Here is a 57,671-nt window from a genome sequence, read left to right as displayed (position 1 = left end):
ACCGGTGTCGGAGCCGGTGCACGAGGTGCGCTGGTTCACGGCCGCCGAGATCGCCGAGCAGCCCGATATCGCGGAGGACCTGCGGGTCCAGGCCAAGGACCTGTTCGGGCGCGTCGCCGAAGCCTCGACGCGCTGACCGCCGGCCCGCACCTGCTTGGGCTCCGGGGCGCGGGTCACTGCGCGGGCTCGGCGCGGAAGTCGAGCGGGAGCTGCCGGCTGCGGCCCAGCGCGTGCGGGAGGCTCTCGGCAACGCCCGCCGCGCTGATCTGGACGAACGCCGCCCGCTGCCGCAGCTGTTCGAGGTTGGCGGCGCCGGAGTAAGACAGACCCGATCGCAGGCCGGCCAGGAACGGGTGCAGGGTGCGCTCAAGGGTGCCGGTGGCCTCATGCGTGCCCTCGACGCCCTCGAGCAGGTACTCGTCGAGCTCGGCCTCGGTGACCGTCTCGCCGCGGGTCTTCTTCAGGCTGAGCTGCATCCCGTGGGTCACGAATCCGGTGGAGACCTTGAAGCTGTGCCCGCCGTCCTCGACCAGACGGGCGGGGCTCTCGTCCGCGCCGGCCAGGGCGCTGCCGAGCAGCGCGGTCGTCGCCCCGGCTGCGAGGGCCTTGACGAGGTCGCCGGAGTTTTTGATCCCGCCGTCGGCGATGACACACACCCCGTGCTTGGCGGCCTCGTCCGCGCAGTTTATGACCGCGGTCAGCTGCGGCACCCCGGCTCCGGCGACCAGGCGGGTGGTGCAGATGCCGCCGGGCCCGATACCCACCTTGACGACGTCGGCGCCCGCCTGAATCAGGTCGCGGGTACCGGCCACGGTGGCCACGTTGCCGCCGATGACCACCACGTTCGGGTGCTGCTTCTTCAGCGCGGCCACCACGGTCAGGACATAGTCGGCGTGCCCGTGGGCGACGTCCACGACGAGCGCGTCGGCCCCGTGGTCGACGAGCATCGCGGCCCGCTCCTTCCAGTCGCCGGTGACCCCGACCGCTGCCGCCGCCCGCAGCCGACCGTCCCCGTCGACGCTGGCCATGCTCGCCGTCGCCGGGACGGCGGTGTTCTTCACCATCTCCAGCTGGGTGGTCTGCTGGGCGGGCGTGGAGGCGCGGTGCAGGACACCGAGGCCGCCGGCCAGCGCCATCGCCGAGGCCATGGGGCCCTCCGTGCACCAGGGGGTGTTGGCGGACAGCAGCGGGATGGCCAGGCCCAGGCCGGGCGCCAGGGTGGTGGACAGGTCGGTGTTCTTCCGGCTGGTCACCGCGGTGCGCTGCGGGACCAGGAGGACGTCGTCGTACCCGAGGGCGAAGCGGATCGGTCGGCGGGTCATACCAGGGCTCCTTCGAGAGCAGGGGAGGGCCAGGGCTGCGGGCGGGCCGTGGTGACCCAGGTGGTGATGAGATCGGCGGCCGCCTGAGGATCGGGCTGGGCGGCGTGGTCCAGGAGACGTACGCGGGGATCGCCTGCGGCCAGTTCCATGAAAAGGCGGGCACAGCGTTCATGGACGGCGCGCTCGGCGGCGCTGATGGGGCAGCCGTCGCGCTGCTCGGCGCGGCCGAGGGCCGCGCCGACGTGGTCGGTGAGCAGGATCGTGACGTCGGGGGCCGGCCGCCACACGGTCGCTTCGCGCATCAGGGCCCGGGCCTGCTCGAGGGCCGCGGTGTCGTCGCGGGGTGGAGGGCGGCGGCCTGGTAGACGACCACGGAGTGCAGGCTGCGTCCTTCGAGGACGGTGCGGCCGGTGTGCAGCGGGGCTCGGATGGTCTCCCAGGTGTGCAGCTGGACGGCCAAGAGCAGCAGCGTTTCGCTGGCCGGGTAGCCGCTGCGAAGGAACCGGTCTCCGTCGGCGGCCGCGGCGAGCGCGGAGATGATGCGGCTGCCGAGGTCGGCGCGCGTGTGGCGGGAGGAGAACTCCTTCACCAGCAGCGGCGCGTCGAGACGCGGTGCGATCAGGCGGGTGAGGTGGCTCTTGCCGGTGCCGCTGATGCCCTCGAACGACACCAGCGCACCCGGCGATCCGGGTCATTACCGCCCGCGGGTTGGGGATGCACGACCGTGGTCTCCTTCCGGTCAGAACAGGGAGTCCTGCTGGGGGGGGGGGCGGCGGCCTGGGCGTCGTCGCGAGCGGCCTTCGGCTCGATACCGGCCACGCGGTGCAGATCGGTGAGCGTGGACCAGCGGCCGGTCCCCGCCCCGTCGGTGACCATCCGCGCGAAGACGGCGCAGGTAGCCAGCACGTCGGGCATGGCGCGGTGCCGTCGGGCGGGCGGCGGCATGCCGAGCTGGCTGAGCACGTCGTCGAGCCGGTGGCGGGGCAGGCCTGGGTAGACGGCGCGGTCCAGCCGTACGGTGTCGAGCATCGGCAGGCGGGCCAGAGCGGGGCAGGACGACTCCTGGTCGTAGATCAGCCCAGCCTCGTAGGGCGCGTTGTGCGCGAAGAGGACGTACGGCGGGTGGGCGAGCAGCGCCTCCAGCGCGGCCAGGGTCACAGCGGCGCTGTCGGCTTGCTGGATCACGGCGGCGGTGATGCCGGTCTTCCCAGTGTCGAAGGACGTGAAGGGCACGCCGTCCGGCGGCCGGATCAGCCGCTCGAACCGGCCGTTCTCCTACCAGGAGCCGTCCGCGGTCAGCTTCCCCGCGGCGGCGGCGATCTCGATCGGCTCGGGCCGGCGCCCGGCGGGTTGAGCGTCTCAAAGTCGATGCCCACGAACGTCGTCGCGAGCAGGTCGGATCAGTGCGTGACGGACCATGTCCTGGATGCTTTCCGGGCGAAGCGTCACATCCGGTGAATCCGCCGGATCGGCCGCGGTGGCGAAGCAGCCACCGCGGCCGATCCGATCGGGAAGGATGTTCTCGCGGGTCAGGCGCCGCAGAACTCGCTGTCGACGACCCGCTGTCCGTGGACGTTCCAGTCGCCGTTGAGGTTCAGCGACAGCAGGTGCTCACCGTCCGCCGTCGCCATGGTCTACGGGATGGAGCCCTGGATGCCGCCGTTGTGCCCCACACCTCGGTGCCGCACGACGACGTCATCTTCATCAGTCCCAGGCCGTAGGAGAAGTTCGGCAGACCCTTGAGAACCAAGGTCGTCATCATCTGCTTCAGCTCAGGGTCTTTCAGGAGCTGGCCGGAGAACGGTCATCTGCGTGCGGCTTGCGCCGGTACCCGGCCGCGCCGACGCATTGACGAAGTGTGGCGCGGTGGGTTGATATTGAAAGGAACATGATCTGAGGTACCGGTGCCGGTCGAGGGGCGGTCGCGGATGGCTCGGACAACGTGTCCCGTCGGCAACCGCCGAACTTGTACCCGCACTTCGAGACGCGCTCGCGCCCTTTCCCGCACCTCGGTGTGCGCGCCCCGGCTGCCGCTTCCCCGATTCTTGACATCGTTGTCAGCATAGGCGAAGTACCCCCTCCAGGGGATACCGAAGGAGTACCGGGTTCCATGACTCACAGATGGCGACAACGTCGCAACCTCACGGCGGCCGCTGCCGTGACCGGCGTTCTGGTGGCCCTGGGGGCCGCCGGGTACCCCGCACAGGCAGTGCAAGGCGCGCAAGCGGCTCGCGGTCACAGCGCCGCGCGTTCTGAGGTCGTCTCGGGCGACGCCCGGTTCGAGGTACTCTCCTCGACGCTCATACGCACCGAGTACGCGGGGGACGCGAAGTTCGTCGACGCGGCGACCTTCAACGCCCTCGGCCGCGACACGTTCGGCAGGACCCCGTTCACGTCGTCGACGCGCCACGGCGAGCTGACCATTCGCACGAGCGCCATGACGCTGACGTACAAGGTCGGCTCAGGGAAGTTCACCGCGGACAACCTGAAGGTGACGGAGAAGGCTGGCAAGCAGTCGGTCACCGCCGCTCCCTGGCCCAACGCGCCGGTCTGCGCCATCGGGACGCGGTGCGAGGCAGAGGACACGACCCTCAACGGCGTCGGCGTCGCCATGGACCACTCCGGTTACACCGGCTCCGGCTTCGCGGCGGGCTTCCAGTCGACAGGCAACTCCCTGTCCTTCTCCGTGACCGTCCCCAAGGCCGGTACCTACCAGGTCGCCACCCGCTACGCGAACGCCGTCGGCGGCGACGGCGGCGACGAGGACCGCACCCTGAGCGTGTCGGCGGACGGCGGCGCCGCGAAGACGCTGACGCTCCCGAAGACCGCGAGCTGGGACACCTGGTCCACGACGTCGGTCACGCTCAACCTGTCGGCCGGCACCCACACCGTCACCTTCGCGCGCACCGCGGCCGACTCCGGCAACGTCAACCTTGACAACCTTGCCGTCCTGACGCCGGGAGCGCCCTACCCGGACCCCGTGACGCCACCGGTCGAGGACTGCTCCTTCGCCACCATCTGCCAGGCCGAGACCGCGGGCCTCGGCGGTTCCGCCGCGCTCAAGTCCGACCACAACGGCTACTCGGGCCGCGGGTTCGTTGCCGGGCTCGAGTCCTCGGGCGCGCGGGACACGCTGCACGTCGTCGACGTGCCCAAGGCCGGCGACTACGCCCTCCAGCTTCGGTACTCCAACGGCGACGCGAGCGGCGCCGCCCGTGACATCTTTGTCAAGGCCGGCGCGGGCGTCCCCGTGAAGGCCTCGCTGCCCGCTACGAGCGATTGGGACGCCTGGCGCACCGCCACCGTGCCGGTGCACCTGGCCGCGGGGGCCAACGACGTGACCGTCGGCTGCCCGGAGGATGACGGCTGCCGCGTCAACCTCGACACCGCGGCGGTGACCTCGCGCACCTCGCCGCTGCTCTCCCCGCACGCGCCGCTCGGCGGGTACCGCCGCAGCCTCGACGGCGTCAACGGTGAGGCGCCCACGACGCCGGGCCTGCTCTACCAGGACGGCTGGACGCTGCTCGACGACACCGCCTCGGCAATCTTCGACAACTCCACTCATAAGGTCACGCAGCGGGGCGACCACGCGGGGAAGGGCTACCAGGACGGGTACGTGTTCGGCTACGGACACGAGTACCAGCAGGGCTTGGCCGACCTCGCCACTCTGACCGGTCCCTCCGTGCTGCTGCCGCGCTGGGCGTACGGCGTCTGGTACTCCGAGTACTACGACCGCAGCGCCGCGGACTATGAGAACACCATCCTGCCCAAGTTCCGCAAGGACGGCGTCCCGCTCGATATCCTGGTGACCGACACGGACTTCAAGTCGCCCAGCACCTGGGACGGCTGGGAGATGGACCCGGAGAAGTTCCCAGACCCCAAGGCGTTCTTCGACTGGTCGGCCGCGCAGGGGCTGCACAACTCGCTCAACATCCACCCGAGCATCTCCGGTGACGACCCCAGGTTCGCCCAGGCGCAGGCCACGGCCAAGGGCAAGCTGAAGGACAGCGGCAACAACACCTACACCTTCGACTGGGGCGACCCCGACCAGCTCAAAGCGTACTTCGATCTGCACGAGCCCATGGACGAGGCCGGCGTGGACGTCTGGTGGCTCGACTGGTGCTGCGACGGGTCCGTCTCGTCCCTCGGCGGGGTGACGCCTGACGCCTGGATCAACCAGCAGTATGCCGACGACTCGGCGAAGAACGGCCAGCGCTCCTTCGCGCTCTCCCGCACCTTCGGGGCGCTGCCGCAGGGCAACTACAACCCGCACGGCCTGCCGACAGGGCCGTGGGCCGACAAGCGCACCACCGCACACTTCACGGGTGACTCCACGTCCAGTTGGGCCACCCTCAAGTTCGAGGTCGGCTACACCCCGGGCGAGTCGGCGTCCACCGGCCTGTCCAACGTGTCGCACGACATCGGCGGGTTCAACAACGACGGCACCCAGGCCAAGGGCGCGGAACCCGGGACCACGAAGCTGCCCGACGACCTGTACGCCCGCTGGGTGCAGCTGGGCACCTTCCAGCCGGTGGACCGCCTGCACGGCAACCACGCCGACCGGCTGCCCTGGCAGTACGGCCCGGCCTCTGACGCGTCCGCCGAGAAGTTCCTGAACCTGCGGGAGAACCTCGTCCCGTACACGTACAGCCTCTCCGAGCAGGCCAACCGCACAGGGACCCCCGTAGCGCGGCCGACCTACGTGCAGTACCCGGAGAGCCAGGACGCGTACGCGACGGCGGGCAGCGAGTACTTCTACGGCCCCGACGTGCTGGTCGCCCCGGTGACCACGCCCGGCGAATCGGCCACGACGTCCGTCTGGTTCCCGGCCGGCTCCTCGTGGACCGACTACTTCACCGGCAAGACGTTCGCGGGCGGCACCACGCAGAAGATCACCACGGGTCTGGACTCGATGCCCGTCTTCATCAAGTCGGGCGGCATCATGACGACGCGCACCGGCAACGTCGCCAATGACGTCCAGAACCCCCTCACCGAGGCGACGGTCACCGTCGCGCAGGGCGCGCCGGGGGCCACGAGCCTGTACGAGGACAACGGCACCACGGCCGACAGCAGGCAGAGCGCCACGACGGCGATCCGCTACGCCGAGCACGGCGCGAACCACACGGTCTCGATTGCCCCGGCGTCGCGATCGTTCAAAAGCCAGGTCTCCCGCCGCGCGTGGACGGTCTCCTTCATGAACGCGCACGCGCCGAAGCAGGTCTTCGTCAACGGGCGGCGGGTCTCCGCAGCCCACTGGTCCTTCGATGCGGGCTCGCGGACCCTGACCGTCACCGCACCGGCCCAGTCGGTGCACCGTCCGCTGGAGGTCAGGTACCACTGAGGCAGACGGCCGAGCCCCGGCGGTAGCGCCGGGGCTCGGCGGGGCGGCCGGTCAGCCGGCCCCTCACCTCGCCCAAGACTTGGCCCGGCGGAGACGACGGCTACATCGGCGTGTACGCGGGTACGCCATAGGCCGCTCCTGCGGCCTTAGCCGAGGCTTGGGAGCTCGCCGCCAGCGCGCGAAGCTCGATCCCGTCGACGGCTGTGAGCGCTGGCAGGTGAGCACCGGCCACCCAACCAGCCGTGGCGCTCAGGCCGACGGTGCCGACGCCGATTGGCTTACGGGGTCAGGCGCCGAGCTGCCGCCTTAGGGTTTCGGCGTCGTACAGGGCGGTCACGTGCACGAACCGCCCATGAACCTGATAGATGGCGTACTCGACGCGGGCCGGCCGTTGCTGTCGAGGAGCAGTTCCGGCTGACGAAGATGCGCCAGCCGTACGGAGACCGGAACGAAGGCAATGGCGGTCAGCCCGGGCACTCCGGGCAGGTCCCGGTGATCTGCGCAGTGGTGACTGTGGCCGTCGAGCGCTCCCGCGTCGTGTCGGCGCGGGAGCCTATTTGTGATGATTTGGCTTAGTTGTCTGGTCCGAGTGTGGTCAGGTCAATGGTGTCGGTGATGGCTTTGTAGCCGTCGGTCGTGAGGTTGATGTGATCGCCGGCGTCGAAGTCGTTGGGGGCAGTGTCGGCGTTGAGGATCAGGGGCGTGGGGTCTGCCTGGCTTGTGGTGTCGGGGACGGCGACGGCCGCCTCGGCGTCCAGGCAGGTGACGGTGGGTGTGGTGAAGTCGACCTGGTCGGTGATCCAGGTGTTGGTGTCGGTCCGGTTGGCGTCGGCACCGGTGGTGCAGGAGGCGTAGCCCTGGCAGGGGGTGAGGGTGGTGAGGACGATCTTGATGCCCCAGCCGCGCAGTTGGGCCAGAAGCTGGCCGTAGGTCTGTTCGAGGTCGGTGTCGTCGGTGCCGGCGGTGATGTCTTTGAGACCCTCGTCGACGATGGCGGTGGTGATGCCCGGTTCTGCGAGGACGTCTCGGTCCAGCCGTGTGAGCAGGGCCGGTCCGCCTTGTGCTTGTGCGGCGGCGAGGCGGTTGTTCTCGATGCCGGATGCGACGACGCCGTAGTCCGGTATCTGCTGGTCGTTGGTCCGTAGAGCGGTGGCGAGGTCGTCGGAGAGACGGGGTGTGGTGAGGTCTGCTTTGGCTACGTCGGCGAAGGGGTCGGTGAGGTGGTCGCCGAGTACGGCGACGGTTGGCTGGTTGCCGGTGGCGGTGACGTCGATGCCGGTGACGATGTTGGTGAACCAGCCCCAGAAGGTGCCGGTGCCGGTGAAGGCGGTGGTGGTGGTGTCGGTGGTGTGGTCGCCGGAGCCGACGGCGCTGACGTACTGCGTGGCTGCGCCGGCCCAGCTGTGTTGGACGAGGTAGGGCACGTCATTGGCCAGGTGGAGGCTGATCATGATGTTTTTGCCGGGCGTGGCGGTGTAGGCGGTCGGGTCGCTGTAGACCTCGCCGCCGACGGGGATGGTGACCGTCTTGCTGCCGCCGTTGAAGGTGAGGTCGCTGGGCGTTGCGGTGGGGGCGGCTTCGGAGGATTGGGTGGCGATGGTGGTGTGGTCGATGGTCAGCGGGGTGCGGCCGAGGGCGTTGGACAGTCGGATACGGGCGCTGGAGCCGGCAATGCTCGGGTTGGCGGTGATCCGGAAGGTTTGGTTCTTGTAGTCGGTGCTCTCGTAGTTGAATGCGCCTTCGTTGGGGGAGTTCCAGGCGCCGGTCCATTTCGCGTTGCCGGGCGCGGTGGTGGTGTCACACAGGGCCATGCCGAACAGGTGCAGGCCGGGGACGTATTGCCGGGCGGCGTCGCTCAGGTCGGGCAGGGTGACTGAGCTGAGTGTTGCGCCGGTCTTGAGCGGGATGGCGAAGGCGTAGATGTTCGTGGAGCGGGTTTCCTGGGTGCCGTTGGTGTGGTTTCGGTGGGGGAGGGTGACGACGGCCAGGTCGTTGGAGCCGTAGACCCAGTCGGGGACGGTCAGGTGGTAGGCGGAGGTGCTGCCGTCGGCGTAGGTGAGGGAGCCGTAGGGGCCGCCGGCCCGGCAGTCTTCGTACTGCCCGTTGCCGAGGGTGCATTCGGTGCCGCTGACCGAGGTGCCGTCGGGGATGGCGGGGCTGGAGTAGTCGTCCTCGGCGTGTTGTGAGCTGATGAAGCCGTAGGTGGAGAAGCCGAGGAAGACCAGTGCGCGTCCGCTGCCACTCATCTGGATGGTCTGGTTTGCGGCCATGACGTTGTCGCCGGAGGCGGAGGCGAAGTTCGGCAGGGTGAAGGTGGCGCCGTCTACGGTGATCTTGCCGCCGGGTTGCCAGCCGGCGGCCTTGAGGTCCTGCAGTGACATGGTCGCGCCGACACCGTCGGCGTCGGCGGCGGCCTGGCTGGCGTTGTCGGTAACAGCGGTGTTGTTGAACGCGTCCTTCAGGCTGGTGTAGGTCTTGCCGGTGTGGCCGAGGGCGGTGAACTGGTACTGCTGCTGGGTGGAGACGTTGCCGGCCGCGTCGACTGCGTAGACGGGGACTGTAAATCGTTCGGTGTAACTCCCGATCATGGAAGATGCATCGATGACCAGTGAGAACGTGGCCGAGCACGAGGCTGCCGAGTCGGCAGCGGCTGGGTCGGCGAAGGCCGTGGACGACCAGCTGATCGACGAGCTGGTGAGCCGGGCCCGGGCCGAGGGCCTGCAGCTGACCGGCGAGGGCGGTCTGCTCCAGCAGCTGACCAAGCGGCTGCTGGAGTCCGCCCTGGAGGGCGAAATCACCGACCACCTCGGCTATGACAGGCACGATCCGGCGGGCAAGAACGGCGGCAACTCCCGCAACGGCAAACGTGCCAAGACCGTGCTGACGGACGTGGGACCGGTGGAGATAGCCGTGCCCCGCGACCGGGACGGCTCCTTCGAGCCGAAGATCGTCGAGAAGCGGCAGAAGCGCCTGACCGGCGTCGACGAGATGGTCATCTCGCTGGCCGCCAAGGGCCTGACCACCGGTGAGGTCCAGGCCCATCTCGCGGAGGTCTATGGCGCTGAGGTTTCCCGTCAGACCATCTCCACGATCACCGACAAGGTCCTGGATGGCATGGCCGAGTGGCAGAACCGGCCCCTCGACGTCGTCTATCCGGTGGTCTTCATCGACGCCATCCACGTGAAGATCCGCGACGGTGCGGTGGCCAACCGACCGATCTACGTGGCCCTGGCCGTCACCGTCGAGGGCCGCGGGAGATTCTGGGCCTGTGGGCGGGCGACGGCGGCGAGGGCGCCAAGCACTGGCTGCACATCCTCACCGAGATCAAGAACCGCGGCGTGAACGACGTGCTGATGCTGGTCTGCGATGGGCTCAAGGGCCTGCCCGAGGCAGTGGAGACGGTCTGGCCGAGGACGATCGTGCAGACCTGCGTGGTCCACCTGCTGCGGAACTCCTTCCGCTATGCCGCCCGCCAGGACTGGGACAAGATCGCCAAGCTCCTCAAGCCCGTCTACACCGCGCCGACCGAGGAGGCCGCCCTGGAACGGTTCGCCGAGTTCGCCGACGCCTGGGGCAGGAAGTATCCGGCGATCGTGAAACTCTGGGAGAACGCCTGGGAGGAGTTCACTCCGTTCCTGCGGTTCGACACCGAGATCCGCCGCATCGTCTGCACCACCAACGCAATCGAGTCCGTCAACGACCGCATCCGCCGGGCGGTCAAAGCCCGCGGCCACTTCCCCAACGAGCAGGCCGCCCTGAAGTGCGTCTACATGGCCATCATGAGCCTGGACCCCACCGGCCGAGGACAGGCCCGCTGGACCATGCGCTGGAAGACCGCGCTGAACGCCTTCGACATCACCTTCGACGGCCGGCTCTCAGCAGCCCGCCAGTAACGCAACCACCCCGGTTACACCGTTCGTTTGACAGACCCCGGACCGCGCCAGCCGCGCGACGATCCGCAGCCGGCTGCGACGATCCCACGCTCCCCTACCCCGACATCTGCGCCTGTTCGACGCCGCCCGGGCCCAGGGATGGCCGCTGCGGGCTGAGACCCGTTGCAGAGCATGGAAGCTGAGCAGGTCGTGCCCGTCCGCACGCTGCGCGTCCTGGCGCCTGCACCCGCGAAGACCGGCCCCGCCACGGCGGCCGCCGGCCCGACTCCGCCGACCATGCCCGCCGCGCCGGTGCAGCGACGGACCCTGCCGGACGGCTACCACCGTGCCATCGAGGCACACCGCCAGGCCATCCGGCCGTCGCCGGGCGACCCGGCCATCACGCAGGCGGTGAAGCGGCAGACCTCCGCGATGCGGGCGCTCAGCCTCCGGGCGTTTCCCGAGCCGGAGCAGGCGACCGGATGGTTGCGAAACGCATGCCCGCTCCCTGTGGTTACAGCTGGATGCTGGTGCCGGGCTCAAGGCAGGTGATCGGGATGCCGGTCAAGCCTTTCTCGCCGAGAAGGTTGGCGGTGGAGTGCTGGCCGAGGTCGCTGAGCATGAGCTCGTGGATCTGGATGACGCGCTCCGGCTTGACGGTGCGGACGTAGTCGGCGGCTTCGCCGAGCTTGGTCCACGGGCCGCTGGTCGGCAGCAGGAGGGTGCGTACGGGAGCGTAGGGCGCGTAGTACGCGTCTCCGGGGTGGTAGAGGGCTCCGTCGTCGAAGAGGTAGCCGACGTTGTCGGGGCACGGGATGTCGGGGTGGATCAGCGCCGTAGATCTCCGCATGGCGAAGTGCGGCTGAATATGGGCAGCCGCCTCCAGCTCGCAACCCCGTCCCCCAGGACCCGGAACCCGAGCCGGAGCCCGCCGCAGACTGATGGGATGTCAGCTTCCCGCGCCACACCGGCCTCCTCGCCGACCAGCAGAGAGCCAGCGTGGCGTTCAGGGCCGTGCACGCCGAGCGGGGACCGTCTTTCGGTGTGCGCTTCCCCACTTTCGGATCGAGCAATCCGAAATAACTTGACGCTCATGCGCGAGCGTGGCCAGGGTTACGGCATGAACGATCCAGAATTCGAGCCGAGTGGCGCGATGCGCCCTCGCACAGTTCACGAGGAGGCCGCGGACGAGCCCGGCGTCGGCCCTCCAGCCCTGAGCCGGGCGATGGTGCTGCTGCTGGCCGTAGTGTGTGGCGCGGCGGTGGCGAACATCTACTACGCCCAGCCGCTGCTGCCCGTGATATCGAAGGCACTCGGAGTGTCCCAGGGAGCCGGCGGCCTGGTGGTCACCGTCTCGCAGGTTGGCTATGCGCTGTCGCTGGCCCTGCTGGTTCCCCTGGGCGATGTGCTGGAACGGCGCCGCCTGGTGACTGCGTTGCTGGGCCTGAGTGCCCTCGCTGTTCTCGGCGCGGCGGCGTCCCCGTCGCTGGGGCTGCTGCTTGTCGCGATCGCAGTGGTCGGGGTGACCTCCGCGGTGGCGCAGATCGTGGTGCCCATGGTCGCGTCACTGGCACCAGACCATCAGCGCGGGTCGGCGGTGGGCACGGTGACGAGCGGGCTGCTGATCGGGATCATGATCGCGCGTACCGTCGCCGGAGTGCTCGCCCAGATCGGCGACTGGCAGTTGGTATTCGTCTTCGCCGCGGTCCTGATGGCGGCCTTGGCGGTCGTCCTGCGTCTGGTCCTGCGCCCCGTCCCACGGTCGGAGAACACCACCTATCCGCAGCTGCTGCGCTCGGTGCTGGCGCTGGTGCGTACCGAATCACTGCTGCGCAGGCGCATGGCCCTGGCGGCGGTCGGCATGGGCGGCTTCACCGTCCTGTGGACCGCGTCGTCGTTCCTGCTGGCCGGCCCGACGTACGGGTTCGGCCCCGCCGTCATCGGCCTGTTCGGCCTGGCCGGGGTCGTCGGAGCCGCCGCGGCGGCGAAGGCCGGCCGGCTCGCCGACCGCGGACACGGGCGCCGGGTGACCACGGGCGGACTGATCCTGCTGGCAGCCAGCTGGCCCGTGCTCGCCGTCGCCGGCATGGGCGGACCAGTCGGCCTGATCGCGCTGACCGCCGGCATCATCGCGCTCAACCTCGCCCAGCAGTCCTTGTTGATCAGCCACCAGAGTGCGATCTACCGCCGGGTCCCGCACGCCCGAAGCCGGGTGACGACGGCCCTCATGGTGTCCGCGTTCGCCGGGGCCACCGTCGCCTCGGCGCTGACCATGGCGCTGTACCCGCTGGTGGGGTGGCTGGGCGTATCAGGGCTCGGCCTGGTCATCGCGCTGGTCGGGGTCGGGATCTGGGTTCTGGAGCTGATCCATCCCAGCCCCGCCGAACCGCTGGTGGCCGTGGACACCGGTGCGGCCGTCAGGAGCCCCGTAGGCGCGGGCCGTGTGAGCTCATGCCGTGAGGAGGTTGGCTGTGCCTGAGATCCATCGAGTGGCGATCCTCGACGACTACCAGGGAGTCGCGCGCCGATACACAGACTGGAGCACCCTGCCGGACGGCACCCAACTCACCGTCTTCACCGAGCCGTTGGGCAGTTCCGAGGACGTGGTCGCCGCGCTGGAGCCGTACGACGTCGTCGTGGCCATGCGCGAGCGCACCGCCCTCCCGGCTGCGGTCATCGACAGGCTGCCGAACCTGCGCCTGCTGGTGACGACCGGCCCGGCCAACGCGGCCATCGACGTGGCCGCGGCCGGGCGGCGCGGCATCGTGGTGTCGGGCACCCGCGGGGCGGGGCTGATATCGACGGCCGAACTCACCTGGGGCCTGATCCACGCCCTGGCCCGCTCGATTCCCGCCGAGGACCGCGGCGTCCGCGAGGGCGCATGGCAGCGGACCGTCGGGCGCGATCTGCACGGCGCCCGCCTCGGTATCATCGGGCTCGGCGGCGTGGGCACCCGCGTGGCCCGGGTGGGGCTCGCCTTCGGCATGGACGTCGTCGCCTGGAGCACCCACCTCGACACCGAACACGCCCGTGCCGTCGGGGTCACCCCGGTCGGCAAGGAGGAGCTGCTGGCCACGTCCGACGTGGTGACGATCCACCTCAAGCTCTCCGCCCGCACCACCGGACTCCTGGGCCGCGACGACCTCGCGCTCATGCGACCGGACTCGCTGCTGATCAACACTTCGCGCGCACCCGTCGTCGACGAGGAGGCCCTGCTCGCGGCCCTGCACGCTGGGACCATCGGCGGAGCCGGCCTGGACGTCCACTCCACCGAGCCCCTCCCGGCCGGCTCGCCGTGGCGCACCGCCCCGCGCACGGTGCTCACGCCGCATCTGGGCTACGTCACCGCGGGCACCTACGACATCTTCTACGCCGACACGCTCGAGGACATCCTCGCGTACTCCGCCGGCACACCGATCCGCGTGGTCGCCCCATGAGCGCACCACCCATGGCTCTGTTCACACGGATAGCACCGCAGTGGTGGCTGGCGGGTCGCCGTCGACCGCGCCACGGCGGTCTCGGCAAAGCACTGGCTACGGGCGAAGGCCGCAGCAGCCGTCGCGCCGTTGCCGACTGCGGGCGGCGGGTGCCTCCCGGAACATCGCCTCTCGGGGGCGCCAGGCGCCTCCCGAAGCCGTGAACAAGCACTGCTCGACGAAGTCGAAGTCGTAAACAAAGCCACACCCACCACCACCTACGGCACACACGCACACGAAAGGCATGATCCCGTGGCAACGCAAGAGCAGCACACCTCGATGAAGAGCGTCGAGCACAGCGACGGCTCTGGATTCCGGCTCCCCGTCATCTGGACACGCACCCTGGGCGAACTCACCCTGAGCTACGTTCCCGACGCGGGCGTCGACATGATCCCGACCCGGGTCTACCCGGCCTCCGCCGAGGAGGACTGGCACCCGCACCGCACGCATATGACCGAGGCGGGCCATCTGCCCATGGGGTGCGGGGCACTGCTCGTCGAGAGGGGCGGCACCCGGCTGCTCATCGACGCCGGCCATGGCCGGATATCGGGCGAGGACCTGGAGCACTTCCAGCATGCCTTCGGCCATGTGCGGGACCTGCCCGAGTCGCTGGCGGCCCTCGGCGTGGACCCGGCCGAGCTGGAGATGGTCGCCTTCACCCACTTCCACGGCGACCACACCGGATGGGCCCGGCCCGACGCGGTCGAGGATCCGCGGAGCCTGTTCACGAAGGCGCGGTGGATGGTCGGGAAGGGCGAGCTGGAGAGCGTCGCGCCCGGGGACGGTCCGGTCCTGGCCGGCCAGGACGAACGCAGCGTGATCGTGGCCGACGGGACCGAGATCGCCGACGGCATCCGCGCATGGTCCCTGCCCGGGCACACCCCCGGGCACACCGCCTGGATACTCGACACCGGCGACGGCCGGGAGGTCGTGGCCTTCGGCGACGCCATGCACTCACCGGTGCAGGTCCAGCACCCGGACTGGGAAGTGGTTCTCGACACCGACCGGGAGGAGGCCGAACGGTCACGGCGCCGGCTCGTGGACTATCTCTCGCGGGACGGGGTCTACGGCTTCGGCGTCCACTTCGCCGACCAGCAGCTGGGAACCGTCGACGGCTCCGGCCGCTGGCGCCCCTGGAATGACGCGACAGACGCGACGGCTCCGTAGCCACACCCACTAAACTGGATTAATCATTCCGCTACGCCGGATATACAGGAGGTGTTCCGTGTCCCCCGCCGGCCGTCCCCGCGCCTTCGACATGGAAGGGGTCCTGGAAGCCGCGATGCGGTTGTTCTGGGAGCAGGGCTACGAAGCGACATCGATGGCTCAGCTCCGGGAGGGCACTGGCCTGTCCTCGGCAAGCCTGTACGGAGCGTTCGGCTCGAAGCACGGGCTGTTCGAGCGGACGCTGGAGCACTACCTCGCCGGGCCGGGCCGCGTCACCGACCTCAACGGTGACGCGGCCCTGAGCCCGCGTGAGGCCGTCGCCACGATGCTGCACGGATCCATCGACATGCAGACCGACACCTCCCACCCCCGCGGGTGCCTCGTCGCCCTGTCGGGCACCGTCCGGGCCCAGGGGGACGGCGACGCCGCGGTGCGGCGGGCCGTGGCGGCACGCCGCGCGGTGGACCGGGCGGGCATCAGGGAGTGTGTCGTCCGCGGCGTCGCCGCGGGAGAACTCGCCGAGAACACCGACGTGGATGGCTTCACCACCATGATCCACGGCTTTCTGCTCGGCGTCTCCACGCAGGTGTGCGACGGCACGCCCGCCCGGGACCTCCACGCCGCGGCGGACGCCGTCCTCGCCGCCTGGCGCACACCGTAAGACGACCCGTACGTCCCTGGCGGCCCGGATCATCGGGCCTGGGGCGCCGACAAAGGCCCTGACGACGAAGAAGACCGTGGTTCGGCCTCCTCGGTGCTCTTCCCGCCGGGCATCAGCAGGGCGTTGCCTCACGTCGTGCCCTGCACGCACACGCCGCGGATGAACGAAGTGGTCGCGGCGTCCTTGAGCCACTTCGGGTCGCCGCAGGCGGGCAGGTACAGGACGTTCTCGCCCTTGTCGAGGGCCGAACCCGACGCGTCTGGCAGTACCGCGCCGTCCCGGCGTTGTCAGGGCTGCTTTCCATCCTCACCGGCGTTCCCCGGTCCGGACTGCCCTCAGCTTCTACCCGGCCGCTGCGACGGCCGGGCGGTAGAGGTCTCGCACCTCCACTCGGTCATATAGCGCCTCGTGGCGCACCCAGCTGTTCTTGCGGCCTACCGGGCTCAGCAGCCCGCGCACGTAGCCACGCATCCGGCGCCGGGGCTCCACCCGCGTGAAGCGGCCCCCGATCCGCAGGAAGAGCTCGTTGAGTTCCCGGTCCCACACGGGCGGGGTCGGGGAGGAGGTGCACGGTGTGCAGGCGAGTGGTGTTGCGGTCGACGACTTTCGACGCGTCGTGCACCAGGCGGAACTTGCCCAGGGTCTGACCGAACGTTGTAGCAAGGCAGTACAGGCTTGGGATCGCTGGATCCAGCTCGTCCCGATGCCCCCCGGATGCGATCTCCGCTGCGGTCTCGTCGGCGATGGACCGGCAGTACTCCAGGATCTCCACGTACTCGGCGAACTGCTGGTCCTTCGCGGAAGCCTTGAGGGCCGCCACGGCCGCGTACAGCTCGTCGGTTATGGCTTTCTGGCGGACCCAGTTCACGAACGCGTGGAGCATCCGGTCGTAGGCGTCCGCATCCCCCATGACCGGGCCAGCCAGGTGCAGCATGTTCGCCAGTGCGAGGGTTTCCTTCCCCTCGTACAGGTTGTAGCCGTCCCGGTGCGCCATGGGTTCCACGATCACGTCGACCATTTTGGTCACCACCATGAATCGCTTGTCGATTAGGTAGGTCTGCACGCTCCCCTCGGGCAGGCGCGAGAAGGCGTTCATCAGCGACTTCCGCCCGCGGCTGGAACCCGCCAGCGACGTGTACTTCGGCTCGCGCAGATTGGGCGGGAGCTGCCCACGGACCTCGCCGACGATGGAGGCGGCGAGGTCGTCAGGGAGGTGGACCCCAGCCACCGTGAAGACAGGTTGGTGCGGGTCGAGGAGGTTCTGGCCCGAGTTGGCGGACTCGTCGATCGACGCAATGCAGGATTTACGGCGGACCAACTCCAGGCGCTGATCGGCCGGGACGAGGAGGACTGGCCCGACAGCGCCTTCCTCCTCATCGCCGACGAACAGGGCCTGACCTCAGCGGAGTTCCCGCTGCTGGCCGTGAACAACCTGCCCGACGAGGACGACGACCCGTTCAGGATCACCCTCGCCGCAGCGGGCTCCTTCATCGTCAACCTTGAACTGGGCAATACGAGCTTCGGCGACTGGGCCCGGGGCGCCGACACCGACGGCGTCTACCGGGAACAGCACTACTGACGGCACGGTCGCGCGCTACACGGTATGGGCACGCCGCTCACCGGGTGCTTCCCGGTGAGCGGCGTGCCGCGTGATGCGGAGAGGGCAGGATTCGAACCTGCGTGGACCCCTGACGGGATCCGACCTTGAGGCGTGCTCGCTGGTCCCCGATCAACCACTCCGGGCACCTCTCCCCGCTCCCGACCCCCTTCAGTTTCCGGGGTCGTTCACGGGAAAGAGAGTGACACGGACCGCTGACACGGAACTGACATGACGAAGGCCGGGCGAGGGGGCCAGCGGGCCTGCCCGTCCACTACGGCTGTCATCGGCACAGGGGAGGTGCCTCGCGCGGGATGGAACCGTTTCGTGTCCGTCGGGATGACTGTTGGGCAGGCAGAGCCGTCCCAGAGCCCAGCGGGCAGAACTCGCCGTGTGCAGCATTCCCTGTACGAGGACCGCGTGGCTGTCCGCCGCACTCTTGGCGCCGGCCCTCAGGCCCCGCACAGCATTCGCGCCGCCCAGGCCGACCTGCTTGATGCCATCCCCAGAGTCCGTCTGCCGGACGTGGAGGAGCTGCGGACCCGTGGCGTGCTCGGCGCCCACTCGGCGGCGCCCCCGGCCCCGCCGGCTGACGCTGGGGTCACTTGCCGGTGCCGGTGTGGTAGCCGACGGGGTCGACGTACACGTCGGGGGCGTTGCCGGTGGTGGCGGGGACGGTGATGCTGAGGCCGTCGAGGTCCATGACGTCGAAGACGGTCTCGTTGGGCGGGGTGACGGCGAGCCTGGTGTAGGTCTTGCCGGAGCCGCTGGTGTCGGGGATGTAGTGGAGGAGGAAGCGGGTCTCCTCGCCGGGGGCGATGGTGACGGCGGGCGCGGTGGTGTCGGTGCGGGCGGCGTCGGGGCCCTTGTCGCCCAGGCCGTCGGCGCCGAGGAGCTGGACGCCGGGGAAGCCGTGCATGCTGCAGGTGGTGGAGCCGGTGTTCTTCAGGTTGACGACGATCTCGTTCTTCACTCCGGCGGAGGCGGCGCTGAAGCCGAGGTGGTCGGTCTTGCACGGGGTGCCCGACGCGGTGGTCCCGGTGCGGGTGGCGGCCTTTTTCCCTGTGCTGCCGCTGGTGCCGGTGTCGTTCCCGCCGCTGGTGCTGCCGCTGGTCGTGGTTCCCGCGCTGCCGCTGGTGTCGCTGGAGGTGCTGGAGGAAGCGCCGGCCTGGCCCGGGCCACCTGTGGAGCTGCTTGCGGAAGCCGGCGTGCTGCTCTGCGCGGCCGTGCTCGAAGCGTCGCTGCCACCGCACGCGGTCAACGAGAGGCCTGCCGCGGCGATGATCACGGCGAGGGCGGAGATCTTCTTGACGCGCATGTGCACTCCTGCGAGGTGGTCTTGTCCGGTTCGCTCGAACTGGCGAGCCGCTGTCGTTCGTTTTTGGGGATGCCTGCTTCCGGGCGGGCCGTTGCAATGCGGGCCGATTCAAGATGCCGCTGTGACAGGGGAGTTGATGTCCCGTGACAACCCCTTGTATGAAACGGGGCGAACCCGGCGAACCGGCATGGCGCGGCTGCCGGAACTCGACTGAGCCGGTCTGACCCCCGGCACCAAACTCCGCCAGCCCAACGGCACCACAGCCACCGTCGCAGCCGTCCGCAACTTCCACCAGCAAAAGACGACTTACGACCTCACCGTCGGGAACCTCCACACGTACTATGTGCTGGCGGGGGCCACTCCGGTCCTGGTTCACAATTGTGGCGGTGCAGTTACAGGGCACCCCGCAGTCTGTGAATGTGCCGATGGCGGCATACCGAAGGTGCGAAATGGGAAGCTAGCGGGGGGTGTTCACCCGAAGGCCAATGTTCCATTCGATGAGAACGGCTTTCCCGATTTCTCGGCATGGCGTCATCCGGATGTGCCTGATGTTCGGATCGAGCTTTCCGGAAGTCGCGGAACAGATTTCGCGAGATCGAACCGTGCGGCAGGGCTCAGCGAGACGCCGGATGGCTATACCTGGCACGACCATCAAGAGCCTGGTCTCATGCAGCTGATCGAGACAGAGGCCCATAAACGGACAGCCCATACGGGTGGATTCTCGGGAGGGAGGTAGTGATGAATGAACTATTTGAGGATGGAGACTTCTACACGGGTCCACCCCTGAGCGTTGAAATGATCAGTAGGGCTCAGCAGGCCCTGGGCCTGCAGCTTCCGTCAAGCTACGTAGCCGCTCTATCGGAGAAGAACGGCGGAGTATTGAAGCGCCGCCGTTACCCCACCGATTTCGCTACATCCTGGGCTTCCGACCATTTCGAGATTCGCGCACTTCTCGGAATTGGAGGGAAGTGGGGGATTGATTCCATCTCTGGCTTGGGGAGCGCTGACCTGATCGCAGAGTGGGAGTACCCGGAAATTGGCGTGGTCATCTGCGATATGCCCTCAGGTGGGCATGACGCGGTAATGCTCGACTATTCCGAGTCCGGCCCGACTGGCGAACCCTCTGTCGCCTACATCGATGAAGATCGCGTTCCTCGTACAGTAGCGGGATCGTTCGAGGAGTTCTTGTCTCGACTGGTTCCCTGTAGTCCACCGATTTAGGGTCACTTCCTCTTCGAACGGAGAGTTCAGAGTCTCGGGGGCAGAAACAAGGTCCCCTCCGCGCAGTGGTGCGGAGGGGACCTTGTTTCGTTTGACGGCAACGCTGACGGCAACGTCAGGGGACGACGGCTGCGGCGGGTGGGTCGTCAGGGGTGTCGGTCGGGTTGAGGGCGGTGCCAAGGGTGTCGATGGCCTGGCGTTGGAGGCAGACCCGGACGTGGGCGTAGACGCTGGCGGTGACGCCGATGTGGGCGTGGCCGAGGAGTTCTGCGCGGCCGCCGCCGCGGCCCCGGTCTGGACGACCACATCGGGGCCGCCGCCGTCTCCACCCACTGCCTGGACATCAGCGAGCCGAAGACCGTGCGCGGCCTGGAGGCCGGCTACCGCCTAATCCCCATCTAAGGGCAGCCCGAGCCAGTGCAGGAAGCTCCGGGCTGTTCGAACAGCAGGGCCGTCATGCCTGAACCCATCCGGACATGCGGTGTCTCGCCATAGGCCGGCGGACGCCCTGCATGTGGTGGCGGTCTCGTGGGCGCCGGGCGGATGCCTATACCGCCTCCGACCTCGATGTCTCGGTGTAGACCGAGCACCGCTCGGCGCCTTCGCCGCCGCCACCACGTTGTTCCTTCGAGGGATGTTCTGCGGGGAACGGCTGTTGGCGCCCGTCGGCGCTGGACGGACGCTTGACGTCCCTCCAGGCACACGATGCCTACCGAAAGATCGGCGTCGTCCAGCGTCGACGGACGTCAACACCCATCGCGAGATCACTCGTTGGTGTTGGTGGTGCGAGCCCGCCGCACGGCGACCTCTCATAAGCCCCGAGCCGTATGAGCTCCCGGCTAGACCGAGGCCCGTGGGGTGCGCTGGTGTCACGAACGGCTACTGAGGTGGCGGACCGACCCTCGTGTCGAGTCCTGGGATTAGGGAGCTGCGTGGCCCGCATGTGCTCGTGACCAGCACAAACTGCACTGGGGAGGAACATCTTGATCTATTGCGGCATCGACTGGGCCGAGCGCACGCACGACGTTGCTTTGGTGGACGACAGCGGGCAGTTACTGGCAAAGCGACACATCACCGATGACGCGGCAGGCTACAAAATCTTGCTGGATCTGCTCGCCGAATACGGAGACACCGCGGAGAACCCGATCCCAGTGGCGATCGAGACCTCCCGCGGTCTACTCGTGGCCGTGCTGCGGACCGGCAAGCGGAAGGTTTTCGCCATCAACCCGCTGGCCGCCGCCCGCTACCGCGACCGGCACTCCGTCTCGCGCAAGAAGTCCGACCCCGGAGACGCCCTGGTCCTGGCTAACATCCTGCGCACCGACATGCACGCCCACCGACCGCTGCCCGAGGATTCCGACCTTGGTCGCGCAATCGCCGTCCTGGCCCGTGCCCAACAGGACTCGCTCTGGAACCGGCAGCAGCTTGCCAACCAGCTGCGTTCCCTCCTGCGGGAGTACTACCCGGCCGCCTTGGCGGCCTTCGAACCTTGGCGCACCGGCTTATGCCGGCCAGAGGCCCGAGAGCTCCTCAGAGCCGCCCCGACGCCGACCCGTGCGGCGAAGCTGACGCGCACGCAGCTGACGGCCGCACTCCGAAGGGCTGGCCGCAAGCGAGGCATTGAGGAAGAGGTCGGCCGACTCCAGGGCGTTCTTCGTGCCGACTGGGCCCATCAGCCACCGCTGGTCGAGGAGGCGCTAGGCAAGCAGATGCTCGCCCTCCTGGTCCAGTTGGAGGCCGCCTGCACCGCCGCCAACGACCTCGCCGAGGCGGTGGAAGAGGCTTTTCCTCAGCACCCGGATGCTGAAGTGATCTTGAGCTTTCCGGGGCTCGGCATCCAGCTCGGCGCCCGGATACTGGCCGAGATTGGCGACGACCGGAAACGGTTCGCCAACGCCCGCGGCCTGAAGGCGTATGCCGGCGCCTCGCCCATCACCCGGGCCTCGGGCAAGAAGTCCAGCATCACCCGCCGACGGATCAAGAACGACCGCCTCAATCATGCTGGCTACCTTTGGGCCTTCTCCTCGATCACCGCCTCACCCGGTGCCAAAGCCCACTACCGGCACCGCCGCGACCATGGAGACTGGCACGCCGCTGCCCAGCGCAACCTCTTCAATCGCATGATCGGCCAGCTCTACCACTGCCTCCAACAAGGTCATCGATATGACGAGGCACTGGCCTTCCCAGCTCCGCCCGACGAGGTGCGCACAGCGGCCGCCTAACCAGAGGCCGCATCTCGTCGGCAGCGGTCAGGAGCATGCCTAGCGGGGCAGGCGACCCAACACAGCACGAAACCTCTCCTGTCCTGCCGTGACGCTCGCGTCCCACAGGCCTGAGGCGTCACCGCGCAGCGAGAGGGACTGGAGCCGTTGTTCCTCGGCGAGGAAGTCAGCACCTGCCACGTTCTGGTCGAGCATTCCCATCGCGGTGAGCGCCGTGTGGCCGCAGGACACCGCGTCGTCAGCGTTTCCCGAGCCGTGGGCCAGGAGGGCATACCGCAGGCAGAGGGCAGCGAAGAAGGCGTAGGTGTCGGCGACATCGGTGATCCCCTCCTCGTTCGGCTGAAGCTCTGGGAACCGCTCCACCTGGCGCACGCCCTCGGCGGCGTTGGCGAGCGGCCGGTCGGCATGCCAGAGATCGCGTACGGACTCCGCATAGAAGTCCAGGTCGGCTTCCCGCCCCGGCGCGCCCGCCCGCAGGCCCACGAACAGTGGCACCATACGTTCGGCGCAGGCGGCGACATACAGGCGGATCGCCTCGTCACCCCGGTCACGAAGTGCCTCCGTGACGGCCCCTTCCACCAGCGTCTCCATGCCCCACCCTCATCCCGTTCGAACAGATCGACAGGCTACACAGCGGGCTGAGGACCGCCGCTTGACGAGTTAGGCGCCTGAGGTGTCTACGCCGCCGACACCTACCACCTCATCCGCGCCGGCCTGTCCGGCGGCAAGAACGTGCCCGATACCGTCCGCACCCACCCCCGCGTCTTCGTCACCCTCACCGCACCCTCCTTCGGCCCCGTCCACAACCGTCCAGACGCCCGGCCCTGTCGCTGCGGCACCCGCCACGAACCCACGGACCCGCTGCTCGGTACGCCGCTCAATCCGGCGACGTACGACTATGCGGGAGCGGTCCTCTTCAACGCCCACGCCGGAGCCATGTGGGCCCGCTTCACCACCTACCTGCGCCGCGAGATCGCCACCCGACTCGGCCTTACCCAGAAGGCCGCCCGCGCCGTGGTGCGGGTTTCCTTCGCCAAGGTCGCCGAATACCAGAAGCGCGGCCTGGTCCACTTCCACACCGTGATCCGCCTCGACGGACCTGACGGCAGCCCACAGCCCCCACCCCCGTACGCCACCGTCGCCGTGCTCACCGACGCGGTCCGTGCCGCCGCGCCGCGCGCCCGCATCTCCATCGACTCTGACGCGGTCCGTCACGCTCGGCGCGCTGCGCGACGCCCGCCGCGCCTGGCGCACCGAACAGGCCCGCGCCCACGCCGGCCTACCCGAACCCGACACGGACACCACGCTGGTCATCGGCCACTGGGCCTACCTCGGCACCGGCTACAGCCCCGGCGCCGCACTCCTCGCCTCCGCCATCTGGCACCGCCGGGAACTGGATCGGCGGTTCATCGCCGAAGGGGGCTGCTGATGACCGCGCCCCCACCCGTTGTCCTCCACTCGGGTGCGAGCCCGGAACTGGAGTTGCTGACGGTTCCGCAAGTGATGGCCCGGCTCCAGCTCGGCCGATCCGCCGTCTACGACCTGCTCCGCACCGGCCAACTCACCTCGATCACCCTCGGCCGCGCCCGCCGCATCCCCACACACGCCCTCACCGACTTCATCCGCACCCGACTCTAACAGGAAGCCGTCTGATGAGCACCCCGCGCCCCGCCTCATCTCGCCGCAGCCGCTCCCGCGCCAATGGCGACGGAACCGTCTACCAGCGCAAGGACGGCCGCTGGGAAGCCGCCGGATACGTCCTCGCCCCCGGCAACACCCGAAAGCGCCTGCGCGTCTACGGCACCACCCGCAAGGAAGCGCTGACCAAGCTGACCGAGAAGATCGCCGCCAGCAACCTTGGCCTGCCCGTGGCGGCGGCCGACAGCACCGTCAGTGCGTACCTGACGTACTGGCTCAACGGCGTCGCCGTCCACCAGGTACGGGAGAACACCCACACCCGCTACGCCGCCTGCGTCCGCCTCCACATCATCCCCGGCCTCGGGGCCAAGAAGCTCGCCCGGCTCACCGCCCGCCACGTTCGCGTCTTCCTCGACGGACTCCGCACCACCTGCCAGTGCTGCATCCAGGGAAGGGACACGGTCCGGCGGCAGTGCTGCGCCATCGACCAGTGCTGCGACAAGCGCCTGTCACCGCTGACCGTGACCTACGTCCACTCGGTCCTCAAGTCCGCACTGGAACATGCCGTCCGCGAAGACGATCTGCCCCGCAACGTCGCCCGGAATGTCAAGATCCCAGCGCCTCGCCCTCGGCGGTTCCAGCCCTTCACCGCGAGCGAGGCCCGGCAGTTCCTGCACACAGCCAGCGGTGACCGGCTCCACGCGCTGTACGAAATCGCCCTGCGCACCGGGCTCCGCAAGGGCGAACTCCTCGGGCTGCGCTGGGAAGACCTCGACCTCGACTGCGGCACCGCCAGTGTCCACCGCTCCCTCCAGCGCACCCGCACCGGCGGCCTGACGGTCCTACACACCAAGACCCGTGCCTCCGAACGCCGCATCGCCCTCCCCACCGAATGCATCCACTCCCTCAAGACCCATCAGGAACGGCAGTTGGAAGAGCGAAGGGCCGCCGGAACGGAGTGGGCGGAGACCGGCCTCGTGTTCACCACCCCCACGGGCAGCCCCCTCGACCCGTCCAACCTCGCGCGCCGCTTCCGTCGGCTCCTTCGTAGAGCAGGACTTCGGACCATCCGTTTCCACGACCTCAGGCACTCGACCGCCACCCTGCTCCTGGAGCAAGGCGTCGACCTCGTCGTCATCAAGGAACTCCTCGGCCACGCCCACATCGGCGTCACCGCCGGCGTCTACGCCCACGTCCGACTCCGGCTCCAGCGTGACGCCATCGATGCCCTGGGCCACGCCCTCGACGGCCAGGACGACGACCCCGACGACCCACCCGCCGCAGCCGTCGTCCGCTGACGTTGCCGTCAGCGTTGCCGTCAAAAGCCCCAGAGGCCCCGCCGGAAATCACTCCGGCGGGGCCTCCGCGTAACACTCTGCACTCGCTTCGAGAACAGTCCGAGCTATTCCGGCAGGATTTGTCGAATCACCGGATTAACAGCCAATCCAGGGATCTCTGAAGTCAGGCACGAATGCACCTCTCGAAGGAAGCTGGAGAAAGCACTCGCGAGCTCTTCATGCTCGACAGTAACCCGCCAGGGCCGTTTCGATGAGGTCAAGGCAATGAGATCGCCATCGAGATGCAGATGGATAACCTCTTCACTCTCCGTGAAACCGAACGCCGCGTCTTCTCCTGATGAGATACGCCTCTCTGCATGGGAAAGCGAAAGGGCCAGATCCACGAGCGTAACAAATCTTCGCTTTGAGATGACCTCCACGCTATCTACGAGCATCTCGACATTGACGCCGAAGTACTTGTAGCGAAGGTCAATCTCTGCAATACCCGCAGGATCGCCCTGCTTGGCCCCCTCCCAGGTCCTCCGCCAGGGTGAACCCGGCTCTGGGAGGGAGAAGGAAAGATGAATCATGGTTTCTCCTTGCAGGAACTCTCTCACCTAGAACGGGAAGGCGGTCACGACTTTTCCGTCATTCACGATCACGCGGATGCTAGTCAAGTCTCCGCCCCCGTTTGCCGGACCCGCCCTGCCGATGGTGTCACCGAAGTCCCATTCGTAAATCTGGCCGGGTCGCGGTGCGCCAGTAGCAGGGTCTGGCGTGTTCGGCTTGGGAGTGCCGCGATTGATGGTGTCAGCAATCCTCTGACGGACCTTCTTCTCCTTGCCGATGAAGATACCCGCCTCGTCGTCGACCAGCGCACCACCGGGCCGGTGACGGTCCAGAATATGCTGCCAGTCCCCATTCTCCAGCGCCGCGGTTCCGCAGATTCCACTCGAATTGTGAACGAGGACCGGAGTCTGTCCCGCCAGCACATAGTACGTGTGGAGTTGCTGGACGGTGAGGTTCCAGCGGTTCGCCGATCCTTGTGTGGGCCGTGTGGTGACGACGTAGGCGTGGTTGTCGGTGGGCGTGTTGAGGGCGTCGCCGGGGTGTAGTTTCCCTGCCGGCACCCAGCTGTGGGTGGTGTCGTCCCAGAAGGGGTGGTTGGCGGTGGTGTGGAGAGTGGCGGTGTGTCCGTTCTTGGAGCGGATGGTGACGTCTTGCAGGTCGTGATCGTGGTTGATCCATACGTGCTGGACGGTGCGGGGGCCTTGAAGCTTGCCGTTCGTGGGATCGGCGGCCTCGACCCGGTCGCCGGTCTTTATCTTCCCGATGGCTTTGGTCTTTCCGCCGTCCATGAGGACGCGGGTATGAGGGTCAAAGCTGAGACATGAGGGAGAGGACGGCTCTTCGCCTGGGTCCACGCCTTCTGGTGCTCCGCTGAACAGCCCGTTCAAGGCCGATCCGGAAGCTGCCACGCCGCCTGCGCATTCCAGTCCGATGATAGGAGCTCCAGCAGTGCAGCCAACCAATGTGGGGAGACCGATGACGGTGATCGTACCGACCGCAAGGAAATCATCCACTTTCTGCGCCACGGTTTCCCGGGCGACGGCGTCGCTGACTTTCTTATACTGCTGTGGATTTTCCTCGCACATACGATTCGCGCCGCAGGACCGCACTGGTGGCGCTGATGAAGAACCCGTACCGGTGTTGTTGTAGTGGGTCTGTCCGCACGTGCCGTGGTGGCAATACCCGGCCTTCGGGTTTCCAGGGTCGACCGGCCCGTCGGTGATGGTGCCACTGGAGCCGCCCACCACGTTTCCCCGCGGGACACCGATGCCGCACGCGTCCGGGTGGCAGAGACCTGTGGGGTCGCTGTTGGCGACGGGGTTGTCTGCGGCGTAGGTGTAGCCGCCCAGGTCCTGCGGGTTGGCGGCTTCGAGGACGGGGTCGACGCTGATGAAGGTGCCGAGTGCGGGGTCGTATTTGCGGGCTCCGACGTCGGTGTATCCGGTGCTGGTGTCCTGGGGTTTGCCGAGGTAGGAGTGGGTCGGGTCGGCCCAGGTGGTGGTGTTTGTGCTGGCGCGTGGCTGTCCGTAGGGGGTGTATTGCTGGCGGGCCACTTCCTGGGTGGTGGCGTCCATGGTCATGGTCGCCGTGCCGTGGAGGTCGCTGAAGAGGTACTTCAGTCCGCTGCCGGAGAGGCTGGAGCGGACGGCTATGGGTGTGCCGCTGCCGCCGTGGCTGTAAGTGCGGACGGCGCCGATCAGGGTGTTGGGGGTGACCTTGGTGTTGACGATGAGTTCGGTGTCGCCGGCGAAGAGGGTGGTCTGTCCCGGGTCTCGGCGGATGAGCTGGTTGCCGTCGGCGTCGTACACGTACTTGGTGGACGTGGGATTGGCGCCGGTGGTGTCGACCTCGTCCAGCTCGCCCTCGTCGCCCCAGGTCAGTGTCTGGCCTGGACCGGTGGTGGGGGTCCGGGTTTGAAGGTTGCCGTCCTCGTCGTAGCTGAATCCGGTCGGGTTGGTGCCGCCGGTGGTCGCGGTCAGTGTGTGGGGCTGGGCGCCCGTCGTGTTGCACTGACTGGTGCAACCGTCGTGGTAGGTGGTGGTGGTGTCGGTGCCGGAACCGCCGATGGCGTGGTCGATGGTCTGGTAACGGTTGCCGACGGCGTCGTACCGGTAGGACTGCCAATAGGCGCCGGGGCCCGTCGCGAGCGTGCTGCTGGTCGGGGGGCTCGTGGTGCAGGTGTCGTTGGCTGTCCATGCCTCGGCGAGGCGGGCGAGGGTGTCGTAGGTGTAGCACTGCCGGTCGGTGACGGTATTGCCGGTCTCCGACTGTAGGTCGGTGGTGGTGGTGGGGTTGCCGGACGCGTCGTAGGTGTAGGTGGTGTCGTCGACCAGGGGGCCGGGCGTTTGGGTGCGCTCGATCGTGCGCTCTTTCAGCCTGAGCGTCTGGTCGTCATAGGTGTAATTGACGGTGGCGGTGTTGGTCGCGGCACCCAGGGTGACCATCTTCGGCTCACCGTCTGGCGTGTAGACGGTCCCGCCGACGTAGATGCTGCCGCCGGTGGCCTTGGTGATGGTGGGGTTGCCCAGGGCGTCGCGGTCGTAGGTGATGGTCTCGTTGCTGAGGCTCTGGGCGCGCGGATCGCTCTGCGTGGCCAGCAGTTGGTCCCTGAGCGTGTAGCTGTAGGTCGTCGTGTATGTCGCGGGCAGTGGCGACTCGGATGCCGGCAGTGTGATCTTGGTGCCGGTCGGCTTGCCTAGGGTGGTGTAGCCAGTGGTGGCAACCGTGTAGCCGCCGGTGGTGCCCTGGACGTAGCGGGTCGAGGAGGTCGGCAGACCGATGCGCAGGGTGTCGTAGGTCCAAGAGGCGAATTCGAAATCGGACTCCGACTTGTCAGTGCCGGTGAGTTTGCGACCCAGCAGGTCGTAGGTGTAATCGAGTTCCTTCTGCCGCGCATCGGTGGTGGAGACCTGGTTGCCGGCATCGTCGTACGTGTAGGTACTCGAGCCCGCGTCCGGGTCGGTCTGGGACTTCTTGCGGCCCAGAAGGTCGTAGTCGAACGTCCACACCGTCTTGTCCGGCCCTGTGATCCGGTGCTGCTGACCCGCGGCCGTGTAACCGTACGTCGTGGGTGAGGCCGTGCCGCCCGATGCGGTGAAACCGTTGGCCGCGGTGCCGGACAGGGTGGGCAGGCTTGTGTACTGGTCGAGTTCCGTGGTTTGGCCACGCGCGTTGGTGACCGTGGTGGTGGCCACGCCGCCCTTGGGGGGCAGGACGGTGGTCTTGTCCCCGGTATAGGCAGTGGTCGTGGTCCAGGCCTTGCTCCCGTCGTGTTCCTCGGTGACCAGGTCGGCCCGGCCCTCTCCGTCGTAGTCGGTAACGGTGGTGTCGGGGATGGAAGCCTGGGAGACCGATACCAGGGTGTTGCTCGGGCTGCCGCCGACTGCGTAGGCGTTGTTGGTGGCTACCGTCCAGCCGTGAGAGTCGTACTGGGTGTCCGAGACAGTGGTACTGGCGTTCTCCGCGGTCGTCTGTGTTTGGAGCGGCCGAAGCATCGCGTCGTACAACGTTTTGCTGGTCGAGTAACTGTCGTCGTCCATCAGCGAGTTCGCTGCCACGACCGTGGGCGCTGTCTTCGACAGGCTGTAGGCGTAGGTCGTATTCGCCGGGGCGCTGTTGGCCTTGATCTCGTTGGGCAGCCAGACTGCGGTCGTGCGGCCGAGCGCGTCGTACGTGAGCGAGGTCAGCAGGCCGGCCGCGTCCGTCTGGGCGGTCGGCAGGGCTCGGGCCGGGTCCAGGGTGACGGAGGCAAGCTGGCAGTCCTTGGACGATGTCGTGGCCGTGGAACAGTCCGTGCCGGGCGTGACCTGGGTGACGGTCCTGCTGCCCGTGGGAAGCTCACCCGTCGCAGGGGTGTAGGAGGTGAAGACGGTCTGGGCGAGGCTCTTGCCGTCCGGGGACGTGGACTTGGGGGTGCGGGTGGCCTTTGTCACGCGGCCATAGGAGTCGTATGCGGTGACGCCCGTGTCGACGAATGCGGTGGCGGTGGCTCCATTGGCGGCCGATGCCGTCTGTACATCGGTCGCGTCACCGATGCTGGGCAGTGCTGGATTCTGCTGCCCGTCACCGTCGTAGGTGAAGCCGTTGGAGTCGTAGGAGGTGCGAGTATCGGAGAGCAAGGTACCGCTGGGGGTCGCTCCGGCACTGGAACAGTCCTGTGCGGTGGTGATGGCTTCCGCGGGCAGCACCAAGGTGTCCACCTTGCCCGTCAGATAACGGGTGTAGGTGCACTTGGCGACGTTGTCGCTGTCAGCGGTCTCGCCGCGGTCATCGACCTGCACTTGCATACCGGTGGTCGACTTGCCCAAAGTCGTGTTGTAGAAGGTATCGGTCTCCGTCTTGCGCCAGCCGTACGACACGGCTTCGCGCGTCAGCGACTTGGTGGTACGCGCCATTTGGGCCGTCAGATCGGGCAGGCCGCTTCGCTTGCGGGTGGCTGTGGGGCCGATGATTGTGGGCACGTTGACAGCGGCCTTGGCCAGGCTTCCGCCGGAGGCGGTGTAGGTGTCGGTCTCGAAGGTTTGTCCTGCCAGGCCGTCGGCGTCGGCAACCGAGGTCGTACCGTCCTGGCTGGTCAGGTCGGGCACCGAGCGGGTCTTGCCGCCCGGCAGGGTGTCACCGTTCATGCCCAGGAAGTAGTACGTCTTTGTCAACGTCTTCTGGTCATGGACCTCGACGCCGTTCGTCGTGTGGAAGACGTTCGGGTCGCCGGTGGTGACGTCGACTTCGGGGTAGCCCCTGAACTGGCCCCAGGTGCGGTTCTTGGCCTTGACCACTTCGTTGTCGTCGTAGTGCCAGCCGGGGTTTCCCTTGTAGACGTAGTCCGTCTCCAACTCCGGCTGTTTGCCGTCCTGGTAGGAGTTGTGCGGGTCGATTGTGACGACCGAGGTGACCTTGTACTTGTAGAACCAGTCCATCCATGGCGCCGGCTGGCCCTCGGGGGTCCAGTACGCGGGGAAACAGGACAGTGTGTTGGTGGAGGCGAATGCCTGGGCGGCCGCGTCCGTCGGATCGTTGGGGTCGCTCGCCGGTGCCTTGGAGCAGTCGGGCCGGTCGTAGGTGAGAGTGGTCTGCGCACCTGTCTCGCTGGTGACAGTCTGGATGCGGTCGTGGTACATCAGCGGCATCTGCGGCATCGTGCCGACCCGGTTGGGCAGTTGGAGCGGCGGGTCGAAGCTCACCGCCGGTGTGGTGGCACTGCCCGATGCTCCACCCAGGGTGTCAAGACCGGTGCGCTGGATGGAGTCCAACCAGAGCGTGGGGGCATGGTCGCCGCCGTCGGGGAAGGACTGGGTGAAGCTGTACTTGTCGACCTGCTTCGTGGCCCCGCTGCTCTGTATCTGGGTAGTGATGGAGGTCAGACGCTTCCGGGACCAGAAACTTGGCCCGTGGTTGGTGCAGTTCGTCGATCCCGAGGCGCAGTTGAGGTCGACTGGCACGTCGGGCCAGTACGCCGCGTTCGCCGCAATGAACTGGCTGTCGGCACACGTGTTGCCCGATGGAGTACCCGGAATGCAGCGCTCGGCAGTGTCGAACAGGATCTGCTCCGGAGCGGTACCCGCGTAGATCGTCGAGGTGGTCATGCCGTAGTCGATGCGGGAGAGGGTGCCTCCGCGGGTGTAGGACACCGCGGTGTCCTTCATGTCCGCGCCGTAGTAACCCGTTTCAGGCGAGTAGTACCAGGCTGTGGCGTTGCCGTGGGTGTCCACCGAGTAGTCGAGGTTGAACCGGTAGCCCAGCGTGCAGGACGTGGCGGCGAAGTCCGTGCCGTCCGGACAGGCAGACACGCCACTGTGCGCACGGTAGACGGGCTCGGTCCATACGGACTTCGTCTCGTCCTTGCCGTCGCTCCACCCCGGCAGCCGGTTCAGGCCGAAGAAGTACTGCACGCCCCCTTCTGTGACCTTGAAGTACTCCTTGTTGTCAGTACCGTTGGCGGCACCGGTCAGCTCCTCCACCTTGGTGTCGGCGTCGTCCTGGGCGGGATGGAACGTCTTGGTGGCATCGTCGTAGACGATCTCGGTGGACGTGCCGTTCAGCGACAGAGTGAGGATCTGGCCGGCCCAGCACTCGTCCCCGTCGTTCTCCGGCGCGCCGGAGGAGGAGTCGTCCTTGCACGACTTGTAGGTGCGCTCGATGTAGTTCTCGGTCGTGGTCCAGCCGTCGCCCAGCCACGAGGACTGGTTGTTTGTCGCCTCGGTGCGCGCGTCCTGGCTGGAGGAGTCGTATGCCAGGTCCACCTGCGGCGTGTTTCCGCCGATGGCCGCAGGCACGTTGATCGGATAGTTGTAGGTGAATGAACCCGTGTTCCCTGACATCGACCACGTACCCGCGGGGGAAAGGCTCGTCGCCGAGTAATCACCCGACGGGCCCGATGTGCCCGACGTCGCCGCCAGGACCGCCATTGCACCGGACGATGCCAGCGCCTTACGGGAGGGGGAGGGCACGCCGGCTGTTGTGCCTGGCACGGTGACCTGCCCGGACAGCGGCCTCCCGGGGGTAGTGCGCACAGGCGACTGGACCTGGCACTTGCGGAGCTTCGGTGTCGTCAGCGCGCACGAGGGAAGCTGGACGAGGTGAAGTCGCGAGGCGAAGTCACCGCCGAAGGCGTAGCGGAAGGTGGAATCGTCGATGCTCAGGGCGACCTTTCCGTTGCCCGGGCCGGTGCGACGGAGAGTGAAGAGCACACCGTGGACGCCGGCCGCCTGCGTGGCCTTCTGGCCCAGCACGGTCACCCGAACCCGCTGGGAAGCGGTGCTGGAGGCCGCCTGAGGATGCGCATCAGCGCCGGGGCCGACCAAGACGGGCGTCGTGCCGGCCCGCACCTGTGTGGCCTTGGCGGGCAGCCGTGTGGAAGCCGGCACGCTGGGCAGGGTGACCTCCGCGCTGCCCGCCACTGGGAGCTTTGCTTGCCTGCGAGGGTCGAAGTGCTTGAAGGCCTTGGGCGCGCTGACGTGCCTGGGGGCCCGGTGCGTGAAGGGGATGGGCTTGCCGGATGAAGTCGCGGACACTGTGTGGTCCTTCGACGGTTCCGACGCCGTGGCCGTACCCGCCGGAAGCAGGCTTGTCGCCATCAGTGCGCCGACGGCGACGAACACTGTACGGCGAAGCCTCCCTGCGTTATTGGCCGGTCGGCCGGGTCCCCACCCCGTTCTTCGCACCATGTTGTGCGTTCCCCTCCCAGCTCCAGCCCACATTGGCTCAATGAATGTGAGCGCAGGTCAGCGACGGGCATGTCATGCTCCTGCCCCCCTCGGCGGATCACGCTAAGCCCTTACATCTCCTTCACAGGCAAAGGATTTCCTGTGAAACCCTCAAGAGATCACCCGAGTCGGAACCCAATCCGATCCGCATGCATCGAATTCGGACCAACTTTGGTTACGGGCAAGTTCGTTGGTGATGGACCGTGGTTCGCCCGGGGCTCAGAATGCACAGCGGCGCGGACCCAAGGGGGGGCCGCCTGAGTCCCGCGAAGGACCCCAACCTCAATGTCAGCCTTTCGCTCAGCCCTACGGGCATCCAAACGGTTCGCGTCCAGACCCGTTGCCGTCACCGTGGTCGCGGCCCTTGCCGCCGGGTCACTGACCTCGGCAGTGGCAGCCCAAGCGGCACCGGCCGCCTCCCCCCGGTCATTGCACGCGGACTTGTCCGACACGCCGTCCCCCGGTAGCAGCCTCAACGCCACCGAGTCCGCCTCTGCACGGGCGAAGGCCACAGGCCAGCCGGTGACCATCGATCAACTCACCGACACGGGAACGGTGGTGGTGGCCAACCCGGATGGCACCTTCACCCGCACCGACTCCTCCATGCCGCAGCGCACTCTCCAGGACGGGAAGTGGGTGCCGATCGACACCACGCTGGTGCGGCAGCCCGACGGAACCTGGGCCCCCAAGGCCGCCGTCACGAACGTGGCGTTCTCCGGCGGCGGTTCCGGTGCGCTGGTCATGATGCGCAGCGGCGAGGACAAGCTGGGCTTCTCCTGGCCAGGCGCCCTACCCACACCGGTGGTGTCCGGTGACACCGCCACGTACCCCGAGGTGCTGCCCCAGGTCGACCTCCAGCTGACCGCGGACGCCTCCGGGTACTCCTCGGTTCTCGTGGTCAAATCCGCCAAGGCGGCGGCAGATCCACGCCTGAGACACCTGGAGCTTGCTACAGCGACGACCGGTATCAAGCTGGCTGCGACGCGCGACGGCGGCATGCAGGCCACGGACAGGCACACCGGCAGGACGGTGTTCCACAGCGACACCGCGCTGATGTGGGACAGCGCCGTCCAGAAAACCAGTACCGCACCCCTGGCGCGCACCACGACCGTGACATCGGCCCGAGCCGAGCACCGAACAGCGGCCAAGGTGGGCAAGCACCGCGCTCAGGTCCGGGTGAGCCTCAAGTCCGGCAAGCAGCTGCTGGGGGTGGACCAGAACCTGCTCTCCGCCAAAAGCACCACCTATCCGGTCTACATCGACCCCGAGTGGAGCGGCAGGCCGTCCCAGCTGGACTGGGCTCGGATCTCGGACAACGGGTGGAACGTCTACAACTCGACGTCCACCTCGGGTTCCACCAACGCCCGCGAGGGATGGGACAACTCCTACCCCGGCAACGGCGAACGGGCTCGGACGTACTACCAGATGAACACCAGCGGCATCAAAGGCGCCGTGGTCACACACGCCTCGCTGTATGTGAAGCAGCTCTCTGCCGCCTCCTGCTCCGACACCCCGGCTGCCGTGTACGGCACCGACCGCCCCGCCGGGTGGAGTTCCTCCTCGCTGTACTGGGGCCACGAGCCCGGAGGACGCACCGGCGCGCTGGGTTCGAACCCGAAGAGCCATGAGGCCGGCACCTGCCCGGTAACCGATGGGGCCAATTCCTGGGTCAGCCCGCCATCGCTCGAGTTCGACGTGACCTCGCGTGCGCAGAGCGCGGCGGCCGGCGGCTGGAAGAGCATGACGCTGATGGTCCAGTCCCCCGACATGAACGACGCCACTCAGTGGAAGCAGCTTGCCTACGGCGGCGGCGCCACCATGTCGGTCACCTACAGTTACCGGCCCAAGCTGAACGGCACTCCCGCGCTCAAGCCATCCGCGGTGAGCATGGGCAAGACGATGACCACCACGCACACTCCGACGCTGTCCGCGCGCGCGGTCGATCCTGACCTGGCCGGCGGCAGCGAACTGGTCCGCATGGAGTACAACGTCTACAACTCCTCCGGCACGCTGATACATCAGGGTTTCGGCCCGAGCACCGATTCGAAAAAGCGCCCCCGGTACAACACCAACGGCAGCGACTGGACCACACCGAACCTGCCGGACGGCACCTACACCTGGAAGGCCACCGCACAGAACGCGGCCGGCTACTGGGCCGGGACCGGCTCCGGCACCTGGACAAAGACCCAGAACTTCACCGTCGACACCTCCGCACCACCAGCACCGACCGTGACGTCAAGTCAGTTCCCGGCCAAACAGATCGGTGCCGCCTACGGCGACAAGGCCACCTTCACCCTCAGCAACAACCACACCAACAACATCACCGGCTACCTCTTCTCCCTGGACGGCACGCTCGGCAACACCGTCTACAACAGCACCGGTGTCACCAAATGGACCACGAGTACGAAAATCACGCCCGGCGTGCCGTACTACGTCAGCTCCGACAACGCCTCGGGCACCGGCACCGCGGTCATCAACGGCAGCGCCTCGCCCTCCTTCGCACCTGGGAAAACGGGCCCGCACACGCTGTACGCCAAGGCCGTCGACCAAGCCGGCTCGACGTCTCTCACCCAGACGTCCTACGCCTTCTACGCCGGTACCAGCACGCCGACGTACGCCTACGGCGACAAGATGATCACCGGCTGGACGGCAACCAACACGGACAGCACGACTACTGCCGTGCCGGCGGCGACGGCCACCACCAAGAATGGTCAGCTGGTCAGCCAGGCTGCCGGCAGTGGTTACGAGTTCGCCGACGGCTACCAGGCGTTTCTCGGCAACAAGAGCAGTACCTCCAAGGTCGTCTCCGGTGACAGCGTCACCCTCAGCTTCGACATCCCCAAGGACGGCCCCTGGAGCTTCGGGGCCAACCTGACCAAGGCAAAGGACTACGGCATCTACCGGCTGGTCCTGGACGCGGGCAAGCCCACGCAGTCGACGCTGATCAGCGGCTACGACGCCTACAACTCCTACGTCACCACCCAGTTCCTCAACCTCGGCATACCGAAGGATTCCGGCGGTCAGCTGCTCACCCTCAAGCAGGGCGTCCACACGCTGACCCTCACCCTGACCGGCAAGAACCCCAGCTCATCCGGGTTCCAGGCCGGCATCGACGTGCTACGGCTGGGGCCGGCGCTGACGTGCGCGATCAACACCACCAGCAGCTGCCTGAACAACACCGCCACCAGCACGTTCACCACCACGACCAGCACTGCCGACGCCGACGGATCCGGCAACAGCATCAACTCCGCCGATCTGACCAACACGTCCGGCTGGCAGAGCGGCAAAACGGTCACCGTGGACGGTGCCGCCTTCACACTGCCGAGCTTCGGCACCGGCACCTACGACAACATGCTCGCCTCCGGCCAGACCGTCACCCTCCCGGACAGCGGCGTCGCGAACACTGGCGACGCGGTGGTCTTCCTCGCCTTCGCCACCGGCGGTGCGGCCAAGGGAGCCAGCGGCACCATCACCTACGCCAAGAACAACTGCTTGGAAACGAACGGCAACACCGCCGACCAGTCGTACCAGCTTGACACCGTCCCCGACTGGCTCAGCGGACCCACCGCAGCGGCCTCAGTGACCCTGGTCCACGAGAACCACAAGGACAACACCCAGACCAGCCCGAGCTCCGGTCCGAAAATCTACGCCGTCAGCGTCCCGCTCCAATGCCCCGGCTCCGTCATCAGCAGCATCTCCCTGCCCCTGTTCACGAACGGCGTTCAGGCCGGCCAGCCCTCCCTGCACATCCTGGGACTTGGCCTGCGCCCCACGAGTGTCACCGGCAGCGGGTCGACCGTCCAGCACTGGGTGGGTACCTTCTCCTCAGTTCAGGACACCGCCAAGGTGCAGCAATCCGACGGCAGCACCGCGAACGTCAACGGGAAGACGCTACGCTTCCCGGCACACGTCAGCATCGGGACCAATAGCGGGACCAATGACGCCAACGAGGTCCGAGTTCACCTGTCCAACGCCCTGGGCTCCACCCCGGTGACCTTCGACGCAGCCTCCATCGCCCCGCAGGACACCACCACCGACAACGCTACGGCTGCCGCGCCACCGACCCCGCTGACCTTCGGAAGCAAAGCCTCCGTCACCATCCCGGCAGGTTGCGACGTCACCAGCGACCCGGTGACGCTGACCGTTCCACAGCAGGCGACCTTGCTGGTCAGCGTGCAGGTGCACGGCTCGGTGTCCGCCATGCCCGGCCACGCCATGGCCCAGACACCCGTGTGGGCCAGCAGCGACACAACCAACCGAACCGGTGACACCGCAGCCGGCAACTTCACGCAGACGACGTACACCGGGCTGCCGTACCTGGCCGGTATTGACGTCACCACACCCACCACAGCCCCCACCGGTTCCCTGGTCCTCTACGGCGACCAGAGCGTCAACGCCGACACCGGCAGCGCCGACGGCCGACACCACCTGAGCGACGCCATCACCGACGCCATCGTCCAGGACACCAATGGGGACAACTCCGTCGACTACGGCATCCTCAACGCCGGTACGAACAGTGCCAGCCTGAGCAATAACCTGTTGCCGCAGGACACGAACAGTGACTTCCCTGTCAACGCCCTCAACCCACTGGACCGCAACGTGCTGGCTCAGGGCAACGTACGCACCGTTCTCGTGTCCACCGGCACTACCGACCTGCTCAACTGCACGAGCGTTGCCGATACCTGCGCTACGAACGTCGAAAAGGGACTCACCGCGCTCAACAGCGAACTGAGTTCTTACTGCACCGACGACGGACAGACCTTCAACAACGGGCAGCCGGTCACGCAGAACTCCAACCTCACCGTCTACCTCGCCACCATCCCGCCGTTCACCGCCGCCCACCCGGGCACCGCCACCCAGGAAGCCGCCCGCGAACAGGTCAACGGCTTCCTGCTCGACAACTACCCTGCACAGGTCCTCGACTTCGCGGCGGCAGTCTCCACCGACGGCAATGACACCTCGCCGACCGTGAAGGCGGCCGATCTCTCCGGCGGCAATCCCTCCGACGCGTACTACACCGACCTCGCAAACCTTTACCTGACCGACACGAACACCGACGTCGTCGCCATCGCACCGAACATGATCACCCCGCTCGCCACCGGTAGCGACACCCCCGACAACGAGTGGGAACTTTCCGCAGACGGTACCGACGCACGCGGGGACAACCCGTTGACCGCCGTCGGCGGAGCGACCTTCAATACGGCCGGGCCGGACGCGGCAAACGCCCCCACCGCCGCCACCTCGTTCGACGGCAGCACCGGGTTCCTCGAGAGCGACCACACAGCCGTCAACACCCTCGCCGACTACACCGTCTCCGGCTGGGTGAAGCTCGACTCGGCCGCCGGACCGGCCACTGCCATCTGCGAGGGAACCAGCCAGCACCAGGCTTTCTATGTCGGCTACGACAGGGACAACCAGGGCTGGATGTTCCAGACCACGACCACGAACGACGACAGTTCCGACTTCCCCACCGCGGAAGGAGACGCCGGCACGGGGGCCCTGGGTACCTGGACACATCTCCTGGTCACCTACACGGCCCCCGTCGACGGCGACGACACCACCGGCGTGATGTCGATCTACCAGAACGGCACCCTGATGGGCACCGCCGTCAACCCCACCCCGCAGTACGACTCCTCCATGCCCCTGACCATCGGCGGCTGCGTCAACACTCCTGACGCGACCTCGCCGTACAACGCCTTCCCCGGCTCCGTCTCGGATGTCCACGTCTATCCGTACGCCATGGCAGCGAGCGATGCGAGCGCGGGCAGCGTGATCGTGCCGTCCGGGTGGAACAAGGGCATGCCCGAGGACGAGTGGAAGCTCTCCGCGGACGGCACTGACACCGCGTCCCTCAACGCGCTCACCCCGACCGGCAGCGTCAGCTTCAGTACCGACGCGCCGAGCGGGCTGTCCGGCAGCACCGCCTTCGATGGCAGCACCGGCTTCCTCAAGAGCAAGCAGAGCGCGGTCGACGCACTCGGCGACTACACCGTCTCCGCCTGGGTCAAGATCAACTCCGCCCTCGGCACCACCGCCGTCTGCCAGGGCACCACGCAACACCAGTCCTTCTATCTCTCCTACGACAAACCCAGTGCCGCCTGGATGTTCCAGACCACGACCACCAACGACGAGAACGCCGATTTCCCGACCGCCGAAGGAGACAACAACAGCGCCCCGGTCGGGACCTGGACCCATCTGGTCGCCACCTTCCGGGCACCGGTCGCCGGTAGTACCAACACCGGAAACATGGCCCTTTACCAGAACGGCACCCTGGTGGGGACCGCCACCAACCTCAGCCCGCAGTACGACTCCTCCATGCCCCTGACCATCGGCGGCTGCGTCAACAGCGCCTCCGCCACGACCCCGTACCTGGCGTTCCCCGGCTCCGTGGCCGACGTCCACGTCTACCCGCGGACGCTGTCGGCGACCGAGGTCAGCGAACTCCGCTGAACCCAGCACCGCAGCGATGGTCCCCGCCGCTCTTCCCGCAGCGGCGGGGACCACTCGTTGGAGGCCGCCGACCGGTCCCACAAGCCGTAGCCGCCACCGTCAGCGCTGCATTCGAGCTCACCTGGTTGTTCAGCGCGGTAGCAGGGTCTGCATATAGTCCGTCGTCTCGCGGAACACGGAGCGGAGGATGCACGGGCGGCTGGTCGGCGTCCGCGTCCAGTAGCCACCGCCCGTGCCGGACACACACTTGCCGCTCCACGGTGAACGCGGGCAGAGCACGCGCCGGCACGGCCGGTTCGACCCCGCACAGCTCGGCGAGCACACCTCGCCCGGTTTCGTTGAGCAGGATCTCCGCATCGGCTCACACGCTGCCGCCGTCGTTGCGGGTGGGGGAGTTGCGGCATGTCCACAGCCGCAGCATGCTGGCGGCAGGCAGGCCGTAGCGGGCCGCGGCCCGGTTGATCAGTGACGTGGTCGGCTGCCCGGCCAGCGGCACGGTCCGTAACGCCCCTGTTGCCATAGCTCTCCCCGGCATCTGTTCCTGGTCTTCTGTCTCGGCGCTTCTGACCGTCTACAGTTCGAACTCGAGGTCGGTCAGGTCGGTGAGTTCGACTTTGAGGCTGTGTGCGCGGTGGCCGTTGTCGCGGAAGTAGACCTCGCCCAGGGATTCGGCGGCGATATGGCGGAGGTCGTCCTCGTCGGCGCCGGCCTGCTGGGCTTGGAAGAGGCGGGCGGCGTGTTGTGGGGGCAGGGCGAGGGTGAGGTGGCGGATGCGGGCGTCGTCGGTGCTGCCGGGGGCGGCGGTGTAGCCGAAGCGGGCCTGGATGTCGATCATGATGCCGCCGGTGGTGGCTGCCGTCTGCTTCGCCCGGGCGCGGATCTGTGGCTGCCAGCGGGCGCGGACTTCGCGTTCGAGGCGGTCGGCGAGCTGTGGGCGGGGGGTTTTGATCTGGTTTTTCACGTAGCGTTCGACGGTGCGCTGGCTGGCGCCGAGGAGTTCGGCCACCCGCCGGGTACTGCGCTGGTGCTGGCGGACCAGGTAGCGCATCTGTGCCCCGGCGGACTTGGGCAGGGGGGCGGGTGAACGCCCCCCTGCACCGCCTTGTCGAGTCCTTCCCCGATCGTGACCATGCCGCGATTCCCCTTATTCTCCGGTGTCCTTGGCGGCGTGCTCGCCGGTTTTGATGTAGCGGGCGAGGTTGGCGGCATGGCCGTCGCCGGCGAGCTGCTCGAGTACGTTGGCGCCCCACAGCATGCTCTGGGTGCCCTCGTGCTTGACCATCCCCGGGGAGACGCCGAGCCGGAACGAGCCCGGCACGGTCTTGCCGTCGGCGGCGTAGGGCAGGACGGCCAGTGGGCTGGGGCCGTCGGCGGCGTATGCGCAGTCCGAGAGGACCGGTGGCCGGTGCGTTCAGCCCTGGGACGGATCCGGCATCGAAGGGTTGTCGATACGCGCCCCTCCATGGATCACTCCGGCGGCGATCGACCCGTTCTCGGCGTGGATGTCGGCGTTGCCGGCCACGGCCAGACCGCCTGGTCCGGTGACCGCGCCGCCCTGCGGGGCGTGCTGGGCGAGCAGGGTGCGCAGCTGCTCGGCGGCGTGCTCGCGCTCATCTGCGGCGAGGCTTTCCAGGACCGCTTCGATACGCGTCTGCCAGGATGCCTCCTGACGAATCCGGACCCGATCAGCCTCGGCCGGCTCAGCATCCCGCAGGACGACCGCGGTCTGCTCCAGGCGCTCCAGCTCCGCCCGCTCACGCTGTACATCGCCCTGGCCGAACCAGCGGGCCACCGCGCCCCGTAGCCCGGTCCACGCGTCCGTCCCCGCGGCTGTCACGACTGCCGTGCCGCCGGAAGCGGCCAGTGCGGTCAGTACCTGATCGAGCACCCCACACCCCCTGGTCTCCTGCGAGTCATGAGGACGGTAGCGCGAACGAACGGCGTACCGCACACGGCGCCAGCAGAAGGTGGCTGGCTTCGTTCTCTCACGCAGCAGCGTTTGTCCATCGGCTCGGTAGGCGGTGGCTGGTCGGCGGGTTCGTAGATGCTTACGAGTGATGACGTCAGGCCCCGTCCTCGAACGCGCATGGGAAACCAGCGCGGTGGCTCGTTGAAGGGGAAGAAGGACGGGTCCGGACAGGCGGGTTGAGCGGTCCGCGCACCTTGATCACTACCGAGCCTGCTGATTAGCTGGCCTGCATGCCTGAATTAGGACCCGTCGCCTGGCCACCCGCCCCGATCAAGACCGACAGACTCGTGCTCCGCGAGCCTGAGGCCCGCGACCGCGCGGCGATCATCGAACTGTTCACCTCGCCCGAGGTGGGCACCTACATCGGCGGACCCCGACAGCGCGACGAATTCGAGCGCGCGCTGCCCGAAACCCCCAAGCGGCGCCCCGGCCTCTTCGTGGCCGATCTCAACGGGGAGATGATCGGGATCGTCACACTCGAACGGCGCGACCCGCAGCATCCGGTCCACGTCCGCCCCGGGACCTCGGAGGTCGAGCTCGGCTACATGTTCCTGCCGCAGGCCTGGGGACACGGGTACGCCGCGGAGGCGTGCGCGGCGGCACTCGACTGGTGCGCCGGAGCACTGCCCGGCGAGCCAGTGGTACTCACCGCCCAGACCGCCAACGAACGCTCGCTGCGCCTCGCGGCGAAGCTGGGGTTCACCGAGGTGCAACGGTATGAGGATTGGGGCGCTGAGCAGTGGTTCGGCATGTGGGCCCCGGTCGCGTTGTCCGGCTGAGGTCGTGTTCGCCAGTGTCCGCACTCATCGCGATGAAGCCGGGCGAGCGTGAATCAGGGCCTTCGCCGAGAGGTGGCCTCCTCGAGGCGGTCGACCCGGCCCACGCCATCCAGGAAGTGCGCGAGAATCGTGAGCTACGCCGGAACTGCTACACACAACTGCACTGGAATGCCGGGCAGTTCACCACAGCGCTCAGCCGGCACTTGTACGTCATGCGGGACCGCACGCCTGAGCAGGAGGACGTATCGGCGCTGTGGCTTTATCGATGACTCACGACAGCAGTTGTTCAGAGCTGCGGGAGGAACTTGCCGCGGCCGGACCTCGATGTCGATGAGAACGGGAGGCACCCGCCGGCACCCGGGCACGGCGCGACGACGGCTGCCGCCTGCGCCCGCAGCCAGCGCTTTTGTCCCGGGCCCCGGACGAGCAGCAGACGGCATGCTGCGCGTCGTCACCGAGGTGCTGCCCGAAGTCGGGAACATCCAGGGCAGCCACCTCCTCCCGAACTGCTCGACAAACGCTGCTCTGCGACGCGAACAGAGCCACGCCGTCCTGTTCGCGGAGTGCTTGGAGATGATCGCCCGGTGTTCTTCCTCTGGTGCCGGGTGCTCCGCGTGGCCAGGAGGAGCTGAGCGTCCTGGCCACGCGGCGGTCTTCAGCAGTGCGGGAGTCCGGCCGGAGGGTCGTGTGGCGTGTTGACGTTGCCGCCCCAGGAGTAGACGCCGTAGTAGGCGTGGTGGCCGCGTGTGTCGATGATGATGCCGTAGTACCAGACGTTCGTGCGGTGCTTGCCGTCGTTGTAGTAGTCGCCCCGGCTGTAGCAGTCGATGGAGAAGCTGCTCTTGGCCTTGGTCGTGCCGACGAAACGGCTCTTCAAGTGCGGGCCGCTACGCAGGTTGCTGCCACCGTCCACGGTCGTCTGGACCCCTGCCCTTGCGGCGACCGGAACGGGTGTGGCCGCTCCGGCGGGTATGGGGGGATTGAGCGGTCCGGCGGCGACGCCAACGGCAACCGCCGCGGTGAGCAGGGCCGCACGTACAGATGCGCGCATAGTGGTTCCAATCTGCTTCTGCTGGTTCATGACCCGACAGCCACGCACTGGAGACAGCGGCGGCGTCGGTTATGCCGCAGGAAGCGGCAGTCTGTCTGTCGCTGTGGGACGACCACCGCTCATCGGGTGAATTGGTTGGGTGGTCGGGCGCCCACCCCCGTGGGACGCCCGACCCGGTAGCTCAGTAGATCCAGGCCCGGTTGGCCGAAGCCTCAGCTGAGGGGGCTGGTGCGGCTTCGGAGCCGGGTTTTGGGGCGGGCCGATCTGAGGCCCGGCCTGGGCCGGTCAGAAGGTGCCTGCGTTGAGGGTCTTCTGGAGTTGGGTGGTGGTGTTGGTGTCCCAGGTGTCCTGGGGGGTGAGGCCGAGGTGCTTGTTGAGGGCGGTGACGGTGTCGGGTCCGGTGATGCCGTCGGCGGTGACCTTGAGGTAGGTCTGGAGGGCCTTGACGGTCAGGGGGCCGAAGGCGCCGTCGACGTCCAGGCCCGCGTTGTTCCTGGTGTTGAGGGTGCGCTGGAGGGCGGCGCAGGTGGCGGGCCCGAACTGGCCGTCGACCACCAGCTGTGCGGGGACGGTGACGAGGGCCTTGGGCTTGATGACGCCTGACTTCCCGGCGAGGGCGGCCTTCATGACGGCGGCGGTGTGCGGACCGTACTCACCGTCGACGGTCAGTTTGTGCTGGGTCTGGAAGGTACGCAGCGCCTTGTCGGTCGCGGTGCCGAACTGCCCGTCGACGGTGAGACCGGCCTTCTGGACGGTGTTGAGGTTCTTCTGCAGGGTTTTCACGGCGTTGCCGGTGGAGCCCTTGCGCAGGATGCCGTCCTGGGGCGGCATCGGGGCGGCGCCGTCGTAGGCGGGCCGTCCGTAGCCGACCACACATGCCCGGCCGCGGACCCGGCGGCGGAAGGCGTCGGAGGTGTTGCCTTCCAGGGTGGTGATGGTCCCGTTGGAGTGGACCGCTTCGACCAGGCCGACGTGGTCGATGCCGCCGATGGAGCGGCCGCCGGAGAAGTCGAAGAAGACGACGTCGCCGGGGCGGATGCCGCCCAGGCCGTAGTGCCAGCGCCCGTGGGCCTGGAAGGCGCGGGCGTGGGCCGTGGTCAGCGCGTACTTGCCCATCACGGCGGTGAGGTTGCCGGAGTGGGCGGCCTCGTAGCTGATGGACATGTCGCACCACGGGCCGGAGAAGCCGTACCAGGCGGTGACGGCGTTGTGGTTGGAGCCGGGCGGGTGCTCGGTGGTGCCGAGCAGCTTGCGTGCAGCGGCGATCATTGCCTGTGCGGTTCCCATGGCAGGTCTCAGAGCTCCATGTCGTCGGGGAGGGCGTCGAGGTCGGAGGTGACCTCGTGGCCGGGGTCCTGGCTGACGCCGGCCTGGTCGGGGTCGACGTCGAAGACGCCGGCGCCGCCCTGCGGGTACGGCGGGGTCTGCTCGCTCTCGCTCATGAGAGTTCCTCCTGGTGTGACGTGATGGTGCGGTCGTCATGACCGCCTTGCATCACCCAGTTCAGGGGTCCGGGAATTGATTAATAAGCCGCTTTCGCCACCGTGAACATTGATTGCGGCGCAGGTCAGGGAGACGGCAGGGCAAGCGTGGGGGAAGAGATACGCCTCCGGCTTGCTTCTCTGTCACGGGCACGCGTTGTCGGTTGCTCTTTCCCCCGGGCATGCGTAGCGTCCCGGTGATCGCGCCGCGGCCACCGGGGGAAGCGGCCGGACGGAGGGGACCGTCGATGGCAGGACGCCCTGAGAGGCCACTCGATCCCAGTGCGGGGCCGGTGGCAGGGCTCGCGGCCGAGTTACGCAAACTGCGGGCGGAGGCGGGCAGCCCGACCTACCGGGCGATGGCCCAGCGCACCGGGCAGGGGGCAAGCACCCTGTCGCAGGCAGCTGCAGGAGAGCGGCTGCCGACCCTGCCCGTGACGCTGGCCTACGTCCGCGCCTGCGGTGGCGACCCGGCAGAGTGGGAGCAGCGCTGGCGGCAGGCGGCCGCTGAAGCAGCGGCCGAACCCCGAGCCGAGGACGAGGACGCCGAACCCCCCTACCGGGGACTGGCCCGATTCGAACCCGGCGACACCGACTTGTTCTTCGGTCGTGACCAGCTCACCGACCGCCTGCTCGAACTCGCCACTGCCCGCCGGTTCACCGCGGTGTTCGGCCCCTCGGGCAGCGGCAAGTCCTCCCTACTACGCGCCGGTCTCAGACCCCGCCTCCGCGCCCTCGACGGGGCCGGGCCGCGGCCAGCCGCGCTGCGGGTCCTCACTCCCGGCGAGCACCCCCTGAGCACCCATGCGCAGCGTCTGACACCCAAGGAAGGCGCCGGGGAGACGTGGCTGATCGTCGATCAGTTCGAAGAGCTCTACACCCTTTGCCATGACCCGGTGGAACGCGATCAGTTCCTCGACCGCCTGCTTGCCGCCGCAGATCCTGCCAGCCGGCTGCGTGTCGTCATCGCTGTCCGCGCCGATTTCCTGGGCCGCTGCGCCGAACACTCCGCACTGACCGCCATGCTGCAGGACAGCAGCGTCCTGGTGGGCCCCATGAGCCGCGGCGAGCTGCGTGAGGCAGTAATCAAGCCTGCCCAGGCCTGTGGGCTGATCGTGGAGCGCTCTCTGACCGCCCGGATTCTCGACGAAGTCGATGGGGAACCCGGCGCTCTGCCGCTGATGTCTCACGCCCTCCTCGAGACCTGGCATCGCCGTAAGGGCCGCGCGCTCACAGAGACAGCGTACGAGGCAGCCGGCGGCCTGCAGGGCGCGATCGTCCGGACGGCCGAGGGCGTCTACGACAGCATGAGCCCTGCCCAGGCCGAGCTCACCCGGTCTGTACTGCTCCGCCTGGTCACACCCGGTGACGGGACGCCGGACACCCGCCGCCCCGTTCAGCGCAAGGAACTGGACTTCGCCGATGCGGCGGAGATTGCCACAGTTCTCGACAGGCTGACCCACGCACGCCTGCTGACCTTGGACGACGACACCGTCGACCTCGCCCATGAAGCGCTCATCACGGCCTGGCCGCGATTACACGCCTGGATCGACAGCGAACGGTCCAGGCTCCGCCTGCACCGCCGTCTGACCGAAGATGCACAGGCATGGAACGATCTGGGCCGTGACCCAGGAGCGCTCTACCGGGGCACGCGACTGGCCGCTGCGGAGGAAGCCTTCGCCCAGCCTGGCGGCCGAGCCGACTTCACCGGCTTGGAGAAATCCTTTCTGGACGCCGGGCTGGAAACCCGCGAACGTGAGCAGCGTGCCACGCTCCGTTCGGCCCGGCGGCTGCGCCGGCTGCTGGTCTCCGTCTCGGTCCTGGCCGTCCTGGCCGTGCTGGCCGGGCTGCTCGGCTGGCAGCAGAGCAGGGCGGCAGAAGCCGAACGGGTACGCACCGAAGCCCGGCGCCTTGCCGCCGTGGCCGACACGTTGCGGTTGTCCGACCCGGCCACGGCGATGAAACTCAGCGTGACCGCTTGGAAGATCGCCGATCTCCCGGAGACCCGCTCGGCATTGCTGGCAGCCGCAGCCCAACTTCCGCAGGACGCCTTCCACGTTCCCGACTCCACCCTGGCACTGGCCGGTCTCACCAAAGACGGGCACATACTGGTGACGCTGCGGGACGGGCAGGTCGAACGCTGGGATGTGCGCACCCACCACCGGCTGAGCCGCTTCACAGTCCCTGCCCAGGACAACCCGGCGTTCGCCCTTTCGCCGGACGGAAAGAGGCTGGCGATATCGACCACATCAGGAATCCAGCTGTACAGCACAAAAACGGGACTACCAGACAGCCCGATGCTGCGCCCACCTGGACCGGCAGAAGAGGTCGCCTTCAGCGCGAGCGGCAGGACGTTGCTGGTGACCGCCGGGACGGCATGCGAGAAGAACGGCTCACAGGAATTCGATCACCCGCTCCACGCGGCTCAACTGTGGGACCTACACCGACGGACGGTGCTCTTCGAGACCTGTACGCGCGCCTCATGGTCCGGCGACGCGGATCTCGCGGAAACCATCCAGGGGACCAGCGACATACACACCTTCATTCAGGTCAACTCCCACAGCATCCTCGCGATCAGCCGTGACGACCGCTTGGTGGCGGTTTGCCGCCCGGACGGCGGAGTACAAGTGTGGCAGGTAGCCGGTCGGCGCCGGCGGCTACCCGGACCATGGGAGAAGACATCCTCGGCCTCTGGGTGTCCCGCAGCCACCGCCTTCACGCCGGACGGCCATGCCCTGGTACTCACCACTGGTGACGGACTGACCATGTGGAACGTAACCACCGGCCGGGCCACAGGCACCTTCGCCCACAAGGGGGTGCAGGAGATCGACTTCAGCACCGACGGCCAACTCTTCGCCACTACCGATGACCGCGATGTCCTGCTGTGGCGGGCGGATCACCCTGCAGCTCCAGTGCTGGCCTCGACGCTGCCGCACCAGTCGTCACCGAGTATGGTGCGGTTCGACCGGACCGACGGAGTCATTCGCTACACCAGCGGTTCCTTCGACACCACGGTCTGGTCGATGTCCCTGGGCCACGCCGACGACAGCGGCTGGCACGCCGACTCCGCAACGGCCGCTGCGTTCAGCCCTGACGGCACCCGGCTGGCCACAGCACGACAGACCGGCGGTACGCACCGCCTGACACTGAGGGACGTACCCACGGGCCACAGTACGGCCGTTCCCCTGCCGACTGCTCCCTGCGCCGTGGACGCCGTCTTCCCCCAGGACAACGACAGCGAGGCAATCTGCGGGGATGTCCTGGCCTTCGGACCGGACAACCAAACCTTTGCGTATTCGGGCGGCGGCGGAGACACGAACGTGGCTACGACACTGGCTGTCCTGGACAGCCGCGACATGACCCGGCACCGAGTACTTCGCCTCCCCGGCACCGACGAGGACGCGGACACAGTCGACGGCCTCGCAATAAGCCCCGACGGCAGCACAGTTCTCGCCTCCCTGTCGTACGATCACACGGAGCTGTGGGACCTACATCGCAGAACCAGGACCGCCAGGCTTCCAGATGTCGCCGGAACCCTGTCTCTCACTCCCGATGGCCGTCTACTGGCCACCTCCGAAGGCGACATAGTTCGTTTGCCGTCCAGAAAGCGCACCAGCCACACACTCACGTCGAATCAAACCACCGTCGTGGCCCAGGATACGGTCGGCGGCCACCTCGCAGCCGGTGACGAGGCGGGTGGAGTCACGCTGTGGGACGGAACCGCGGCCCACCGCCTGGGTGACCTCACCGCCGTCCCCGATCCAACCGAACCCGCTGACGCAAACGGAGATAGAGCGACAGCAGGGGTGTCCGCGCTCGTCTTCTCGCATAACGGCACGATCCTGGCTGTAGGCGCGGAGGACGGCACTGTCAGGCTATGGGACGTGCCCTCCCGTAAACCTGTCGGGGGAACCTTGCACACCGACTCTGGGAGCATCATGGCTCTTGCCTTCTCCGCAGGCGACCGGACCTTGCATGTAGCAGGTGAGCACGTGCCCTTGCTGGCCTACGAGTTGGCGCCCAGCCGAACGGTCGCCAACCTGTGCGGGCGCATGGGAGCCGGACTGTCTCGAGCGGAGTGGGCGTCCTACGTCGACAGCGTCGCCTACCGGCGCAGTTGCTGAGCATCGACAGGGGGGAGTCGCAGGTCCGGCAACCCTCATGTTGATGTAGCGAGGCGTCCCAAGCACCGGAGGACTTCGACCGGGCCTCGACGTCGGGAGCTGCTGCAAGCGCTGGGGTTCTTCCAGCGGGCTACGCCTGATCAGTTGTGGAAGCTGACCCGCCCTGGCAACCGGCACGACAAGCTCACGCGGGACACCCTCCTGGATCTTCAGGACCACCAGCTGGTGAGGATCGAGTCGGTGTAGGAGGACCAGCGGCAGGTGTGGGGGCTGAACCGGCGCGGACACGGCGAGGCGAAGCAGCTGCCGGAGCCGAAGGACGCACGGGTCTCGGCGCTGCGCAAGCAGGAGTACGACCCGGACACGGGACAGCTGCTCGGCGCCGGTTACGACGACCACGCCGCGGCGGTCACCTCGACGGCCGCCGAACTCCACCGCGCCGGGATCGGCCACCGGCTCGGTTTTCAGACCGAGATCGGGCACCGGCTCGGCTCCAGCTTCGTGCAGCGGGCGGACCTGGTGGTGCGGGCGCCGGCGGCCGGGGTGCCGGTGCTCCTGCTGGAGAAGCCGCCGTCGAAGCCGCCCGCCTCCAGGCCGCCGCACCGCCGGAGCCGCAGCACGGCCAAGAGCCGGGCCGGGGCCGCAGCTGATTCCGCCGCCGGCCCTGACGAAGGGGTACAAGTACAAGTACCGGTATGGCGCGTGAGCGGGCGCGTGGCCGTCCGTGGTGGACCGGGCGCGGGAGAGAACGGGTAGCTGTGCCGCCTGTACCAGCGGATGATCGACCGGTACTGGGACGCCGCCGCCTTCCGGGCGGCGCTGGCGTCGGAGAAGCAGCACCGGGCGGTTCTACGGCGCCTCGCCGCGACCTTTGACCAGCGGACTCATCAGTGAACGGCACGTTTCTGCCGCATTCCGGCTGACCCCCTATCTCGGTCACACTCCTGAGGGAAGACTGATCTGAATATGGGCATGAAGGAGTCACTGTCATCTCACACAAGGAAGAGAATGCGCATGGGCTCCCGGTCCGCGTTAGTTGCTGTTGGCGTTGCCGTGACCTTGGCGGTTCTTCCTGGCTGCAACGACAGCCACTCGTCACAGCCAGCACAGTCGGCACAGCCGACCCACAAGCTCGTGAAGCACACTTTTTACGGCTATGACCCTGAGGACCCCGACCTGCACATGCGTGAGGTTCTCAGCTGGACGTCCCAGGATGACAACGGACCCATCGACGGGACGTACGCGATCCAGGAACAGGCGAGCGGCAAGGGGCCTTGGACGCCAATGGGCGAAACGAAGTCCTTCCAGGGGACTCAGCGCGGCAACGAGATCGATGTGCCGGGAGGGCAGCTGGGCGACGCGATCCCCGTGCATGGCACCCTGCAGCAGAACGGCCATCGGCTGCACCTCGATGGCGATTTGGGAATCGAGACGTACGACCTGTACGACTCTCCATCGGTCGCAGCAGCCGCCGGGAGGCAATGATCTGACCTCATCCCTGCTTGCGTGGATGCTGCGCGAGTACGACGAGCAGGCCGCCATCGCGGCGATGAGTGAGCGGCCGGGTCCCACGGGGACCTGGCACTTCTGCTGCGCAGGGGCGGCAGGATTCGAACCTGCGGCGTGCGAGTGTGGAGTCCGCTGCTCTGGCCGAGCTGAGCTACGCCCCTTCGGTGGCTGGAGCCTGGCTCGGCGCTGGATCCCTCCGCCACCGGATATCGGGCGGCACCCGGGCCACTCCGGTGCCCGTGAGCGCCCGAGCCAGCGCCCTGACCCGGACGGCCTCCTGTCGAGGGTCACGGCCACAAGTGGCTGAGCCGCTGGCGGGCAGAGGGCGAAGCCGGCCTGCACGACCGTTCCGGCCTACCCCACAGGACGCCGCACCGCACGGCAGCAGCGGTCGAAGACCGCATCTGCCGCCTGCTGCGGCAGGACCGCAAGCTCGGCCCGGCCCGCATCGGCCCGATCCTGGGCCTGGCCGCCACTGCTGATCGATCAGGCGTCGGACGACACCGTGGAGGGTGTTGGCGTCCGCGGCGGAAGGGCGTGGGGTGGGGGAGCCGGGCGGTGTAGGGACTCATTGAGAATTCAGAGATCCTCAACATCTCCAGGCCCTTGGAGCTTGCCGCCGCATACCGCGCCGCGCTCACCGGGGCATCCCCCACCCGCTTTCTAGGACTGGTCACGTGAGTACCGACGCGCCCCTGAAGCGCCCCGTCCTCCGGCGGTTCACATTCTTCGTCGGAGATCGCCGCCAGCGGTGAGCACGGCTTCGCCGCCGACGGGGCCTCCCGCGCAGTTCGCGGCTGCACCCGGTGCACAGCGACCACACTGCTGCCGCTGTGCACCGAGATCACCGGGGCCTGTGGGATGGCCGAGTGGCACTGGATCGGCCCCACGAACTTATGTGGTGCCCCGTGCCCGCCTGCTATCGCAGGTCCACCCAGGCGTACTCGTAGCCGTCTTCGAAGTTGCAGCTCATCGAGGACTTCTGGCCCGGCTTGCGCCAAGGGCCCCACCGTGTGTACTTGATCAGAGGGTTGCTGTGGTTGATGCAGGTGGCACGCGCACGGTGCCTGCGCCAAGAGGGCTGGTTGGAGCAGTAGGTGTGCACGCCCAGACGGACAACGCCATGGTGGTAGATCTTGCACGGGGGGCTGGCAGCGGCCCGGGCCGTCTCGGCAGCTGCCGGAGAGGTTTCCTGGGCCGTGGTGCCGGCATGGGCGGGCGCGGCGACGGTTATCCCGCCGAGAATCGCGATGCCCATGGCGGCGGCAGCCGCGCCACGCCGCATGGTCATCCTGCGTGCCTTCACGTGGTCCTCCTTTGTAGGTGTCTGGACACCGAGCACGACAACCTGGCTCGGCGGTCCTTCCGGTGCGGGGCACCGTCGCCCAACCCACGCAAGGGCGACGGCGGCTTCCCCGCACTGGCGCCGCAGCGGGGCGGCGCATCACCGAGTTCAGCGGTTCCGGAATTGAATGGGCAGCCGGTTATGCCACCCTGAACAATGGACTCGCTGCAGGTCGCCGGACACGGCGTAGCTGCGTTGGCCGAAGGAGACGTCTTCGGATTGCGCTCCTGCCACGACGGTGCGTACCTTGTCCGGCCTCGCGCCGCGTCCACGGGGGAAGCGGGCGGCTAGTGTCCTGAGTCGGGAATTCGCTTCAGATATCTTGCGAGGCGTTCAAGGATCTCGTCCGCGGTCTTCGTCCAGACGAAGGGTTTCGGCTCTTCGTTCCAGGTCTTGATCCAGTTGCGGATGTCCCTCTCCAGGGACTGGACGTTCCTGTGGACACCTCGCCGTATTTGTTTGTCCGTCAGCAGCGCGAACCACCGCTCGACCTGGTTCAGCCAGGAGGAACTGGTCGGTGTGAAGTGCACATGGAAGCGGGGGTGTGCGGTCAGCCATCGCTGGATGGCCGGGGTCTTGTGCGTTGAGGCGTTGTCGCAGATGAGATGCACGTCCAGGCCGGCGGGTACCTCCCTGTCGATGCGGACGAGGAACTTCTTGAACTCCACGGCACGGTGCCGGCGGTGGATCTGGCCGATCACCTCGCCGGTAGCGGTGTTCAGCGCGGCGAACAGCGTGGTGACGCCGCCGCGCACGTAGTCGTGAGTACGGCGCTCGGGCATGCCCGGCATCATCGGCAGCACCGGAGCCGACCGGTCCAGCGCCTGGATCTGCGTCTTCTCGTCCACGCACAGCACCAGCGCATGCTCGGGCGGGGCGAGATACAGGCCGACCACATCGCGGACCTTCTCGATGAACTGCGGGTCCTTCGATAGCTTGAAGGTGTCCACCAGGTGCGGTTTGAGGCCGAAGGTCCGCCAGATACGTGTGATGGCCGACTGGGAGAGTCCCACTTCCTTGGCCATCGACCGCGTCGACCAGTGCGTGGCGTCCTTCGGCGTGGTCTCCAGCGTCTTGACGACCACTTCTTCCACCTGGGCGTCGGTGATCTTCCGGGGACCACCCGGGCGTGGCTCGTCGGTCAGGCCCTCAAGCCGGTCCCGCACAAAGCGGGCCCGCCACCTGCTCACCGTGTGCTCCTCGACACCGAGCAGGGCGGCGACGTCTCTGTTCGAAGCGCCGGTTGCGCACTCCAGCACGATCCGGCACCGCAGGGCCAGGGCCTGCGAAGAAGTCCGACGCCTGGCCCAGCGGTTCAACGTCTCACGCTCGTCATCGGTCAGCACCAGCTCGGCCTTCGGCCGTCCCGTCCTCGCCACCCGGCCATCATGCCGAACCGCGATGACTTACGCAGCGAATTCCCGACTCAGGACACTAGACGAGTAGTTCCGATGTGGCTCAGTGGTCGTAGGCGATCAGTGACCTGGTGATGGGTGCGCCGATGGTGCGGTTGTGCCAAATTGCGCAGGTCATCGCCAGGATCCGTTGGGCCACGCGGACGCCGACGCCTTCGATGGTGCGGCCGCCGTGCTGTTCGAGGTCGAGCTGGCCCTTGAGGGTGTCGTTGACCGACTCGATCAGCTGGCGCACGGTCTTGAGCAGGCCCTCTCCCGGGCGTGGAGTGCCGCGGTTGCGGTAGGAGGGCCGCAGCAGGCTGATGCCGCGGGCGGCGAGAAAGCGGTCCAGTTCGGCGGCGATGTAGCCCTTGTCGGCCAGGATGAGCAGGCCGGCCCGGTCGGTGGCCAGGTGCGGCTCGTTGTCGATCAGGGCGGCCAGCACCTGCCGTTCGTCGATCTTCGGGTCAGCGAGGGCCCAGGTGACGGGCAGGCCGGCTGGGGTGCACACCAGGTGCAGCTTCAGGCCCCAGTAGAAGCGGGAGTGAGAGCGGCAGTAGCCGTAGCCCGCCCAGCCGGCCAGGTCGGAACGTTTGACGGTCTCCCGCGAGCGGGCGCACTCCACGGGGGTGGAGTCCACGATCCACACCGGGTCCAGCCACAGGTCGGTGTCCGCAGCCAGGGACCGGATCACCTGTTTGACCAGCCCCAGGGCGGCCCGCAGGCGCTTGTTGTACGCCGGCCGCTGGGGCAGGTAGGGGAACATCGCGTGCAGGTGGGCGTGGGCGAAGCGCAGCCAGCGGGCCTCGCAGTGGAAGCCCAGCATGGCCTGGGCCACGGCCAGGGTGACCAGTTCGGCGTCGGTCAGCCGAGGCGGCCGGCCGCGTCGGCGCGGGGTCTTCAGACGGTCGTCGATGTGCACGTACAGTGCGGTCAAGAGGGTGTCTAACTCGGTCGTCACAACCCGATGTTGGGCACCCTCCCCACGTCCGTGAACCCCGCATTCGGAACTACTCGTCTAGCTGTACTGACCCGTGAGGTTGGGGACGCGGCTGGCGGGTGGTTGCCCTTTCAGTGCGGTGTGTCCGCGGTGGTGATTGTATGTGTGCAGCCACTGCGGGAACGCTTCGCGGCGCTCGGTTTCTGACCGGTAGGGGCGGGCGTAGGCCCACTCGTCCAGCAGGGTGCGGTTGAAGCGTTCGACCTTGCCGTTCGTCTGGGGTCGGTAGGGCCGGGTTCGCTTGTGGACGATCCCGGCTGCTGCCAGGGCATCGCGCCAGTCGTGTGAGCGGTAGCAGGAGCCGTTGTCGGTCAGCACCCGTTCGACGGTGATCCCGGCATGGGTGAAGAAGGCGTGGGCCCGCTGCCAGAAGCCGGTGGCGGTCTCCTTCTTCTCGTCCGCATGGATCTCGCTGTAGGCCAGGCGGGAGTGGTCGTCGACGGCGGTGTGCAGGTAGCTGTAGCCGAGGTTGGGACGGCCGCCGGCGGTGCGGGGCCGGGCGGGGTCGCGGTGCGCGGAGCTGTTGCGGCCGCCCTGGGCCCTGCCGTGGACCTTGTGCCCGCCGCCGTCGGGGATGTTGCCCAGCTTCTTGATGTCCACATGCACCAGTTCGCCGGGCCGCTCGCGTTCGTAGCGGCGCACGACGTGGCCCGTGGCCCGGTCGAGATGGGTCAGGCGGGCCAGGCCGTAGCGGGTCAGGACACGGTGCACGGTCGAAGGCACCAGGTGCAGAAAGTGCGCGATGCGGGCCGGCCCCCACCTGCGCGCCAGGCGGACCTTGATGACCCGTCGCTCGGTGCGGGTCGGAGTGCGGCCAGGGCTGTGGTGGGGCCGGCTCGGGCGGTCGGCCATGCCCGCCTCGCCGAGCCGGCGGTAACGGTCGGCCCACCGCTGGGCCGTGGTGGGCGAGACCTGGAAGCGTTCGCCGGCCCGCCGAAGCGGCCAGCCGTCCTCGACCACGCATCGCGCCAGACGCAGGCGGCCGGTCTCGGTCAGGGGTGCATTACGGTGGACCACGAGGGCCTTTCTGGTTGGTGTAGACGTCGCAATCCACACCAAACCCGGAAGGCCCTCACCCGTTCAAGATCTCTCAGCCGAGACCTGGCTCACCTGTCCACAACCTCCCCGGACAGAACAGCTAGCGCCTGCCCTCCGGGCGGGTCAGGGATCTAGGGTCTTTCGAGGCCCTGACCCGCCGCCGTGTTCAGTGGGCCACCACCGGCACCGGCACCTCGTCCTCGGCGCCCGTGCCGGAGGCCACCGTGACGGAGCCCGGACGGCCGGCGTTGACGAAGGTGAAGGCGATCAGCGCGGCGATCCCGAGGATGCCGACGGCGAAGGCGATCGCCGAGGTGTAGCCGTGCACCATGCTCTGGAGCCCGAGCAGCTGCTGCTGCGGCTTGGTGACGGCACCGCCGACGTGGTCCTTGAAGTACGACGTCTTCGCGGACGCGGCGATGGTGTTCAGCAGGGCGGTGCCGATGGCGCCGCCCACCTGCTGCGAGGTGTTGACCATCGCGGAGGCGACACCGGCGTCCCGGGGCTCGACGCCCTGGGTGGCCAGGGACATGGCCGGCATGAAGGCCGTGCCCATGCCGAGACCGAGCAGCACCATCGCGGGCAGCAGCAGGGTGACGTACGAGGAGCCGATCTCCAGCTGGGTCAGCAGCAGCATGCCGAGGCCGGCGACCAGGAAGCCGGGGCCCATCAGCAGCCGGGCCCGGACCCGGGTCATCAGCCGGGTGCCGATCTGGGTGGAGCCGGTGATCATGCCGGCCACCATCGGCAGGAACGCGAAGCCCGTCTTGACCGGCGTGTAGCCCTTCACGATCTGGAGGTAGTAGGTCAGGAAGAGGAACAGGCCGAACATGCCGATGATGGCGAGGCCGAGGGAGAGGTAGATGCCGCCGCGGTTGCGGTCGCGGACCACGCGCAGCGGCAGCAGCGGGGCCTTGACCCGCGACTCGACCAGCACGAACGCCAGCAGCAGCACCACGGACGCCACGAACATGGACACGGTCACGGCGTCGCCCCAGCCGTCGGACTCGGCGCGCGTGAAGCCGTAGACCAGCGCGACCAGGCCGAGGGTGGACAGCACCACGCCGGGGATGTCGAGCGGCGAGCGGTTGCGGCCGCCCTCCGGCTCCCGGATGACGAGGGTGGCGCCGAGCGCGGCGACGATGGCGAACGGCACGTTGACGAAGAACGTCCAGCGCCAGTCCAGGTACTCGGTGAGGAAACCGCCGAGGATCAGGCCGACGGCACCGCCGCCGCCCGCGATGGCGCCGTAGATGCCGAACGCCTTGGCGCGTTCCCGGGCGTCCGTGAACATCACGGCCAGCAGGGACAGCGCGGCCGGGGCGAGCAGCGCGCCGAAGACGCCCTGGAGGGCGCGGGCGCCGAACATCATCGGGCCGGAGGTGGCGAGGCCGCCGAGCGCGGAGGCGAGCGCGAAACCGACCAGACCGGTGAGGAAGGCTCGCCGGCGGCCCCACTTGTCGGCGATCCGGCCGCCGAAGAGCAGCAGGCCGCCGAAGGCGAGGGCGTAGGCCGTGACGACCCACTGCCGGTTGCCGTCGGATATGCCGAGGTCCTTCTGGGCCGACGGCAGGGCGATGTTCACGATGGTGGAGTCGAGGACGACCATCAGCTGGGCGAGCGCGATGAAGACGAGCGCCTTCCAGCGGTTGGCGTCACCGCTGCGCGCGGTGAGGCCGGGAGCCTTGACGGCTTCGGACATGGGGGTACCCACTTCGGGACTTCGAGACTGCGGGACTCGGGACGTCGTGACGGAAAAATGCTGAGAAATCGACAGAGAACAGAAGGTGTCGGGACAGTGATGGAAGTCGGGTCGCGCGGAGCTACGCGGTCGGACAGGACTGACGCAGCTCCTCGACGGTGACGGCGCTGCCCGGCAGGGCGGAGCGGGCGGGGGCCCGCAGGCCGTCGAGGAAGATCTGGAGATGGCGGTGGACGAACCGGTCCCCGCGCAGACAGTCCGTGCCGGCCGGGGGCCGGCTCAGCTGGGCGACGGCGACCAGCAGATCGAAGGCGCCCACGTCGGGCCGGAGCTGACCGGCCGTCACCGCCCGGCCCATGACCTCCTCCACGAGGCTTTCGACACGCTCGCGGGAGGCCTCCAGGTCGGGGTGGTGCTGGTCGAAGGTGCCGGAGACCATCGGGCACAGGGCACTGATCCGCTCGTCGGCGGCGGTGTGCACGAAGTGCTCCAGCGCGGTGAAGGCGTCCCCGGTCTCCGCCAGGGCGCGCTCGGCCGCCTCGGCCGTGCGGTCCATCACGGAGCAGACGACCTCGCGGACCAGGGCGTCGCGGTCGGGGAAGTTGCGGTACAGCGTGGCGTTGCCGACGCCGGCCCGGCGGGCGATCTCGTCCAGCGGAACATCGGGGCCGTGCTCGACGAACATCTGCTGGGCGGCGGTGACGATCCGCTCGCGGTTGCGCAGGGCGTCGGCGCGGGGCCGGCTCACCTTGCGCGGCGCGGGACGGGTCGCGGTCGTCACGGAGTACTCCTCGGATGTCGAAGTTCTTCGGGCCGTCCGATCCGGGGAACGACTCCCCGTTTCAGGCGGACACACTTCCAAACGGGGAAAGGGTCCCCACTTATTTCCCGCCCCCGGAAAGAACGGGTGTGACCTGGGACACGCTCGCCTCTCCCCGGGGATTC

The 57,671-nt window shown here is 68.0% G+C and carries 41 protein-coding genes, 1 tRNA gene and 8 pseudogenes (1 of these 50 running past the window's edge); 23 read left to right on the top strand and 27 right to left on the bottom strand.

Translation table 11 applies throughout. The features are described 5' to 3' along the window. Positions 1-136 carry the 3' portion of an NUDIX hydrolase gene (locus FRZ03_RS40620; RefSeq protein ID WP_261399379.1) on the top strand. Its footprint begins 77 nt before the window's first position, so only the last 136 of its 213 coding nucleotides appear in the window; the start codon falls outside the window, past its left edge; it ends in the stop codon at positions 134-136. A 37-nt stretch (positions 137-173) separates the two neighbouring features. Here the strand turns inward: FRZ03_RS40620 and FRZ03_RS28095 are convergent, their stop codons facing one another. From FRZ03_RS28095 to FRZ03_RS28080, 4 genes are read right to left on the bottom strand one after another with little or no spacing between them, the layout of a single operon-like run. Beyond that, positions 174-1,322, bottom strand: a complete 1,149-nt coding sequence (locus FRZ03_RS28095) for an IMP dehydrogenase (RefSeq protein WP_146467916.1) — start codon at positions 1,320-1,322, stop codon at positions 174-176. After that, positions 1,319-1,624 (bottom strand): hypothetical protein, encoded by a 306-nt coding sequence (locus FRZ03_RS28090; RefSeq protein ID WP_146467915.1) that lies wholly within the window; start codon positions 1,622-1,624, stop codon positions 1,319-1,321. Before FRZ03_RS28090 ends, FRZ03_RS28095 begins: the two co-directional genes overlap by 4 nt. Further along, a complete protein-coding gene (locus tag FRZ03_RS28085; protein ID WP_186785648.1) occupies positions 1,624-1,992 on the bottom strand; it encodes a nucleoside/nucleotide kinase family protein in 369 nt (122 codons plus the stop codon). The genes FRZ03_RS28090 and FRZ03_RS28085 overlap by 1 nt, the downstream gene beginning before the upstream one ends. Further along, positions 1,941-2,555: an exonuclease domain-containing protein gene (locus tag FRZ03_RS28080; protein WP_186785647.1), complete on the bottom strand. Its 615-nt coding sequence runs from the start codon at positions 2,553-2,555 to the stop codon at positions 1,941-1,943. Before FRZ03_RS28080 ends, FRZ03_RS28085 begins: the two co-directional genes overlap by 52 nt. Here FRZ03_RS28080 and FRZ03_RS39395 point away from each other — a divergent pair. Together FRZ03_RS39395 and FRZ03_RS28075 are read left to right on the top strand one after the other, a co-directional pair. Continuing rightward, entirely contained in the window at positions 2,518-2,676 is a 159-nt protein-coding gene (locus FRZ03_RS39395; RefSeq protein ID WP_186785660.1) for a hypothetical protein, read from the top strand. The two genes, FRZ03_RS28080 and FRZ03_RS39395, sit on opposite strands and share 38 nt — an antisense overlap. Positions 2,677-3,432: 756 nt before the next feature. Further along, positions 3,433-6,663 (top strand): TIM-barrel domain-containing protein, encoded by a 3,231-nt coding sequence (locus FRZ03_RS28075; RefSeq protein WP_146467912.1) that lies wholly within the window; start codon positions 3,433-3,435, stop codon positions 6,661-6,663. 572 nt (positions 6,664-7,235) lie between these two features. Here the strand turns inward: FRZ03_RS28075 and FRZ03_RS28065 are convergent. Further along, complete coding sequence (locus FRZ03_RS28065) at positions 7,236-9,251, bottom strand: SGNH/GDSL hydrolase family protein (RefSeq protein WP_261399374.1); 2,016 nt, start codon at positions 9,249-9,251, stop codon at positions 7,236-7,238. 13 nt (positions 9,252-9,264) lie between these two features. Here FRZ03_RS28065 and FRZ03_RS28060 point away from each other — a divergent pair. Next, positions 9,265-10,556 (top strand): annotated as a pseudogene (locus tag FRZ03_RS28060) (IS256 family transposase). A 493-nt stretch (positions 10,557-11,049) separates the two neighbouring features. Here FRZ03_RS28060 and FRZ03_RS28050 read toward each other — a convergent pair. Beyond that, positions 11,050-11,385, bottom strand: coding sequence for an MBL fold metallo-hydrolase (locus tag FRZ03_RS28050; protein ID WP_261399373.1), 336 nt, complete (start codon positions 11,383-11,385; stop codon positions 11,050-11,052). 192 nt (positions 11,386-11,577) lie between these two features. Between FRZ03_RS28050 and FRZ03_RS28045 the strand changes: the two genes are divergently transcribed. From FRZ03_RS28045 to FRZ03_RS28030, 4 genes are all read left to right on the top strand, one after another. Then, positions 11,578-13,014: an MFS transporter gene (locus tag FRZ03_RS28045; protein WP_222443418.1), complete on the top strand. Its 1,437-nt coding sequence runs from the start codon at positions 11,578-11,580 to the stop codon at positions 13,012-13,014. After that, positions 13,007-13,972 carry a D-2-hydroxyacid dehydrogenase family protein gene (locus tag FRZ03_RS28040; RefSeq protein WP_261399372.1) on the top strand — a complete coding sequence of 322 codons (966 nt, stop codon included), beginning with the start codon at positions 13,007-13,009 and terminating at the stop codon, positions 13,970-13,972. The genes FRZ03_RS28045 and FRZ03_RS28040 overlap by 8 nt, the downstream gene beginning before the upstream one ends. Before the next feature lie 291 nt (positions 13,973-14,263). After that, entirely contained in the window at positions 14,264-15,178 is a 915-nt protein-coding gene (locus FRZ03_RS28035) for an MBL fold metallo-hydrolase (RefSeq protein WP_146467911.1), read from the top strand. Between the two features lie 58 nt (positions 15,179-15,236). After that, on the top strand, positions 15,237-15,839 hold the full coding sequence (locus tag FRZ03_RS28030; protein ID WP_146467910.1) for a TetR/AcrR family transcriptional regulator: 603 nt from the start codon (positions 15,237-15,239) through the stop codon (positions 15,837-15,839). 417 nt (positions 15,840-16,256) lie between these two features. Here the strand turns inward: FRZ03_RS28030 and FRZ03_RS41465 are convergent. Then, a pseudogene (locus tag FRZ03_RS41465) lies at positions 16,257-16,385 on the bottom strand (IS701 family transposase); the annotation flags it as partial. 697 nt (positions 16,386-17,082) lie between these two features. On the opposite strand from FRZ03_RS41465, the gene FRZ03_RS28015 reads away from it, so the two are divergent. Continuing rightward, positions 17,083-17,418, top strand: a complete 336-nt coding sequence (locus FRZ03_RS28015; protein WP_146467908.1) for a DUF6924 domain-containing protein — start codon at positions 17,083-17,085, stop codon at positions 17,416-17,418. Between the two features lie 76 nt (positions 17,419-17,494). Here FRZ03_RS28015 and FRZ03_RS39390 read toward each other — a convergent pair. Together FRZ03_RS39390 and FRZ03_RS40615 are read right to left on the bottom strand one after the other, a co-directional pair. Next, a pseudogene (locus FRZ03_RS39390) lies at positions 17,495-17,591 on the bottom strand. A 446-nt stretch (positions 17,592-18,037) separates the two neighbouring features. Beyond that, positions 18,038-18,409 (bottom strand): DUF4232 domain-containing protein, encoded by a 372-nt coding sequence (locus tag FRZ03_RS40615; protein WP_261399371.1) that lies wholly within the window; start codon positions 18,407-18,409, stop codon positions 18,038-18,040. Between FRZ03_RS40615 and FRZ03_RS40610 the strand changes: the two genes are divergently transcribed. Genes FRZ03_RS40610 through FRZ03_RS28000 form a run of 3 tightly spaced genes read left to right on the top strand, consistent with a single transcriptional unit; the run spans position 18,354 to position 19,975 of the window. Then, on the top strand, positions 18,354-18,968 hold the full coding sequence (locus FRZ03_RS40610) for a hypothetical protein (RefSeq protein WP_261399370.1): 615 nt from the start codon (positions 18,354-18,356) through the stop codon (positions 18,966-18,968). The genes FRZ03_RS40615 and FRZ03_RS40610 overlap by 56 nt on opposite strands. A gap of 6 nt (positions 18,969-18,974) precedes the next feature. After that, positions 18,975-19,490: an HNH endonuclease gene (locus tag FRZ03_RS28005; protein WP_146467946.1), complete on the top strand. Its 516-nt coding sequence runs from the start codon at positions 18,975-18,977 to the stop codon at positions 19,488-19,490. A 2-nt stretch (positions 19,491-19,492) separates the two neighbouring features. Then, on the top strand, positions 19,493-19,975 hold the full coding sequence (locus FRZ03_RS28000) for an SMI1/KNR4 family protein (protein WP_146467906.1): 483 nt from the start codon (positions 19,493-19,495) through the stop codon (positions 19,973-19,975). A gap of 115 nt (positions 19,976-20,090) precedes the next feature. On the opposite strand, the pseudogene FRZ03_RS41460 reads toward FRZ03_RS28000, so the two are convergent. Continuing rightward, positions 20,091-20,243: pseudogene (locus tag FRZ03_RS41460) on the bottom strand (site-specific integrase); the annotation flags it as partial. Between the two features lie 715 nt (positions 20,244-20,958). Between FRZ03_RS41460 and FRZ03_RS27990 the strand changes: the two are divergent. Continuing rightward, positions 20,959-22,197, top strand: coding sequence for an IS110 family RNA-guided transposase (locus FRZ03_RS27990; protein WP_146467905.1), 1,239 nt, complete (start codon positions 20,959-20,961; stop codon positions 22,195-22,197). A 39-nt stretch (positions 22,198-22,236) separates the two neighbouring features. Here the strand turns inward: FRZ03_RS27990 and FRZ03_RS27985 are convergent, their stop codons facing one another. Further along, positions 22,237-22,788, bottom strand: coding sequence for a hypothetical protein (locus FRZ03_RS27985; RefSeq protein WP_146467904.1), 552 nt, complete (start codon positions 22,786-22,788; stop codon positions 22,237-22,239). Positions 22,789-22,872: 84 nt separating this feature from the next. Here FRZ03_RS27985 and FRZ03_RS27980 point away from each other — a divergent pair. The 3 genes and pseudogenes from FRZ03_RS27980 to FRZ03_RS27970 form a co-directional block, all read left to right on the top strand. After that, positions 22,873-23,626, top strand: a pseudogene (locus tag FRZ03_RS27980) (replication initiator); the annotation flags it as partial. After that, the gene (locus FRZ03_RS27975) at positions 23,626-23,835 is read left to right on the top strand and encodes a helix-turn-helix domain-containing protein (RefSeq protein ID WP_146467903.1); all 210 of its coding nucleotides are present in this window, start codon (positions 23,626-23,628) and stop codon (positions 23,833-23,835) included. The pseudogene FRZ03_RS27980 and the gene FRZ03_RS27975, both read left to right, overlap by 1 nt. A gap of 14 nt (positions 23,836-23,849) precedes the next feature. Then, on the top strand, positions 23,850-25,133 hold the full coding sequence (locus FRZ03_RS27970; protein WP_146467902.1) for a tyrosine-type recombinase/integrase: 1,284 nt from the start codon (positions 23,850-23,852) through the stop codon (positions 25,131-25,133). Positions 25,134-25,237: 104 nt separating this feature from the next. On the opposite strand, the gene FRZ03_RS27965 is transcribed toward FRZ03_RS27970, so the two are convergent. After that, positions 25,238-25,702 carry a hypothetical protein gene (locus FRZ03_RS27965; protein WP_146467901.1) on the bottom strand — a complete coding sequence of 155 codons (465 nt, stop codon included), beginning with the start codon at positions 25,700-25,702 and terminating at the stop codon, positions 25,238-25,240. 27 nt (positions 25,703-25,729) lie between these two features. Further along, positions 25,730-32,779, bottom strand: a complete 7,050-nt coding sequence (locus FRZ03_RS27960) for a polymorphic toxin-type HINT domain-containing protein (RefSeq protein WP_146467900.1) — start codon at positions 32,777-32,779, stop codon at positions 25,730-25,732. A gap of 627 nt (positions 32,780-33,406) precedes the next feature. On the opposite strand from FRZ03_RS27960, the gene FRZ03_RS40605 reads away from it, so the two are divergent. Further along, complete coding sequence (locus FRZ03_RS40605; protein ID WP_146467899.1) at positions 33,407-39,334, top strand: LamG-like jellyroll fold domain-containing protein; 5,928 nt, start codon at positions 33,407-33,409, stop codon at positions 39,332-39,334. Positions 39,335-39,695: 361 nt separating this feature from the next. Here FRZ03_RS40605 and FRZ03_RS39380 read toward each other — a convergent pair whose 3' ends face one another. From FRZ03_RS39380 to FRZ03_RS27935, 4 genes and pseudogenes are all read right to left on the bottom strand, one after another. Then, positions 39,696-39,854 (bottom strand): hypothetical protein, encoded by a 159-nt coding sequence (locus tag FRZ03_RS39380; RefSeq protein WP_186785646.1) that lies wholly within the window; start codon positions 39,852-39,854, stop codon positions 39,696-39,698. Between the two features lie 51 nt (positions 39,855-39,905). Beyond that, positions 39,906-40,465: pseudogene (tpg, locus tag FRZ03_RS27945) on the bottom strand (telomere-protecting terminal protein Tpg). Positions 40,466-40,478: 13 nt separating this feature from the next. Next, a pseudogene (locus FRZ03_RS27940) lies at positions 40,479-40,730 on the bottom strand (telomere-associated protein Tap); the annotation flags it as partial. 15 nt (positions 40,731-40,745) lie between these two features. Continuing rightward, the gene (locus tag FRZ03_RS27935; protein WP_146467897.1) at positions 40,746-41,222 is read right to left on the bottom strand and encodes a hypothetical protein; all 477 of its coding nucleotides are present in this window, start codon (positions 41,220-41,222) and stop codon (positions 40,746-40,748) included. A gap of 311 nt (positions 41,223-41,533) precedes the next feature. Between FRZ03_RS27935 and FRZ03_RS27930 the strand changes: the two genes are divergently transcribed. Continuing rightward, entirely contained in the window at positions 41,534-42,082 is a 549-nt protein-coding gene (locus FRZ03_RS27930; RefSeq protein ID WP_146467896.1) for a GNAT family N-acetyltransferase, read from the top strand. Positions 42,083-42,096: 14 nt separating this feature from the next. Continuing rightward, on the top strand, positions 42,097-42,351 hold the full coding sequence (locus FRZ03_RS27925; RefSeq protein ID WP_146467895.1) for a hypothetical protein: 255 nt from the start codon (positions 42,097-42,099) through the stop codon (positions 42,349-42,351). 386 nt (positions 42,352-42,737) lie between these two features. Here FRZ03_RS27925 and FRZ03_RS27920 read toward each other — a convergent pair whose 3' ends face one another. The 3 genes from FRZ03_RS27920 to FRZ03_RS39375 form a co-directional block, all read right to left on the bottom strand. Beyond that, entirely contained in the window at positions 42,738-42,959 is a 222-nt protein-coding gene (locus FRZ03_RS27920; protein ID WP_146467894.1) for a hypothetical protein, read from the bottom strand. Positions 42,960-43,418: 459 nt separating this feature from the next. Next, positions 43,419-44,420 (bottom strand): peptidoglycan-binding protein, encoded by a 1,002-nt coding sequence (locus FRZ03_RS27915; protein WP_186785645.1) that lies wholly within the window; start codon positions 44,418-44,420, stop codon positions 43,419-43,421. An 8-nt stretch (positions 44,421-44,428) separates the two neighbouring features. Then, entirely contained in the window at positions 44,429-44,575 is a 147-nt protein-coding gene (locus tag FRZ03_RS39375) for a hypothetical protein (protein WP_186785644.1), read from the bottom strand. A gap of 398 nt (positions 44,576-44,973) precedes the next feature. On the opposite strand from FRZ03_RS39375, the gene FRZ03_RS27910 reads away from it, so the two are divergent. The 3 genes from FRZ03_RS27910 to FRZ03_RS27900 all read left to right on the top strand — a co-directional run bounded on the left by FRZ03_RS27910 (position 44,974) and on the right by FRZ03_RS27900 (position 50,223). Then, the gene (locus FRZ03_RS27910; protein ID WP_186785643.1) at positions 44,974-48,738 is read left to right on the top strand and encodes an nSTAND1 domain-containing NTPase; all 3,765 of its coding nucleotides are present in this window, start codon (positions 44,974-44,976) and stop codon (positions 48,736-48,738) included. 261 nt (positions 48,739-48,999) lie between these two features. Next, positions 49,000-49,494, top strand: a complete 495-nt coding sequence (locus FRZ03_RS40600; protein ID WP_261399369.1) for a hypothetical protein — start codon at positions 49,000-49,002, stop codon at positions 49,492-49,494. Between the two features lie 378 nt (positions 49,495-49,872). Next, positions 49,873-50,223 (top strand): hypothetical protein, encoded by a 351-nt coding sequence (locus FRZ03_RS27900; protein WP_146467891.1) that lies wholly within the window; start codon positions 49,873-49,875, stop codon positions 50,221-50,223. A gap of 110 nt (positions 50,224-50,333) precedes the next feature. On the opposite strand, the gene FRZ03_RS27895 is transcribed toward FRZ03_RS27900, so the two are convergent. Further along, positions 50,334-50,408 (bottom strand) — tRNA-Trp (locus FRZ03_RS27895). Between the two features lie 133 nt (positions 50,409-50,541). Between FRZ03_RS27895 and FRZ03_RS27890 the strand changes: the two are divergent. After that, a pseudogene (locus FRZ03_RS27890) lies at positions 50,542-50,724 on the top strand (helix-turn-helix domain-containing protein); the annotation flags it as partial. A gap of 442 nt (positions 50,725-51,166) precedes the next feature. Here FRZ03_RS27890 and FRZ03_RS27885 read toward each other — a convergent pair. From FRZ03_RS27885 to FRZ03_RS27860, 6 genes are all read right to left on the bottom strand, one after another. After that, positions 51,167-51,553 (bottom strand): hypothetical protein, encoded by a 387-nt coding sequence (locus FRZ03_RS27885; protein WP_146467890.1) that lies wholly within the window; start codon positions 51,551-51,553, stop codon positions 51,167-51,169. A 326-nt stretch (positions 51,554-51,879) separates the two neighbouring features. Then, complete coding sequence (locus FRZ03_RS27880) at positions 51,880-52,971, bottom strand: IS630 family transposase (protein WP_146467889.1); 1,092 nt, start codon at positions 52,969-52,971, stop codon at positions 51,880-51,882. Between the two features lie 79 nt (positions 52,972-53,050). Further along, positions 53,051-53,947, bottom strand: a complete 897-nt coding sequence (locus FRZ03_RS27875) for an IS982 family transposase (protein WP_146467180.1) — start codon at positions 53,945-53,947, stop codon at positions 53,051-53,053. Positions 53,948-54,004: 57 nt separating this feature from the next. Continuing rightward, positions 54,005-55,003 (bottom strand): IS481 family transposase, encoded by a 999-nt coding sequence (locus FRZ03_RS27870; protein WP_146467888.1) that lies wholly within the window; start codon positions 55,001-55,003, stop codon positions 54,005-54,007. 187 nt (positions 55,004-55,190) lie between these two features. Beyond that, positions 55,191-56,726, bottom strand: coding sequence for an MFS transporter (locus tag FRZ03_RS27865; protein ID WP_186785593.1), 1,536 nt, complete (start codon positions 56,724-56,726; stop codon positions 55,191-55,193). Positions 56,727-56,847: 121 nt separating this feature from the next. After that, entirely contained in the window at positions 56,848-57,507 is a 660-nt protein-coding gene (locus FRZ03_RS27860; protein WP_146467368.1) for a TetR/AcrR family transcriptional regulator, read from the bottom strand. Positions 57,508-57,671 lie beyond the last annotated feature (164 nt).

This window comes from Streptomyces misionensis, assembly GCF_007896895.1.
GTDB lineage: Bacteria > Actinomycetota > Actinomycetes > Streptomycetales > Streptomycetaceae > Streptomyces > Streptomyces misionensis_A.
The sequence above is the reverse complement of the archived record's forward strand: the minus strand, read 5'-3'. Positions and strand labels throughout refer to the sequence as shown.

Coding starts and splice junctions, on each gene's coding strand:
- FRZ03_RS28095 (WP_146467916.1), bottom strand. CDS start 1,322: ATGACCCGCCGACCGATCCGCTTCGCCCTCGGGTACGACGACGTCCTC.
- FRZ03_RS28090 (WP_146467915.1), bottom strand. CDS start 1,624: ATGCGCGAAGCGACCGTGTGGCGGCCGGCCCCCGACGTCACGATCCTG.
- FRZ03_RS39395 (WP_186785660.1), top strand. CDS start 2,518: ATGCCGGTCTTCCCAGTGTCGAAGGACGTGAAGGGCACGCCGTCCGGC.
- FRZ03_RS28075 (WP_146467912.1), top strand. CDS start 3,433: ATGACTCACAGATGGCGACAACGTCGCAACCTCACGGCGGCCGCTGCC.
- FRZ03_RS28065 (WP_261399374.1), bottom strand. CDS start 9,251: ATGATCGGGAGTTACACCGAACGATTTACAGTCCCCGTCTACGCAGTC.
- FRZ03_RS28050 (WP_261399373.1), bottom strand. CDS start 11,385: ATGCGGAGATCTACGGCGCTGATCCACCCCGACATCCCGTGCCCCGAC.
- FRZ03_RS40610 (WP_261399370.1), top strand. CDS start 18,354: ATGCTGCAGGTGGTGGAGCCGGTGTTCTTCAGGTTGACGACGATCTCG.
- FRZ03_RS28000 (WP_146467906.1), top strand. CDS start 19,493: ATGAATGAACTATTTGAGGATGGAGACTTCTACACGGGTCCACCCCTG.
- FRZ03_RS27985 (WP_146467904.1), bottom strand. CDS start 22,788: ATGGAGACGCTGGTGGAAGGGGCCGTCACGGAGGCACTTCGTGACCGG.
- FRZ03_RS27975 (WP_146467903.1), top strand. CDS start 23,626: ATGACCGCGCCCCCACCCGTTGTCCTCCACTCGGGTGCGAGCCCGGAA.
- FRZ03_RS27970 (WP_146467902.1), top strand. CDS start 23,850: ATGAGCACCCCGCGCCCCGCCTCATCTCGCCGCAGCCGCTCCCGCGCC.
- FRZ03_RS27965 (WP_146467901.1), bottom strand. CDS start 25,702: ATGATTCATCTTTCCTTCTCCCTCCCAGAGCCGGGTTCACCCTGGCGG.
- FRZ03_RS39380 (WP_186785646.1), bottom strand. CDS start 39,854: ATGGCAACAGGGGCGTTACGGACCGTGCCGCTGGCCGGGCAGCCGACC.
- FRZ03_RS27930 (WP_146467896.1), top strand. CDS start 41,534: ATGCCTGAATTAGGACCCGTCGCCTGGCCACCCGCCCCGATCAAGACC.
- FRZ03_RS27915 (WP_186785645.1), bottom strand. CDS start 44,420: ATGGGAACCGCACAGGCAATGATCGCCGCTGCACGCAAGCTGCTCGGC.
- FRZ03_RS39375 (WP_186785644.1), bottom strand. CDS start 44,575: ATGAGCGAGAGCGAGCAGACCCCGCCGTACCCGCAGGGCGGCGCCGGC.
- FRZ03_RS27910 (WP_186785643.1), top strand. CDS start 44,974: ATGGCCCAGCGCACCGGGCAGGGGGCAAGCACCCTGTCGCAGGCAGCT.
- FRZ03_RS27865 (WP_186785593.1), bottom strand. CDS start 56,726: ATGTCCGAAGCCGTCAAGGCTCCCGGCCTCACCGCGCGCAGCGGTGAC.